The sequence below is a fragment of the Salinisphaera sp. PC39 genome (assembly GCF_040361335.1).
Lineage (GTDB): Bacteria > Pseudomonadota > Gammaproteobacteria > Nevskiales > Salinisphaeraceae > APNM01.
Genome location: NZ_APNM01000005.1, coordinates 56,784 through 114,454, shown reverse-complemented (window position 1 = coordinate 114,454; position 57,671 = coordinate 56,784). Strand labels below are relative to the sequence as shown.

General features: G+C 69.5%; 45 protein-coding genes and 2 tRNA genes (2 of these 47 cut by a window edge). 33 read left to right on the top strand and 14 right to left on the bottom strand.

The window, feature by feature from the left end; all coding sequences use genetic code 11:
- The 5 genes from leuA to PC39_RS06615 all read left to right on the top strand — a co-directional run.
- Positions 1-448, top strand: partial view of a 2-isopropylmalate synthase gene (leuA, locus tag PC39_RS06635; RefSeq protein ID WP_353252585.1) — the 3' end only. The gene continues 1,268 nt to the left of window position 1, outside the view; 448 of the gene's 1,716 nt are visible here — the last part of the coding sequence; its start codon lies beyond the left edge, outside the window; it ends in the stop codon at positions 446-448.
- Positions 449-465: 17 nt separating this feature from the next.
- On the top strand, positions 466-1,323 hold the full coding sequence (locus tag PC39_RS06630) for a CHAD domain-containing protein (protein WP_353252584.1): 858 nt from the start codon (positions 466-468) through the stop codon (positions 1,321-1,323).
- 69 nt (positions 1,324-1,392) lie between these two features.
- Positions 1,393-2,187 carry a uracil-DNA glycosylase gene (locus PC39_RS06625; RefSeq protein WP_353252583.1) on the top strand — a complete coding sequence of 265 codons (795 nt, stop codon included), beginning with the start codon at positions 1,393-1,395 and terminating at the stop codon, positions 2,185-2,187.
- Entirely contained in the window at positions 2,184-2,648 is a 465-nt protein-coding gene (gene rimI / locus PC39_RS06620) for a ribosomal protein S18-alanine N-acetyltransferase (protein WP_353252582.1), read from the top strand. Before PC39_RS06625 ends, rimI begins: the two co-directional genes overlap by 4 nt.
- Entirely contained in the window at positions 2,645-3,898 is a 1,254-nt protein-coding gene (locus PC39_RS06615) for an MFS transporter (protein WP_353252581.1), read from the top strand. Before rimI ends, PC39_RS06615 begins: the two co-directional genes overlap by 4 nt.
- Before the next feature lie 15 nt (positions 3,899-3,913).
- On the opposite strand, the gene PC39_RS06610 is transcribed toward PC39_RS06615, so the two are convergent.
- The 9 genes from PC39_RS06610 to PC39_RS06570 all read right to left on the bottom strand — a co-directional run bounded on the left by PC39_RS06610 (position 3,914) and on the right by PC39_RS06570 (position 14,401).
- Entirely contained in the window at positions 3,914-4,459 is a 546-nt protein-coding gene (locus tag PC39_RS06610; protein ID WP_353252580.1) for an NUDIX domain-containing protein, read from the bottom strand.
- Positions 4,456-4,962 (bottom strand): SseB family protein, encoded by a 507-nt coding sequence (locus PC39_RS06605; protein ID WP_353252579.1) that lies wholly within the window; start codon positions 4,960-4,962, stop codon positions 4,456-4,458. The genes PC39_RS06610 and PC39_RS06605 overlap by 4 nt, the downstream gene beginning before the upstream one ends.
- A gap of 27 nt (positions 4,963-4,989) precedes the next feature.
- Positions 4,990-6,942, bottom strand: a complete 1,953-nt coding sequence (locus tag PC39_RS06600; protein WP_353252578.1) for a transglutaminase TgpA family protein — start codon at positions 6,940-6,942, stop codon at positions 4,990-4,992.
- Complete coding sequence (locus tag PC39_RS06595; RefSeq protein ID WP_353252577.1) at positions 6,932-7,900, bottom strand: DUF58 domain-containing protein; 969 nt, start codon at positions 7,898-7,900, stop codon at positions 6,932-6,934. Before PC39_RS06595 ends, PC39_RS06600 begins: the two co-directional genes overlap by 11 nt.
- A gap of 14 nt (positions 7,901-7,914) precedes the next feature.
- Positions 7,915-8,856, bottom strand: a complete 942-nt coding sequence (locus tag PC39_RS06590) for an AAA family ATPase (RefSeq protein ID WP_353252576.1) — start codon at positions 8,854-8,856, stop codon at positions 7,915-7,917.
- Positions 8,857-8,985: 129 nt separating this feature from the next.
- Positions 8,986-9,453, bottom strand: coding sequence for an FxsA family protein (locus PC39_RS06585; RefSeq protein WP_353252575.1), 468 nt, complete (start codon positions 9,451-9,453; stop codon positions 8,986-8,988).
- A 161-nt stretch (positions 9,454-9,614) separates the two neighbouring features.
- Positions 9,615-12,380 (bottom strand): valine--tRNA ligase, encoded by a 2,766-nt coding sequence (locus tag PC39_RS06580; RefSeq protein WP_353252574.1) that lies wholly within the window; start codon positions 12,378-12,380, stop codon positions 9,615-9,617.
- A 78-nt stretch (positions 12,381-12,458) separates the two neighbouring features.
- Positions 12,459-12,887, bottom strand: a complete 429-nt coding sequence (locus tag PC39_RS06575; RefSeq protein ID WP_353252573.1) for a DNA polymerase III subunit chi — start codon at positions 12,885-12,887, stop codon at positions 12,459-12,461.
- An 11-nt stretch (positions 12,888-12,898) separates the two neighbouring features.
- Positions 12,899-14,401 (bottom strand): leucyl aminopeptidase, encoded by a 1,503-nt coding sequence (locus PC39_RS06570; RefSeq protein ID WP_353252693.1) that lies wholly within the window; start codon positions 14,399-14,401, stop codon positions 12,899-12,901.
- A 187-nt stretch (positions 14,402-14,588) separates the two neighbouring features.
- Here PC39_RS06570 and lptF point away from each other — a divergent pair, with 187 nt between their 5' ends.
- The gene (lptF, locus tag PC39_RS06565; protein ID WP_353252572.1) at positions 14,589-15,695 is read left to right on the top strand and encodes an LPS export ABC transporter permease LptF; all 1,107 of its coding nucleotides are present in this window, start codon (positions 14,589-14,591) and stop codon (positions 15,693-15,695) included.
- The gene (gene lptG, locus PC39_RS06560) at positions 15,692-16,756 is read left to right on the top strand and encodes an LPS export ABC transporter permease LptG (RefSeq protein ID WP_353252571.1); all 1,065 of its coding nucleotides are present in this window, start codon (positions 15,692-15,694) and stop codon (positions 16,754-16,756) included. The genes lptF and lptG overlap by 4 nt, the downstream gene beginning before the upstream one ends.
- Positions 16,757-16,766: 10 nt before the next feature.
- Here lptG and PC39_RS06555 read toward each other — a convergent pair whose 3' ends face one another.
- The 3 genes from PC39_RS06555 to PC39_RS06545 form a co-directional block, all read right to left on the bottom strand.
- Positions 16,767-17,183, bottom strand: a complete 417-nt coding sequence (locus tag PC39_RS06555) for an RDD family protein (protein WP_353252570.1) — start codon at positions 17,181-17,183, stop codon at positions 16,767-16,769.
- Position 17,184: 1 nt separating this feature from the next.
- Positions 17,185-18,675 carry an amidase gene (locus tag PC39_RS06550; RefSeq protein WP_353252569.1) on the bottom strand — a complete coding sequence of 497 codons (1,491 nt, stop codon included), beginning with the start codon at positions 18,673-18,675 and terminating at the stop codon, positions 17,185-17,187.
- A 104-nt stretch (positions 18,676-18,779) separates the two neighbouring features.
- Positions 18,780-18,855, bottom strand: a tRNA-Glu gene (locus PC39_RS06545).
- Between the two features lie 133 nt (positions 18,856-18,988).
- Here PC39_RS06545 and pcnB point away from each other — a divergent pair.
- The 25 genes from pcnB (at position 18,989) to PC39_RS06420 (ending at position 50,716) form a co-directional block, all read left to right on the top strand.
- The gene (gene pcnB, locus PC39_RS06540; RefSeq protein ID WP_353252692.1) at positions 18,989-20,299 is read left to right on the top strand and encodes a polynucleotide adenylyltransferase PcnB; all 1,311 of its coding nucleotides are present in this window, start codon (positions 18,989-18,991) and stop codon (positions 20,297-20,299) included.
- Positions 20,300-20,303: 4 nt separating this feature from the next.
- Positions 20,304-20,795, top strand: a complete 492-nt coding sequence (gene folK, locus PC39_RS06535; protein ID WP_353252568.1) for a 2-amino-4-hydroxy-6-hydroxymethyldihydropteridine diphosphokinase — start codon at positions 20,304-20,306, stop codon at positions 20,793-20,795.
- Positions 20,792-21,397: a deoxynucleoside kinase gene (locus PC39_RS06530; protein ID WP_353252567.1), complete on the top strand. Its 606-nt coding sequence runs from the start codon at positions 20,792-20,794 to the stop codon at positions 21,395-21,397. The genes folK and PC39_RS06530 overlap by 4 nt, the downstream gene beginning before the upstream one ends.
- A 94-nt stretch (positions 21,398-21,491) precedes the next feature.
- Positions 21,492-22,328 (top strand): 3-methyl-2-oxobutanoate hydroxymethyltransferase, encoded by an 837-nt coding sequence (gene panB / locus PC39_RS06525; RefSeq protein ID WP_353252566.1) that lies wholly within the window; start codon positions 21,492-21,494, stop codon positions 22,326-22,328.
- Between the two features lie 48 nt (positions 22,329-22,376).
- The gene (gene panC / locus PC39_RS06520) at positions 22,377-23,213 is read left to right on the top strand and encodes a pantoate--beta-alanine ligase (protein WP_353252691.1); all 837 of its coding nucleotides are present in this window, start codon (positions 22,377-22,379) and stop codon (positions 23,211-23,213) included.
- A gap of 139 nt (positions 23,214-23,352) precedes the next feature.
- Positions 23,353-23,733, top strand: coding sequence for an aspartate 1-decarboxylase (panD, locus tag PC39_RS06515; protein ID WP_353252565.1), 381 nt, complete (start codon positions 23,353-23,355; stop codon positions 23,731-23,733).
- Between the two features lie 84 nt (positions 23,734-23,817).
- A complete protein-coding gene (gene pgi / locus PC39_RS06510) occupies positions 23,818-25,452 on the top strand; it encodes a glucose-6-phosphate isomerase (protein ID WP_353252564.1) in 1,635 nt (544 codons plus the stop codon).
- 1,271 nt (positions 25,453-26,723) lie between these two features.
- Positions 26,724-28,223 (top strand): NAD(P)H-hydrate dehydratase, encoded by a 1,500-nt coding sequence (locus PC39_RS06505; RefSeq protein WP_353252563.1) that lies wholly within the window; start codon positions 26,724-26,726, stop codon positions 28,221-28,223.
- Positions 28,220-28,702, top strand: coding sequence for a tRNA (adenosine(37)-N6)-threonylcarbamoyltransferase complex ATPase subunit type 1 TsaE (gene tsaE, locus PC39_RS06500; protein WP_353252562.1), 483 nt, complete (start codon positions 28,220-28,222; stop codon positions 28,700-28,702). The genes PC39_RS06505 and tsaE overlap by 4 nt, the downstream gene beginning before the upstream one ends.
- 121 nt (positions 28,703-28,823) lie before the next feature.
- Positions 28,824-30,146: an N-acetylmuramoyl-L-alanine amidase gene (locus tag PC39_RS06495; RefSeq protein ID WP_353252561.1), complete on the top strand. Its 1,323-nt coding sequence runs from the start codon at positions 28,824-28,826 to the stop codon at positions 30,144-30,146.
- Between the two features lie 120 nt (positions 30,147-30,266).
- A complete protein-coding gene (locus PC39_RS06490; RefSeq protein WP_353252560.1) occupies positions 30,267-31,064 on the top strand; it encodes a sulfite exporter TauE/SafE family protein in 798 nt (265 codons plus the stop codon).
- Positions 31,065-31,071: 7 nt separating this feature from the next.
- The gene (locus PC39_RS06485) at positions 31,072-32,271 is read left to right on the top strand and encodes an FAD-dependent oxidoreductase (protein WP_353252559.1); all 1,200 of its coding nucleotides are present in this window, start codon (positions 31,072-31,074) and stop codon (positions 32,269-32,271) included.
- A 170-nt stretch (positions 32,272-32,441) separates the two neighbouring features.
- Entirely contained in the window at positions 32,442-34,232 is a 1,791-nt protein-coding gene (gene mutL / locus PC39_RS06480; protein WP_353252558.1) for a DNA mismatch repair endonuclease MutL, read from the top strand.
- 116 nt (positions 34,233-34,348) lie between these two features.
- A complete protein-coding gene (gene miaA / locus PC39_RS06475; protein WP_353252557.1) occupies positions 34,349-35,323 on the top strand; it encodes a tRNA (adenosine(37)-N6)-dimethylallyltransferase MiaA in 975 nt (324 codons plus the stop codon).
- Positions 35,324-35,383: 60 nt separating this feature from the next.
- The gene (gene hfq / locus PC39_RS06470) at positions 35,384-35,647 is read left to right on the top strand and encodes an RNA chaperone Hfq (protein WP_353252556.1); all 264 of its coding nucleotides are present in this window, start codon (positions 35,384-35,386) and stop codon (positions 35,645-35,647) included.
- A gap of 14 nt (positions 35,648-35,661) precedes the next feature.
- Positions 35,662-36,972 (top strand): ribosome rescue GTPase HflX, encoded by a 1,311-nt coding sequence (gene hflX, locus PC39_RS06465; RefSeq protein WP_353252555.1) that lies wholly within the window; start codon positions 35,662-35,664, stop codon positions 36,970-36,972.
- A gap of 118 nt (positions 36,973-37,090) precedes the next feature.
- Positions 37,091-38,410, top strand: coding sequence for a protease modulator HflK (gene hflK / locus PC39_RS06460; protein WP_353252554.1), 1,320 nt, complete (start codon positions 37,091-37,093; stop codon positions 38,408-38,410).
- 2 nt (positions 38,411-38,412) lie between these two features.
- The gene (gene hflC / locus PC39_RS06455) at positions 38,413-39,279 is read left to right on the top strand and encodes a protease modulator HflC (RefSeq protein WP_353252553.1); all 867 of its coding nucleotides are present in this window, start codon (positions 38,413-38,415) and stop codon (positions 39,277-39,279) included.
- A 16-nt stretch (positions 39,280-39,295) separates the two neighbouring features.
- Positions 39,296-39,484 carry a DUF2065 domain-containing protein gene (locus PC39_RS06450; RefSeq protein WP_353252552.1) on the top strand — a complete coding sequence of 63 codons (189 nt, stop codon included), beginning with the start codon at positions 39,296-39,298 and terminating at the stop codon, positions 39,482-39,484.
- 28 nt (positions 39,485-39,512) lie between these two features.
- On the top strand, positions 39,513-40,712 hold the full coding sequence (locus PC39_RS06445; RefSeq protein WP_353252551.1) for an ATP phosphoribosyltransferase regulatory subunit: 1,200 nt from the start codon (positions 39,513-39,515) through the stop codon (positions 40,710-40,712).
- 2 nt (positions 40,713-40,714) lie between these two features.
- A complete protein-coding gene (locus PC39_RS06440) occupies positions 40,715-42,007 on the top strand; it encodes an adenylosuccinate synthase (protein ID WP_353252550.1) in 1,293 nt (430 codons plus the stop codon).
- Positions 42,008-42,301: 294 nt separating this feature from the next.
- The gene (locus tag PC39_RS06435) at positions 42,302-45,631 is read left to right on the top strand and encodes a hypothetical protein (protein ID WP_353252549.1); all 3,330 of its coding nucleotides are present in this window, start codon (positions 42,302-42,304) and stop codon (positions 45,629-45,631) included.
- Positions 45,625-48,246: a TonB-dependent receptor gene (locus PC39_RS06430; protein ID WP_353252548.1), complete on the top strand. Its 2,622-nt coding sequence runs from the start codon at positions 45,625-45,627 to the stop codon at positions 48,244-48,246. The genes PC39_RS06435 and PC39_RS06430 overlap by 7 nt, the downstream gene beginning before the upstream one ends.
- A 16-nt stretch (positions 48,247-48,262) precedes the next feature.
- On the top strand, positions 48,263-49,438 hold the full coding sequence (locus tag PC39_RS06425) for a cytochrome-c peroxidase (protein WP_353252547.1): 1,176 nt from the start codon (positions 48,263-48,265) through the stop codon (positions 49,436-49,438).
- Between the two features lie 309 nt (positions 49,439-49,747).
- Positions 49,748-50,716 (top strand): GGDEF domain-containing protein, encoded by a 969-nt coding sequence (locus PC39_RS06420; RefSeq protein WP_353252546.1) that lies wholly within the window; start codon positions 49,748-49,750, stop codon positions 50,714-50,716.
- 2 nt (positions 50,717-50,718) lie between these two features.
- Here the strand turns inward: PC39_RS06420 and PC39_RS06415 are convergent, their stop codons facing one another.
- Positions 50,719-54,945 (bottom strand): EAL domain-containing protein, encoded by a 4,227-nt coding sequence (locus PC39_RS06415; protein ID WP_353252545.1) that lies wholly within the window; start codon positions 54,943-54,945, stop codon positions 50,719-50,721.
- Between the two features lie 852 nt (positions 54,946-55,797).
- A tRNA-Leu gene (locus tag PC39_RS06410) sits at positions 55,798-55,884 on the bottom strand.
- Positions 55,885-55,961: 77 nt separating this feature from the next.
- Between PC39_RS06410 and rnr the strand changes: the two genes are divergently transcribed.
- Positions 55,962-57,671: the 5' portion of a ribonuclease R gene (gene rnr, locus PC39_RS06405; RefSeq protein ID WP_353252544.1), read on the top strand. 537 nt of this gene lie beyond the right edge of the window; the window shows 1,710 of its 2,247 coding nt (coding positions 1-1,710); it begins with the start codon at positions 55,962-55,964; its stop codon lies beyond the right edge, outside the window.

Sequence of the window (57,671 nt, the reverse complement as noted above, 5' to 3'; positions counted from 1 at the left end):
CGGTCGCGAGCTGACCAGTGCCGAGATCCTGCGGCTGTTCGAGCGGGAATACCTGGAGGTGGCGACGCCGCTGTCGTTCCAGGATTACACCGCCTCCTCCAAGGCCGAGGGCGGCGACAAGCACGGCGTGGAGGCGGTGGTGCTCAACCGCGGCGCCGAGCAACGCATCAAGGGCACCGGCAACGGCCCCATCGCGGCCTTCATCGACGGCCTCAACCGGGCGCTGGGACTGAACGTGGTGATCCACGATTACACCGAGCATGCCCGCGGCCACGGCGCGGACGCGGATGCCGTCGCCTATGTCGAGGCCTCGGTGGGCGATGGCCCCTCGACCTTCGGCTGCGCGATCGACGCCGACATCATCTCGGCCTCGCTGGAGGCCGCGATCTCGGCGATCAACCGCGCCCTGGCCGGCCAGGAGGTCGAGGACGCGCGGCGTACCGCCTGAGGCGCGGACAACGGGGCATGGGCTATCGTTTCCGTCGCGGCGAGGCGCCGTTCGACGGCGTCCGCCGGATCGCCTGCGAGCAGTACGACCGGGCGCTCGACGCGCTCACGGCCGGGGAACCCGACGTGCACGACGCCCGCAAGAGCTGCAAGAAGCTGCGGGCCTTGCTGCGCCTGGCCCGGCCCGCGCTGCCCGAGGAGGTCTACCGGCGGGAGAACGCCGCCATCCGCGACACCGCCCGCGGGATCGCCGGCCTGCGCGATGCCGAGGCGTTGCTGGAGGCGTTCGACGCCCTGGTCGGGCACGGCGGGGACGCGGGCGCCGACGTCGCGTCGTTGCGCCGGCGGCTGGACGCGGCCGGACGGGATGCGGCGCCGGGCAGGGCGGCGGTGCGCGCCGCCGAGGAGGCGTTGCGGGCCGGACGCCTGCGGGTCGCGGACTGGGTGCCGGATGCCGGCGGCGACGAAGCCGACGCGCTCTGCCGGGGGCTGGCCCGCACCTACCGCAGCGGCCGCAAGCGCCTGGCGGCGGCACGCCTCGATCCCGCCGCCGAGACGCTGCACGAATGGCGCAAGCAGGTGAAGTACCACTGGTACCACGTGCGGTTGCTGGCGCCGATCGATCCGGACACGCTCGGCCCCCGCGGCGACGCTCTCAAGACGCTGTCGGACCTGTTGGGCGACGACCACGACCTGGCCATGCTCGATCCCGCGCTCGCGGCGCTGCCGGCGGCCGAGCTCGGGGCGTTGCCCCGGGTGCTGACGGCGCGGCGCGAGACGCTTCAGGCCTCCGCGTTCGAGCTCGGAGAGAGCCTCTTCGCGGACCGCCCGAAGGCACTGCGCCGGTATTGCCGGCGTTGCTGGCGGGACGGCTGAACCTCGCCGGGAGATCTGTCACGGGCGGACGGGTCGCGTCGTCGGAGCACGCCCGGTAAGCTAACCGGAATGAGCGTCGACGACCGCCAAGCCTACCTGCGCGAGCTCGGATTGACCCTTTGGGAACGGTGGTCGGCCGCCGGCGGCTATCCGCCCGCGGACAGGGCCGATGTCGCGGTGGCGGAACCGCCCGCGGCACCGGCCCCGGAGAGACACGGCGGCGAGAAAGCGCCGCCCGAGCCGGCCCCGGCGCCGTCGACGGCCACGGTCGAGGCCGGGGCGCGCGCGCCCGCCCCGGAAGCCGATATCGCCCGCATGGACTGGGAGGCGCTGGAAGCCGATCTCGCCCGCCAGGATCATCGCGGCGCCTCGCGCCCGGTGTTCGGCGTGGGCGCGCGCGACGCCGATCTCCTGATCGTGGGCGAGGCGCCGGGCGCGGAGGAGGACCGCCGCGGCGAACCCTTCGTCGGCCGTGCCGGCAAGCTGCTGGACCGGATGCTGTTCGCGATCGGTCGTAGCCGTTCGAAAAACGCCTATATCGCCAACATCTGCAAGTTCCGGCCGCCCAACAACCGCGACCCGAACCCCGACGAGGTGGCCGCCGACCGGCCGTACCTGGAGCGCCAGATCGACCTGCTGTCGCCGCGGCTGATCATCGCCGTGGGCCGGGTCGCGGCCCAGAACCTGCTCGGTACCGACCAGAGCCTGGGACGCCTGCGGGGGCGGCTCCACGACTATCCCCGTCGGGATATCCCGGTGCTGGTGACCTACCACCCGGCCTATCTGCTGCGCAGCCCGCAACAGAAGGCCCGGGCCTGGGAGGACCTCAAGCGGGCGGCGGCGCTGCTGGAGGCATCGCCATGAGTGCCGAGCCGCAGGCGCTGTTCAGCGTGCGTGCCCTGACCACGGCGGATCTGCCGGAGGTACTGGCGATCGAGCGCGCCGCCTACGATTACCCCTGGAGCGAGGGCGTGTTCCGCGACTGCATGCGCGTGGGTTACCGCTGCCTGGCGGCCGTGGACATGGCCGGCAACGTCCTCGGCTACGGCCTGCTGTCGGTCACCGTGGACGAGGCCCATGTGCTCAATGTCTGCGTGGGCCCGCTGTACCGGCGCCGGGGCGTGGCCACGCTGCTGCTGGAGCACATGGCACGGCTGGCGCGGGGCGAGCGCGCCGCGACCATCCTCCTGGAGGTCCGCCCCTCGAATACCGGCGCGCTCGCGCTCTACCGGCGGCTCGGCTTCGAGCGCGTCGGCGTGCGCAAGCGCTATTATCCGGCGGCGCACGGCCGCGAGGACGCCCTGTTGCTGGCGCGCCCGCTGTGACGGGGGACCGCCGCGCCGTCTGGTCCTGGGCGCTCTACGACTGGGCCAATTCGGCCTTCGCCACCACCGTGATCGCGGGTTTCTTCCCCATCTTCTTCAAGCAGTACTGGAGTGCCCAGCACGAGGCCACGACCAGCACCTTTCATCTGGGCATGGGCAGCGCGCTGGCCAGCGCCGTGGTGGTGCTGCTGGCGCCGACCCTGGGCGCCGTCGCCGACCGCGGCGGCCTGCGCAAGCCGTTCCTGCTGGCGTTCACGCTCATCGGCGTGGCCGCCACGGCCGGTCTGTTCTTCGTGGGGCAGGGACAATGGCTGGCGGCGCTGGCATTGTTCGTGCTCGCCTCGATCGGCTTCTTCGGCGGCCTGACCTTCTACGACAGCCTCCTGGTGGACGTGGCCGAGCCGGCGCGCAGCGACCGGGTGTCGGCCCTGGGATATGCCCTGGGCTACTTGGGCGGCGGCATCCTGTTGGCCGTGAACGTGGCGATGACCCTGAGCCCGGAAAGCTTCGGCCTGGCCGACAAGGGCGAGGCCGTGCGCTGGTCCTTCCTCTCGGTGGCGGTGTGGTGGGCGTTGTTCGCCTGGCCGCTGTTCCGTTACGTGCGCGAGAACCGGCCCGCGCGGCCGCCGGCGCCCTGGGCGGCGGCCCGGGCCGGGGTCCGGGAGCTCTGGCAGACCTTCCACCGGATACGCGCCCACCGCGCGGCCTGGCTGTTCCTGCTCGCCTACTGGGTCTATATCGACGGCGTCCACACCATCATCCGCATGGCCGTGGATTTCGGCCTCAGCCTCGGCTTCGAGTCCACCGCCCTGATCACGGCGTTGCTGCTGGTGCAGTTCATCGGCTTCCCGGCGGCGGTCGCCTTCGGCTATCTGGGCGAGCGCTGGGGCACCCGCAAGGCGATCTACCTGGGGCTGGCGGTGTACGCCGGGGTCACCGCCTGGGGCTATGTCATGACCACCGAGCTGCAGTTCTACCTGATGGCGGCGGTGATCGGCCTGGTCCAGGGCGGGGTGCAGTCGTTGTCGCGCTCGTATTTCGCGCGGCTGATCCCCGAGGGCAAGTCCGGCGAGTTCTTCGGTTTCTACAACATGATGGGCAAGTTCGCGGCGGTCATCGGCCCCCTGTTGGTGGGCGCCACCGCGGCCGTGACCGGTGATCCGCGCGCGGCCATCGGCTCCATCCTGGTGCTGTTCGGGATCGGCGCCTGGCTGCTCACCCGCGTGCCCGCGGAGACACGGACGGCCTGAGCCCGGACGGCGGGTTCAGTGGTCGGAGACCATGGCCCGCACGTTCGGCGGCAACTCGACCTCGCGCGGCTCGTAGCCCCGCGCCTCCAGCCAGTCCTTGACCGCCCAGCCGGTGCTGGCCGGCCAGTAACGCACCCGCTCCGGTGCCAGCCGCTTGTACTCCGCCAGTTCCTCGTTGAGGGTGATCGGGCCGCTGGCGGTGAGGTGGTAGGCCAGCACGAGCTGGTTCATGCGCGGGAAGGGGTAGGTGCCGACGAACCCCTCGAGCGTGGCGTCCAGGCCGAGTTCCTCCTCGACCTCGCGCACGACGCCGGTTTCGGGATGTTCCCGGGGCTCCAGGAAACCGGTCACCAGGCCGAACATCTTGGGCGGCCAGGCGACGTTGCGGGCCAGGATCAGCGCCCCTTCGTGCTCCACGATCGCCGCCACCACGGGCACCGGGTTGTCCCAGAACACGTAGCCGCAGTCGGGGTCGGTGCAGCGCAGACGGCGGTGGCCGGACAATTCGGCGGCCTCCAGCGGACCGGCGCAGGCGGGACAATAACGTCGGGAATCTTTCATGGGGCCTCGGAGAGTTCGTCGATACGGTCCTGGTAACGCTCGCGCAGGCGCAGCAGGCCGTAGCTGGGGATCCTCATGCCCAGCGTCCAGCCGGGATTGATCGCCACGCCCAGTCCCGGCGCGGTGTGGGCGAGCACCCAGAGGAATTCGGTGCGTACGCCGTAGCGGTATTCCGGGTAGGTCTCGGCCACGCGGTAGGCGAGCTGCGGACTGGTGAACACCGCCAGCATCTCGCCGCCGTCCTCGCCGCCGGGGATCACCAGGGCCGGGATGTCGCCCGGATCGCGGGTCTCGACCACGTCCCGCTTGGACAGCAGGACGACCTCGGCGTCCACCAGCCGTTCCAGGAAATCGCCGATCGGGGCCTCGCCCTTCTGCGCGGCCAGCAGCCGGCGCTCCAGGGCATTGGTCGGTTCGGCCGGTTCGTCGGGGCCGGCGGCGGTCGCGGTCAGCGCCGCCAGCGACAGGATCGTTGCGGGAATCAGGCGCCACATGCGGGTCATGTTAGCAAGACCGGCGGCGCGGGGCGGTCAGGCCGATCGCGGCCGGAATTCCCGCACCGCGCGGAGCAGGCGCCGTCGGGTGCCGGGGGCGCCGGCATCGCGATAACGCAACTCGATGTAGAGCGCGGCGATCCGCCGGATTTCCGCGGCCCGCTCCGGTTGTGCCGCGGCGGCACGCCGGGCGAAGGCCGCCGGCCCCTCGTCGGGCCGGCGTTCGATGCCGGCACGGGCCAGCCGCCGGCAGAAGCCGCGCCAGGCGGCGACCGCCGGGTCGGCGGGTGCCCGCGGGCGGGCGCGCCACAGCAGGATCGCGCCGATCAGCGCCAGCAGGGCGGTGAGACTGCCGGTGAGCGCGAGGATCATGGCGCGCAGGTCGGGCAGACCGATCCGCGAGAGCACGGATTGCTGCAGTTCCGGACCGTAGGCCAGGAACCACCGGTCCCAGTAGGCGTTGGCCATGTCCCATGCGGCCTCCAGCCGATAGCGCAGCACCATGCCGCCACGCATCAGGTGCGCCGGGCGCTCGTCCGGCCCGAGGGCCGCGCCCAGGCCGCGTTCCACCCGGGCGGGGGAGACCGCGCCGGTGGGATCGACCCGGACCCAGCCGCGGCCCGCGAGCCAGACCTCGGTCCAGGCATGGGCGTCGGAGGCGCGCACGATCAGGTAATCGCCGAAGTCGTTGCGCTCGCCGCCGAGGTAGCCCGTGACCACGCGTGCCGGGATGCCGGCGGCACGCATCAGGAAGGTGAACGCGCCGGCGTAGTGCTCGCAGAAGCCGGCCCGGCTCTCGAACAGGAAGTCGTCGATGCGGTCGCCGCCGCGCAGCGGCGGCGGCTGCAGGGTATAGCGGTAGGGCTCGTCGCGGAACCGGCGCAGGGCGGTGTCGACGATCGCCGCGGGGTCCGGCACTTGGGCGCGCCAGCGCTCGGCCAGCTCCCGGGCGCGGGGATTGCCGCGCGCCGGCAGTTGCAGGGCGGCCTCCCGGTAGGCGACCGGCGCGTCCGGCTGCAGACGGTAGTCGGTATGCGACACGGCCCGGTAGAGGCGCCGGTGGCGGACCTCGTCCGGGGCGCGCAGGGCGCCGCCGGCGTCCGGCCGGCCGGGTCCGCGCCGCGGCAGGTCCAGCGCCGGCAGCCAATGGCCGCCGTGCGGCTCCAGGGTGAGTTCGTATTGCTTCGGTTCGCCCCGCCAGTCGATTTCCCCGGGCGCGGCGAGGGCCTCCGCGGCGCGCCCGGTGCGCCACTCGCCGCCGTTGAAATACCAAAACACCGGGCCGCGCCAGTAACGCTGCGACGGCGGCGGCGCGTCGCCGTCGAAGCGCACCCGGAAGGCGACCTCGTCGGACAGGGCGAGACGACTGATGCTGCCGGGCGACATGCTTTCCGACAGGCCCGAGCTGCCGGAGACGCCGGCGTCGTCGGGCAGGCCCCAGAGCGGGCCGGGGATGCGCGGGAACAGCACGAACAGCAGCGCCGCCACCGGCAGGGCCTGGGCCAGCAGGGCGGCGCCGTTGCGCAGGGCCGCGCGGGTCGCCAGCGGTCCCTGGGGATGGTTGGCGTCCAGGAAGCAGGCGGTGATCAGCCAGGCGGCCAGGGCCAGGTACAGGGCCATGAAGATGGCCTGCGAGAACAGGAAATGGGTGACCAGCAGGAAGTAGCACAACCCCAGCAGGACCATGACATCGCGGTGACTGCGCGTCTCGGTGAGCTTGAGTGTGAGCATTGCCACCAGCAGCGCCACGCCCGCCTCCAGCCCGTTGACCCGGCCGAAGCTGGCGTAGACGCCGGCGAAGGCGAGCAGGGCCAGTCCCAGCCGTAGATAGCGTCCCGGAGCGCGCCAGCCACGCCACGCGGCCAGGGCCTGCCACAGCAGCACCGCGCTCGCGAAGGTGCCGATCCAGGCGGGCACGCGCGCGAAGTGGGGCGCGCAGACGACGGCCATCACCGCCACCAGCCGCAGCCGTTGCAGGTCAGCCCGCATGGTCATACAGGGCCAGGGCCCGCAGGCAGCGTTCGCGCTGTCCGCCGGCGGTGTCCGGAGGAATCTCCACGCCCGGCAGGCGCAGGCCGTAGGCGAGACCGCGGCGCTCGGCGACGAGCACCCAGCGCGCGAGCTGCGACAGGCGGGTCTCCACCGGCAGGTGCGTCAGGTCCGCGGCGTCCAGCCACAGGGTGTGCTCGCGCGGGTCGGCGAATACCTTGGTCATCAGTTCGCCGCTGCGGGGATAGGCCTTCCAGTGGATTTGCCGCGGCGGGTCGCCGCGGGCGTAGCGGCGCAGGCCGACGAAGTCCTCGCGGCCCGCTTGCAGGGCCGCGCGGCCGGCGGCGGCGCCCGCCCGGGGCGCGGGCACCGGCAGGTCGCCGGCCGGCCGCGGGTAGACCAGGCAGTGCCGGTCCGGCGCCGCCCAGGACCAGGCCCGGAACAGGCCCATCGGGTATTCCGTGTAGATCCGCAGCCGGGGACAGGTCAGGCGTCCGCGCCGGGGCGCGGGCACCGGCAGACGGACGGTGGTCTCGCCGCCGGGCGGCACGTCGGTGACCGGCCCGCCGCCCTCGCCGGTGTCCAGGTAGATGGTGTAGCGGGCGGTGGCGCTGGGATTGGACAGGATCACCGGGAACACGGCGTCGTCGCCGGCGAAGACCGGCGCCGGCCGGGCCGGCCGCAGGCGCAGGTTCACCAGGTTGCGGTGACTGTGGTGCATGCTCACGAAGCCCAGGCCCGCGAGCAGGAAGGTCAGGGCGAAGCCCAGGCTGTTGCTGTAGTTCATCGAGCCCAGCAGCATCGTGAACACCATCAGGCCGAAATAGCCGCCGCCACGGGTCGGCAGGATGTACACGCGCCGGCGGTGCAGCTCGATGACGCCGCGCTGGCGCGGCGCGCGGCGCGCCAGCCAGTCCTGAAAGCGTTCGCGCAGGCGTTGTCCGGGACGCAGGGGCAAGACCGGCGGCCGGATCAGGGGATCGCGACCGCCTCGCGCAGCCGGGTCGAGGGCGGCGTCGCGGCGGGTTCGCCGTCGGCGGGTTGCAGACGGTGGTCGACCACCGCCGGGAGCACGGCCTGCACGTCCTCGGGCAGTACGTAGTCGCGGTCTTCCAGCATCGCCCAGGCCTGGGCGGCCCGCCGCAGGGCGAGTCCCGCGCGCGGCGACAGGCCCTGCAGGAAGGCGCCGCTCTCGCGACTCTGCCGGATCAGGTCGAGAAGATAGTCGAGCAGGGCGTCGCTCACCCGGATACGGTCCACGGCCGCCTGTAACTCGATGACATCCTCCGCCGTCATCACCGGGCGCTGCTCGGCGAGCAGCTCGCGCCGGCTGCGCTCGCTGAGCAGGGCGCGTTCGGCGTCGGCGGGCGGATAGCCGAGGTCGATACGCATCAGGAAACGGTCGAGCTGCGACTCGGGCAGGGGAAAGGTGCCGGCGTGATCCGCGGGGTTCTGGGTCGCGATCACGAAGAACGGCTCCGGGAGCGTCCGGGTGGCCCCGTCGATGGTCACCTGGCGTTCCTCCATGGCCTCCAGCAGGGCGCTCTGGGTCTTGGGGCTGGCGCGATTGACCTCGTCGGCGAGCACGAGCTGGGCGAAGACCGGTCCCGGATGGAACTCGAACTCGGCGTTCGCCGCGTCGTACAGCGACACGCCCAGGATATCGGTGGGCAGCAGGTCGGAAGTGAACTGCACGCGCGAGTAGTCCAGCCCCAGGGTACGGGCCAGCGCCTGCGCGAGCGTGGTCTTGCCCACCCCGGGCAGGTCCTCGATCAGCAGGTGGCCGCGCGCGAGCAGGCAGGCGAACGCCAGCTTGATCCGCGATTCCTTGCCCAGGATCAGGGCGCCCACGGTCGCGAGCGCGTCCTGCAGCGGCGTGGCGGCCCGCATGTCCTGCGACATCGGTCGGTTCATGGCGACTCCCGTATCTCCCGTGCCCGGGCGGCGCCGATGGCGGCCCGGACTGCCTCGTTTACAGCGGATTCGGTCCAAGGGTACCGGAGCGGCGGGCGATTGGCATCGTCGCCGCCGCGCCGTCAGGCGTCAACGCGGCCGGTTCCGGGGAGTGCGATCGCGGTCCTCGCGACGGAAATCGCCCTCGATCACGTCAGGGCCGCGACGGGGATCGCCGCCGTAGGGGCCGCCGGCGGGCGTGATCACGACCATGCGCGACAGCAGCCGGCGCGCGACCTGGCGCCGCAGGGGCGGCACCAGCATCAGGAACCCCAGGGTGTCGGTGATGAAGCCGGGCGTGACCAGGAAGGCGCCGGCCACGAGCAGGGCGGCCCCCTCCAGCAGCGGCACCGCGGGCGGCTCGCCCCGCGCCTGGCAGGCGCGGATGTCGTTGATCGCCTGCATGCCCTGGTAGCGCACGAGCTGGCTGCCGACCACCGCCGTCGCGATCACCGCGGCGATCGTCGCCAGGGCCCCGATCTCCTGGCCGACCTCGATCAGCAGCCAGGTCTCGATCAGGGGCAGGACGATGAACAGGAGGAGAAGTCGGCCGGCCATCAGATGAATCCACGATCGCTGGGTCGAGTGGCGGCGTGCCGGGAAACGTAAGACGGGAAACGGAAAACGCCGGTCGGCCACGCCATCGCCATGATTATCCTCTCACGTCTTCCGTCTTCCGTCTTCCGTCTTCCGTCTCCCGTTTCCCGTCTCCCGAGAACTCACATCGCCGCGATGCGCTCGCGCTGGCCGCGCAGTTCCGCCAGCGCGGCGTCCAGCTCCGCGAGCCGGTCGCGCTGCTTCTGGACGACCTCCGCCGGCGCCTTGTTCACGAAGTTCTCGTTGTCGAGCTTGCCGCATACGGCGCTGCGCTCCTTGTCGATCTGGGCCAGGCGCTTGTCCAGCCGGTTCAGCTCGGCCTCCTTGTCGATCAGACCGGCCATGGGCACCAGGAGTTTCATGCGGCCGGCCAGCGCGGTGGCGGATTCGGGCGGTTCCTCGTCGGTTTCCAGTACCCGGACCGACTCGACCGCGGCCAGGAACGCCAACGCGTCGCGGTGACGTTCCAGGCGGGCGCGGTCGTCGGCATCCGCGTTCTGCGCCAGCACCGGCAGGGCCTTGCGCGGCGCGATGTCCATCTCGCCCCGGATCTGGCGCAGGCCCAGGATGACCTCCTGCAACCAGGCGATCTCGGCCTCGGCCTCGGGGTCGATCCGATCCTCGTCGGCCCGCGGATAGGGCTGGTGCTGGATGGAGTCGCCCTCGCGCCCGGCCGGGGACGCGACCCGCTGCCAGATCTCCTCGGTGATGAAGGGCGTGAACGGATGCATCAGCCGCAGCGTGGCTTCCAGCACCCGGACCAGGGTGCGGCGGGTGCCGCGCCGGGCGGCTTCGCCGGTGCCGTCCGCGTTCAGCACCGGCTTGCACAGCTCCAGGTACCAGTCGCAGTAGTGGTGCCAGACGAAGTCGTAGACCGCCTTGGCGGCGAGATCGAAGCGGTAGGCGCGGATCTGCCGGTCGACCTCGGCCTCGGTGCGCTGGAGCTGCGAGACGATCCAGCGGTCGGCCCAGGACAGCTCGACCTCGGCGTCCGCGGCGGCGCCGCAGTCCTCGCCTTCCGTGTTCATCAGCACGAAGCGGGCGGCGTTCCAGAGCTTGTTGCAGAAGTTGCGGTAGCCGGCGACCCGTTCCAGGTCGAAGCGCAGGTCGCGGCCCTGCGAGGCCAGGGCGGCGAAGGTGAAGCGCAGGGCGTCGGTGCCGTAGGCGGGGATGCCGTCGGGGTACTCCTTGCGGGTCATCTTCTCGATCGCCTTGGCCTTCTGCGGCTGCATCAGGCCGGCGGTGCGCTTGGCCACCAGCGATTCGGCGTCGATGCCGTCGATCAGGTCGATGGGGTCGAGCACGTTGCCCTTGGACTTGGACATCTTCTGGCCTTCCGAATCCCGGATCAGGCCGGTGATGTAGACCTCGCGGAAGGGCACGTCGTCCATGAACTTGAGCCCCATCATGATCATCCGGGCGACCCAGAAGAAGATGATGTCGAAGCCGGTGACCAGCACGCTGGTGGGATAGAAGGTGCGCAGTGCCTCGGTGTCGTCGGGCCACCCCAGCGTGGAGAAGGGCCACAGGGCCGAGGAGAACCAGGTGTCGAGCACGTCCTCGTCGCGGGTCAGTGCGGCGTCGCCGAGGCCGTGGCGCTCGCGCACCTCGGTCTCGTTGCGGCCGACGTAGACGTTGCCGTCGGCGTCGTACCAGGCCGGGATGCGGTGGCCCCACCAGAGCTGGCGGGAGATGCACCAGTCCTCGATGTTGCGCATCCACTCGTAATAGGTCTTGTCCCAGTTGCCGGGGACGAAGCGGATACGGCCGTCCTCGACCGCGCGGATGGCGGGCTCGGCCAGGGGCTTGGCGCGCACGAACCACTGGTCCGTGAGATAGGGCTCGATCACGGCGCCGGAACGGTCGCCGCGCGGCACCATCAGGCGGTGCTTCTCGGTCTCGGCGAGCAGGCCGGCGGCCTCCATGTCGGCGACCACGCGCTCGCGCGCCGCGTAGCGGTCGAGACCGCGATAGGCCTCGGGCGCGGTGTCGGCGACGGTGGCGTCCTCGTTGAGGATGTTGATCCGGGGCAGGTCGTGGCGTTCGCCCAGGGCGTAGTCGTTGAAATCGTGCGCGGGCGTGATCTTGACGCAGCCGGAACCGAACTCGGGGTCGACGTAGTCGTCGGCCACGATCGGGATATCGCGTTCGGCCAGGGGCAGTCGCACGGTCTGCCCGATCAGGTGCCGGTAGCGGTCATCCTCCGGGTGCACCGCCACCGCGGTGTCGCCGAGCATGGTCTCGGGCCGGGTGGTGGCGACCACCAGATGGCCGGAACCGTCCGTCAGGGGATAGCGGAAGTGCCAGAGATGGCCGTCCTCCTCCTGGCTCTCCACCTCCAGGTCGGAGATCGCCGTGCGCAGGACCGGATCCCAGTTCACCAGCCGCTGGCCGCGGTAGATCAGGTCCTCCTCGAACAGGCGCACGAAGACCTCGTTGACCGCCGCGGACAGTCCCTCGTCCATGGTGAAGCGTTCGCGGGACCAGTCCACGGAGGCGCCCAGGCGCCGCATCTGGCGGGTGATGGTGCCGCCGGACTCGGCCTTCCACTGCCAGATGCGCTCGACGAACGACTCGCGGCCGAGCGCGTGGCGGTCGCTGCCCTCGCCGGCGAGCTGGCGCTCCACCACCATCTGCGTGGCGATGCCGGCATGATCGGTGCCCGGCTGCCACAGGGTGCGATGGCCGCGCATGCGGTGGTAGCGGGTCAGGGCGTCCATCAGCGTGTGCTGGAACGCATGGCCCATGTGCAGGCTGCCGGTGACGTTGGGTGGCGGCAGCATGATGCAGTACGGCTCGCCGTCGCCCGCGGGCGCGAAGTCGCCGCGCGCCTCCCAGCGCTCGTACCACTTGGATTCGATCGCCTTGGGGTCGAATTGTTTTTCCATGAACGTGACTGGTGAAACGTGACTGGTGATTGGTGATTCGTGATTGGCGGTTCGCGACCGGCGGTCGCGCAACAGCGATCACGTGATCTTGTGGGTCTCCAGCGGATAGCCCCGCTCCTGATAGAAGCGGTACCGCCGCCGGCCGGCGTCGCGGGTGTCCGGGGTCACGATCTCGGCGGCGCGCTCGAAACGGCTGAAGAAGTCCGGCACCTCCGGGTGCAGGTTCACCAGCACGTCGTCGAGGCCCGGCGGCGGATCGCCCGTGCCCAGGACCACCGGCGTCGGGTCGTCATCGCCCGCCAGGGCCGGCGCGGGCGCGTGCGGCACGAAGCTGCCCTGGCGGAAGGTCCAGAGAAGCTCGTCCGCGGCGCGGCACGCCGCCTCGTCGGGGAGGCGCCAGTATACCCGGTGGCCCTCGGCGTGGGCCTTCTCGATCAGCCGGCAGGCGAAACGCAGCGCCGCGTCCGGCGCCGCGTCCGCCAGAACGTAGAAGCCGACGCGGGTCATGCCCGCCGGCCTCAGCCCGCGACGCTGTCGATCAGGAACTGCGTCAGCAGGCCCACCGGCCGGCCGGTCGCGCCCTTCTGTTTGCCTGAGTTCCAGGCCACGCCGGCGATGTCCAGGTGGGCCCAGCGCAGGTCGCGTGCGAAGCGGTGCAGGAAGCAGGCCGCCGTGACCGAGCCGGCCTCGCGGCCGCCGACATTGGCGAAGTCCGCGAAATTGCTGTCGAGCTGGGACTGGTAGTCCTCCCACAGCGGCATCGGCCAGGCGCGGTCGCCGATGGCGTTGCCGGCGTCGCGCAGGCTCCGCCGCAGGCGGTTGTTGTTGCTGTACAGCGCCGCCGCGTGCGAGCCGAGCGCGATCACGCAGGCCCCGGTGAGGGTGGCGATGTCGACCACGTACTCCGGCTTGTAGGTGCGCTCGACGTAGGTCAGCGTGTCGCACAGCACCAGCCGGCCCTCGGCGTCGGTGTTGAGGATCTCCACCGTCTGGCCGGACATCGTGGTGACGATGTCGCCCGGCTTGATCGCCTTGCCGTCCGGCAGGTTCTCGGAGGAGGCGACGATCCCGACCAGGTTGATCGGCAGCTCCAGCTCCGCGGCCGCCTGCAGGGTGCCGAAGACGCTGGCCGCCCCGCACATGTCGAACTTCATCTCGTCCATGGTGGCGGCGGGCTTGATGCTGATGCCGCCGCTGTCGAAGGTGATGCCCTTGCCCACCAGCACGGTCGGCTTGGTGTTGGCGGGGGCGTTGTTGTACTCCATCACGATCAGCTTGGCGGGCTGCTCGCTGCCCGCGGAGACCGCCAGCAGGGCGTTCATGCCCAGCTTGCGCATCTCGTCCTCCTCCAGGACCTTGGTCTTGACCGCGGGCAGGCGCTTGGACAGTTCCGCGGCCTGGTCGGCCAGATAGGACGGCGTGCAGATATTGCCGGGCAGGTTGCCCAGTTCCTTGGCGAAGTCGACACCGTGGCCGATGGCGTCCGCCTCGCGGATGCCGGTCTCGCCGGGCGGCAGGTCGGAACGCCGCGGCACCTGGAACACCAGGCGCGAGAGCTTGCGGGTGTATTTCTTGTAATCCTGGCCCTTGCAGGCCTCGAACCGGTAGAAGACCTCCCGTGTCGCCAACGCCGCCTGCTTGACCTGCCAGCGGACATCGTCACGACCCTTGACGTTGAGTTCGGTGAGGTAGTGCGCCGCGTCGACGCCGCCGACCTTGTCCAGTTCCCTGGCGGCGGCGACGCACGCCTTGCGATAGGCGCGTTCGTCGAAATCGCGCTCGCGGCCGCAGCCCACGAGCAGGATCCGGTCACAGAACAGATCGTCCAGACCGTGGAGGAAGGTGGTTTGGCCGAGCTTGCCGTCCATGTCGCCCCGGCGCATGACGCTGCCGATCAGTCCGCCGCTCGCGGCATCCAGTGCCTGGGCCTGCGGGGAAGGCTTGCGGCGTTCGAAGATGCCGACCACGACGCAGCCGACGCGCTGTTTCTCCGGACTTCCGCTCTTGACGAGGAACTCGATGGACACTCTCTCTCTCCTGTTTTTCTGGCATGATGACCCGGTCTCGGCATCCGGCGCGATTGCCGTCCGGATGGCCGACCGAACGAGATCAGACGGCGTATTCTACGGAAATGCTAGAAAAAATCACCTATCCCGTCGCTAGCGCGGAAATTATCAAACAAACCCCGCCGTCCGCCGCCTCCGGAACGTGACTTCCGCCATCCTCTATCGCCACATCCTCCGGGAGTGTGTCCGTACCTGGTCGGCGGTCGCGGCGGTGCTCCTGGTATTGACCCTCGGTGTGGGATTCGCGCGCTTCATCGCCCGCGCCGCGGCCGGTGAGATACCCGCCGACATCGTCCTCACGGTCGCCGGCTACAGCGCTTTGGAAAATCTCGAAATCGTGTTGCCGGTCTCGCTGTTGCTGGCGATCCTGCTCACGGTCGGGCGGCTGTGCCGCGACAACGAGATGGCCGCGATGGCGGCCGGCGGTGTCGGGCTGGCCCAGCTCTACCGGCCGTTTCTGACCTTCGCGCTGCTGCTGACCGCCGCGGCCGCGTGGCTGAGCCTGAGCCTGGGTCCGGAGGCGGGCCGCGCGATGCAACGCCTGGAAGGGACGGCCGGCGCGATGGCCCTGGGGACCCTGGAGCCGGGGCGTTTCCATACCCTGCTCGACGGCCGGGCGGTATTCTATGCCGAGGCGGTGGCGGATGGCGGCCGTCGCATGCGCGATGTGTTCATCCGCGTGCGGGGTTCCTCCGATGCCGCCGGCCGGCCGACCCCGGAAACCGTGGTGGTGGCCGACCGTGCCTGGCAGCGGGAATCCGAGAACGACGGGGGACGGACCCTGGTCCTGCGTGACGGCCGCCGTTACGAGGGCGTGCCGGGCCGGGCCGACTACCGGGTGATCCGTTTCGCGGAACACGGCGTCCGCATCGCGCCGCCGAAGCCGGAGCTGGATCTGGACCCGGGCGAGCGCGACACCCTGGAGCTTGTCGGTCACGCCGAGCCCGAGGCGCGGGCCGAGTTGCAGCGCCGGCTGGCGGTGCCGATCTCGGTCCTGGTGCTGGCGCTGGTGGCGGTGCCGCTCGGGCAGGTGCCGCCGCGCTCGGGCCGGTACGGCCGGCTGGTGATCGGCATCCTGCTCTATGTCGGCTACGCCAACCTGCTGCGGTTGGCGGAGGTCTGGCTGGCCCGCGGCGTCACGCCGGCGGCGCTCGGCCTCTGGTGGGTACACGGGCTGGTGCTGGCGGTCGTGCTGGCCTTGCTCGCGTACCGCTCGGGCCATCTCCGGCTTCGGGCGACGTCGCCATGAAGCTGCTCGACCGCTATATCGCCCGCAACGTGGTCCAGGCCGCGGCGGTGGTCGCGCTGGCGGTGGCGGCCCTGTCGATCGTCGTCGCCTTCATCGGCGAGGCCGACAACCTGGGCGAGGGCGATTACGGCATCTGGCAGCTCGTTCAGTACCTGTTGCTGCGGCTGCCGGAGGATATGCACCTGGTGCTGCCCGTGATCGCGCTGCTCGGCGCCCTGATCGCGCTGGGCGGACTGGCCGCCGGCGGCGAACTGGTGGTGATGCGCGCCGCCGGCGTGTCGATCGCGCGCCTGGCGGGCTCGGTGCTGCGCGCCGGCCTGGTCCTGGCGGCGGTCTCGTTGCTGCTCGGGGAGTTCCTGGGGCCGCGCGGCGTGGAGGTCGCGGACGGCCTGCGCGATATCGCCCGCCACGGTCATCAGAAGTACCGCGTGGACGAAGGGCTGTGGTTGCGCGACGGCCGTGATTACGTGCGTATCGGCGGGGCGCTGGCCACCGACCGGCTGATCGACATCACGGTCTATCGCCGCGACGAGGCGGGTCGGCTCACGAGCATCCTCGGCGCCGAGCGTGCCGAGCGCATCGCGGGCGGCTGGCGGTTGTTCGGGACCCAGATCACGCGGTTCGGGGACGCCGCGGTGGCCGTGGAACGGGTCGAGCGGCACGACGTCGACCTGGGGCTGCGGCCCGAGATGCTCCAATTCTCGGTGACCAAGCCGGACGAGCTGGCCACCCTGGGTCTCTACCGTTACGTGCGCTATCTGGAGCGCAACGGTGTCGCCGCCGGCGAGTACCGGCTGGCGATGTGGCGCAACATCGTCAGCCCGCTGACCGTGATCGTGCTCACGCTGTTCGCGCTGCCGTTCGCCTTCGGCTCCCTGCGCGGCGCCGGTGCCGGCCAGCGGCTGTTCCTGGGCGGCCTCGTCGGGCTGGTCTTCTTCATGATCAACGAGATCGGGGTGGCCGGCGGTCAGGTGGCCGGGTTGCCGCCCTGGCTGACCGCCGCGCTGCCCACGGCGCTGCTCCTGGCGGGGACGCTCTACTGGCTAAGGCGGCTGAACTGAGCCCGGCGGATCACGGATCGACCACGGTTTCGGTGCCGCTGGCGATGTCGTGCCAGGTCCGCCGCTGCGGGTCGAACAGGGCCCAGAGCATGCCCGCCACGCTCAACCAGGAGACCCAGGCCGCCAGGTAGCGGATCGCGGCCTGGCCCCAGCCGGCGCCGCCGCCGCCCGCGTCGCGCACCCGCATGCGCCAGGCCTTCATGCCCAGGGTCTGACCGCCATGGGTCCAGAACCAACCGAAGAACAGATACGGCACGAACAGCAGGTAGGCCCGGAACCAGAGACTGTCGCCCGCCGGGGCCTGGCCGCCGGTGAAGGGCAGTAGCGCGAGCACCGCCACGATCCACACTCCCACCAGGAGGAACAGGTCGTAGACCGCCGCCGCCAGGCGGCGCCATAGCGGGGCGGGATAGGCGAACGCCGCCATATCAGCCCGCGGGCACGCGGTCGAACCAGGGGCGGGCGCGCTCGAGCTGGCCGGCGAGCGAGAACAGCAGCTCCTCGCCGCCGACCGGCGCCACGAACTGGACGCCCAGCGGCAGGTCGTCCGCGGTCCAGTGCAGCGGCACCGACATCGCCGGGGCGCCGGTCAGGTTGGCGAGCTGGGTGAAGGGCACGTAGCGCAGGTTCTCGTGCACCATCTGGTCCACCACGCCGGACTTGAGCAGCAGCCTGGAGACGCCGCGGCCCAGCGGCAGCAGCACGCGCAGCGCCGCGCGCTGCCAGGCGGGGGTGACGATCTCGCCCACCCGCGCCGGCGGCAGCGCCAGGGTCGGGGTCAGGAACAGGTCGTGACGATCGTGGAAGTCCGCCATGCCCATGTTGTACTCGTGCCAGCGGTTGTAGCCGGCGACGTATTCGTCGGCCCGGGCCGCGCGGCCGAGGGCGGCCATGGCGCGCGTGTCCAGCTCGAAGCCGTCGTTGCCGCAGCCGGTCAACGACTTGACCCGGTCGACGCTGGCGGCCATCTGCGCGAACCACATCTGCATCCAGTCCTTGGCGAGCTGCAGGCCGTCGATGGCGGGCTCGGCCTCGTCGACGTGATGGCCCAGGTCTGCCAGCAGTCGGGCGGCGTCCTCGACCGCGGCCCGGGCCTCGGGCGAGACCTCGGTGCCGACCGGCGAGCGGGTCGTGAAGCCGATGCGCAGCGGGCGCGGGTCGCGGCCCGCCGCCGACAGATAGCTCTCCTCCGGCGGCGCCGGGTGATAGCCCGCGCCGCGTTCGGGACCGTGGGTGGCGTCCAGCATGGCCGCGCTGTCGCGCACCGAGCGCGACACCACGTGATTGACCGCGGCGCCGTGCATGATCTCGCCCATGTCCGGACCCAGGGGCGTGCGCCCGCGGCCGGGCTTGAGGCCGAACAGGCCGCAGCAGGCCGCGGGGATGCGGATCGAGCCGCCGCCGTCGTTGGCACCGGCCAGCGGCACGATGCCGGCGGCCACGGCCGCCGCCGAGCCGCCGCTGGAGCCGCCCGGCGTGCGCCCGGTGTCCCAGGGATTGCGCGCGGCGCCGTAGGCCTCCGGCTCGGTGATGCCCTTGGCGCCGAACTCGGGTGTGTTGGTCCGGCCCAGGATCAGCGTGCCGGCGTCCAGATGCCGACGCACGATTTCCGAGGTGCGCTCCGCGCGGTAGCCGGCCTCCTTGAGTCCCCGGCAGCCGTAGTGGGCGGGCGCGCCCGCGATGTCCTGGAACAGATCCTTGACCAGGAACGGGACGCCCGCGAACGGGCCGGTCAGCGGCTCGGCCGCGCGCGCCCGGGCCTCGTCATGCAATCGGTGGATAATGGCGTTGAGCGTCGGATTGACCGACTCGGCGCGGGCCACCGCGGTCTCCAGCACCTCGGTCGCGGTGACCTCGCCGGCGGCGATCAGCGCCGCCAGGCCGAGACCGTCGCGCGCGCGGTATTCCTCGAATCGCATGGTCGTCGCGTCTCCCCGTATCGTTGCGGCCAACGACTATACGCAAGCCGTGCCGGGGCGGAAACGAAGACGCCCGGCGCATGGCCGGGCGTCGTCGGGGCGGATGGCGCTCCCTGCGGGAATCGAACCCGCGTTTCCGCCTTGAGAGGGCGGCGTCCTGGACCGCTAGACGAAGGGAGCTTATGACATTAAAAAACGGACCGTCGTGTCCCGGTCCGCCTGTCCGATGTATTATAACGCGCTTGGCGCCGCGCTCAAGCGCGGCATGCGAAATTCACCCGAACTCATCGACGGATAAGCAAGAGGCCGAGCCATCGCCCAGCCCCGCATCATCCCGCGCGCCGAGCACCCGATCTCGCGCCGCGACATTTCCGAAAACGCGCTCAAGGTCCTTTACCGCCTGAAGGACGCCGGCTACCGGGCCTGTCTGGTGGGCGGCGGCGTGCGCGACCTGTTGTTGGGCGTCGAGCCCAAGGATTTCGACGTCGCCACCGACGCCTCGCCGGAGGAGGTGAACGAGCTGTTCCGCAACGCGCGCCTGATCGGGCGGCGGTTCCGGCTGGCGCACGTGCGCTTCGGGCGCGACATCATCGAGGTGTCGACCTTTCGCGCGGACCTGTCCGGCGTGGACGACGACGAGACCGACGACGACGCCCGCCTGCTCGACGACAGCGGCCGCATCCTGCGCGACAACGTCTACGGCAGCATCGAGGAGGACGCGCGCCGGCGGGACTTCACGGTCAACGGTCTCTACTACGACATCGCGGATTTCTCGATCCACGATTTCGTGGACGGCATGGCCGACGTCGATGCCCGCCAGCTCCGTCTGATCGGCGATCCCGAGACCCGTTACCGCGAGGACCCCGTGCGGCTGCTGCGGGCGGTGCGCATCGCGGTCAAGCTGGGTCTGGAGATCGAGCCCGCCACCGAGGCGCCGTTGTACGAGCTCGGCGAACTGCTCGCGGACGTGCCGCCGGCACGGCTGTTCGACGAGGTCCTGAAGGTCCTGATGACCCCGGACGGCGTCACCGCATTCCGCAAGCTGCGGCACTACGGCCTGTTCGGCCCGCTGTTCCCGGAGACCGAGGCGGCCCTGGCCGGCGCGGCCGGCGAGGCCGGCCTGCAAATCATCGAGAACGCGATCGCCAATACCGGCAAGCGCATTGTCGAGGGGCGGCCGGTGACGCCGGCGTTCCTGTACGCGGCTCTCCTGTGGCCGGCGGTGCGCGCCGCGGCCGAGGCGCGCGAGGCGGAAGGCATGCCGGCCGCCCCGGCGCTGGCCACGGCCCAGCGGGAGGTGATCGCGGCCCAGGTCCAGCGGGTGATGCTGCCCAAGCGCTTCTCAGTGCCGATGCGCGAGATCTGGCAGTTGCAGCCGCGTTTCCACAAGCGGCGCGGCAAGCAACCGGCGCGGCTGATGTCGCACCCGCGCTTCCGCGCGGCCTACGACTTCCTGCTGCTGCGGGCCGAGGCCGGCGAGGAGCCGGCGGAGCTGGCGCAGTGGTGGACCGATATCCAGGAACAGCCGGGTGCGCCGGCCCCGCCGCCCGCGGCACCCTCCGGCCGCCGGCGTCGCCGCCGCGGCCGCCGCGGAGGGCGCGGCCGGAAGCGCGACGACGGTTGAGCCCATGCCGGCCGAGCGCGCCTGGATCGGCCTGGGCAGTAACCTGGACGACCCGCCCGCCCGCCTGCGGGCGGCGCTGGCCGCCATCGACCGGCTGCCGGAGACCCGCCGCGTGGCGACCTCGCCGTTCTATCGCACCGCGCCGTTGGGGCCCGCCGACCAGCCCGATTTCTGCAACGCCGTGACCGCGATCGACACCGGTCTCGAACCGCCGGCCCTGCTGGACGCCCTGCAGGCGATCGAGGCCGCGGCCGGCCGCGTGCGGACGCGCCGCTGGGGGCCGCGCACCCTGGATCTGGATATCCTGTTGTACGGTGAGCGACGGATCGCGGAACCGCGCCTGACCGTGCCGCATCCGCGGCTCCACGAACGCGCCTTCGTCCTGGTGCCGCTGGCCGCGCTGGCCCCGGACGCATACGTGCCGGGACGGGGCCGGGTCGCCGCCCTGGCCGCGGCGGTCGGCGACGACGGCGTCGAGCCCTGGGAGGCGGCATGAGGCGGGCCCGCTACATCGCCATCGAGGGGCCCATCGGGGTCGGCAAGACCACCCTGGCGCATCGTCTGTCCCGGAGCCTGGATGCCGAGGTGCTGCTGGAATCGCCCGACGAGAACCCGTTCCTGGGCGATTTCTACGACGATCCCGCCGCGCACGCGCTGCCGGCGCAACTGTTCTTCCTGCTGCAGCGCGCCCGCCAGGTCGACGGGTTGCGCCAGGGCGACCTGTTCGAGCGCACCTGCGTCGCCGATTTCATGTTCGACAAGGACCCCCTGTTCGCGCGCCTGACCCTGTCGGGGCCGGAGCTGGCCCTGTATCGGGATATCTACCGGCGACTGGCCTGGCAGGCACCGGTGCCGGACCGGGTGATCTACCTGCACGCCCCGGTGGAGGTACTCATGGAACGGATCCGCCGGCGGGGGCGTCCGGCCGAGCGAGCCATCGACCCGGATTACCTGGCCCGTGTCGCGGCGGCCTACGAGGCGTTCTTCCGCGATTTCGACGCCGCGCCGCTGATCACGCTGGACGCGGCCGAGCAGGACCTCGTCGGCCACGACGACGATTACCGGCGCCTGCTGGCGAGACTCGACGCGGCGTCGTAACGGGATCCCGCCGATGCGGGCGCCGGCACACGGACGGCCGGCGAGGTGCTATAGTCCCGGCCCGTTCCATCCGTACCCAAGCGTGGAAGCCGCGATGAAGGGGACCGCCTACCCGCACCTGCAGGATCGGCAGGAAAAGCCCGTCAGTCTGAGCGATCTCGCCCGGATGAAAGCCGAGGGCGAGAAGATCGCCTGCCTGACGGCCTATGACGCCAGTTTCGCGGCGTTGGAGGATCGCGCCGGCGTGGACGTGGTGCTGGTGGGGGACTCCCTGGGCATGGTGATCCAGGGCGCGGACACGACCGTGCCCGTGAGCGTGGACGCCATGGTCTACCACAGCCGCGCGGTGGCCGCCGGCCTCTACCGGCCGTTCCTGATCGCGGACCTGCCGTTCCTGTCCTACGCCACCAAGCACCAGGCCCTGGATACCTCCCGGCGCCTGATGCAGGAGGGCGCCGCCCAGATGGTCAAGTTCGAGGGCGGCGAGATCCAGGCCGAGGTGGTCGAGCACCTGAGCGCGCGCGGCGTGCCGGTCTGCGGGCATATCGGGCTGCAGCCCCAGTTGATCCACAAGATGGGCGCCTTCCGCGTGCAGGGTCGGGAATCGGCCGCCGCCGAGGCCATGATCCGGGATGCGCGCATCCTGGAGGAGGCCGGGGCCGACATGCTGTTGCTGGAGTGCGTGCCCTCGACGCTCGGTGCCGAGATCGCGGCCAACGCCGACGTGCCGGTCATCGGCATCGGCGCCGGTCCCGACGTCGACGGCCAGATCCTGGTCGTCTACGACATCCTGAACATCTCGCCGGGCCGCAAGCCGCGGTTCGTCAAGGACTTCATGGCCGAGGCCGAGGATGTCGAGGGCGCCGTGCGCGCCTTCGTGCGGGCCGTGCGTGACGGCAGCTATCCCGGCCCGGAGCACGGCTTCAAGTAGCCGTCGCCCGCTCGGGGGACGACGTCTGGGGGAGAGGCGAGCGTGACCATGCCCATCGTTTCGGACATCGCCGCATTGCGCGAGGCCCGGGCACGCCTGCCCGGACGCGTGGCCCTGGTGCCGACCATGGGCAACCTGCACGCGGGCCATTTCAGCCTGGTGCGCGCGGCCCGCGAGCGCGCCGACTCGGTGGCGGTCAGCATTTTCGTGAACCCGCTCCAGTTCGGGCCCGGCGAGGACTACGCCGACTACCCCCGCACCCTTGAGGACGACGCGGCGGCACTGGCCGAGGAGGGCGTGGACCTGGTGTTCGCGCCAGACCGCCGGCGCATGTACCCCTATGGCGACTCGGCCACCCGCGTCACGGTGGGCGAGGGCGCCGAGATCCTGTGCGGCGAATTCCGTCCCGGCCACTTCGAGGGCGTAACCACCGTGGTGGCGATGCTGCTCAACCTGGTGCGCCCGGACGTCGCGGTCTTCGGCGAGAAGGACTACCAGCAGCTCGTGCTGATCCGGCGCATGGCCGCCGACCTGCATTTTCCGACCGAGATCGCCGGCGCGCCCACGGTCCGCGAGGATGACGGGCTGGCGATGAGCTCCCGCAACCAGTACCTGTCGGCCGCCGAGCGTGCCAGCGCGCCCGAACTCTACGCCGCCCTGCGCGAGGCGGCGGAACGCTTGCGCGCGGGCGAACGCGACTATGCGGCGATCGAGGCGGCCGGACTGGCGCGCCTGTCGGCGGCCGGCTTCCGGCCCGACTATTTCACCGTGTTGAGCCCCGACCTGCGTCGTCCCGACGCCGCGGCCGGGGAGTGGCGGGTGCTGGCGGCGGGCCGTCTGGGCCGGGCCCGCCTGATCGATAATCTCGCCGTCGCCGCCGCCTGAAACGGGCGCCGTGCCACTGGCATTTCACGCGCGTTTCCGATAAAGTCGCGGTCCCCGGATTGGACTCCAAAGACGACATGCCCGCCGTTTCACGGCTCGGGCGCAACCCGCGATTCTGGTTAACCCGCACGGTGACGTTATGCAACTGACTCTGCTGAAAGCGAAGCTGCACCGCGCCTGCACGACGCACGCCGAGCTCGATTACGAGGGCTCCTGTGCGATCGACGCCGATCTCCTGGATGCCGCCGGCATCCTGCCGTACGAGCAGATCGAGATCTACAATCTCGCCAACGGCGAGCGGTTCTCGACGTACGCCATCCGGGCCGAATCCGGCTCCAAGATCATCTCGGTCAACGGCGCCGCCGCCCACAAGGCGGGCCCGGGCGACCGGCTGATCATCTGCGCCTATGCCCGCATGAGCGAGGCCGAGGCCCGGGCCCACAAGCCCAAGCTGGTCTATCTGGACGAGCACAACAACATCACCGGCACCCGCAACACCATCCCGGTGCAAGCGGCCTGACGGCGGTCTCCGATACCCTGTTTCGTGTGGGAGTGAGCGTGTTTCGGTAAAGTCGTCCCGAACCGACCCAACCGTTCACGACACATGACACACGAAACAGGGAACGGCGCGTCAGCGCCCGTTTCTCTCCCGGAGTGGCGCCGTCTCGAGGCGCACCGGGAGACCCTTGCCGGCCACAGCCTGACGGACCTGTTCGCCACGGATACGGCGCGTGCCGAGCGCCTCGCGGTGACGGCGGCCGGCCTCCACCTCGATTTCTCCAAGCAGCGATTGACGCCCGAGATCGTCGGGTCGCTGGCGGCCCTGGCGCGCGCACGCGGCCTGCCCGCGGCGATCACGGCCCTGTTCGCGGGCGAGCCCGTCAACCGTAGCGAGAACCGGGCGGCCTGGCATGTCGCGCTGCGTGCCGGCGAAACGGCGCCGCAGGCGGTGCGTGACGTGCTGGCGGAGATGACCGCCTTCGTGGACGCGGTGCGCGGCGGCGAGTGGCATGGCTTCAACGGCGACCCCGTCACCGACGTCGTCAACATCGGCATCGGCGGCTCGGACCTGGGGCCGCGCCTGGCACACGCGGCCCTGGCGCCGCCCGCCGCCCGGCCGCGCGTGCATTTCGCGGCGAATGTCGATCCCGCCGAGCTGGACGACCTGCTCGCCGGCCTGGACCCGGCGGCCACGCTCTTCGTGGTGGCCTCCAAGTCCTTCACCACCGCCGAGACCATGGCCAACGCCCGCGCGGCGCGAGCCTGGCTGGCGGCGGCCGGCGCCGCCTGCGAGGGTCTCGCCCGTCACTTCGTCGCCGTTTCGGCCCATCCCGAGCGGGCCGAGGCCTTCGGCTGCGCCCGTTGCTTCGGCTTCTGGGACTGGGTCGGCGGACGTTTCTCGCTGTGGTCGGCGGTGGGGCTGCCGGTGGCGCTGGGCCTGGGCATGCCGGTCTTCCGCGAACTCCTGGCCGGCGCCCGCGCCATGGACGATCATTTCCGCGAGGCGCCGGTCGAGGACAACCTGCCGGCCCTGCTGGCGTTGGTGGGCATCTGGAACCGCAATTTCCTGGGCTACAGCGGCCAGGTAACCGTGCCCTACGCCCAGCGCCTGGCCCTGCTGCCCGAGTGGCAGCAGCAACTGGAGATGGAGAGCAACGGCAAGGCCGTGACGCCCGCCGGACACGTCGTGTCCGTGGCCACCGTGCCGCAGGTCTGGGGCGGTGTCGGCACCAACGCCCAGCACGCCTTCTTCCAGATGCTCCACCAGGCGCCGGAGGGCCTGCCGGTGGATTTCGTCCTGCCCCTGCCGGTGGCCGGCGGCGACGAGCGCGAGCGTCAGCGGGTGGCCAATTGCCTGGCCCAGGCCGAGGCCCTGATGCGCGGGCGCGGCGATGACGAGCTGCGGCATGCCCTGGCCGCCGACGGCCTGGACGGCGAGGCCCTGGAGGTCGCCGTCGCCCAACGCCGCTGTCCGGGCGACCGGCCCAGCAGCACGCTGCTGATACCGGCCCTGGACGCCCGCTCGCTGGGCGCGCTGCTGGCGGCCTACGAGCACAAGGTCTACGTCCAGGGCGTGATTTGGGGGATCAACAGCTTCGACCAGTGGGGCGTGGAACTGGGCAAGACCCTGGCCGGCCGCATCGAGGCCGAGCTGGCCGGCAAGCCGGCCGCGGCCGAGCACGACGCCTCGACCGCGGCGCTGCTGGCGCGCGTGAAGGCGGCCATGACTTCTGGTTGATCCACAGATTACGCAGAATGCGCGGATTTGAAGAATGATGCTTTATAAAACATCCGTGAAATCTGTGTAATCCGCGGATGGTTTTTGGGGTGGCGGAGTAGGTGGGTCGGGCGCCTTGGCGCTTCGCGGAGGTCTTGATCTATCCACAGATTACACGGATTCAACGGATTCGAAGAGTCGCTTCCATAGCCCCCTGATCTGCGTCCATCGGCGTTAATCGGCGGATCGTTTTATAGGCTAGGTTGCGGCGGTTCCGTCGCCCCGGCGCTTCGCGGAGATAATTTCGGCTGCCGAGCGGCTAAGGTTTTTGAATCTATCCACGGATTGCGCAGATTTCGCGGATTCAAAGAGTCGCTTGGAAGTGCCCCTTGATCTGCGTCTATCGGCGTTAATCGGCGGATCGTTTAATAGGGTTAAGCCGCGGCGCTTCCGTCGCCTTGGCGCTTCGCGGCGGTCTTTCGGGTAGGCGAGCCGTCGGTGTTTTGAAGCTATCCGCAGAGGACGCGGATGCACGCAGACACAAGAGCGGGTCTTCGAATCCGTTGAATCCGTGTAATCGGTGGATTGTTTTGGTGGAGTGCACGGCGGCTCGGGGGCCTTGGCGCCGCGCGGAGGTTCTTTCGATAAGCGGGCCGTCGGGATTTTGCATCTATCCACGGATTGCGCAGATTTCGCGGATTCAAAGAGTCGCTTGGAAGTGCCCCTTGATCTGCGTCCATCGGCGTTAATCGGCGGATCGTTTAATAGGGTTAAGCCACGGCGCTTCCGTCGCCTTGGCGCTTCGCGGCGGTCTTTCGGGTAGGCGAGCCGTCGGGGTTTTGAAGCTATCCGCAGAGGACGCGGATGCACGCAGACACAAGAGCGGGTCTTCGAATCCGTTGAATCCGTGCAATCGGTGGATTGTTTTTGGACGAGGACACGGCGCTCCGTGGCGGTCCTTTCGATAGCCGATACTTGATCTATCCACGGATTACACGGATTCCACGGATTCGAAGAGTCGCTCCCGTAGTCCCCCGATCTGCGTCCATCGGTGTTAATCGGCGGATCTTTTATGGGCTTAGGCTGCGACGGTTCCGTTGCCCCGGCGCTTGGCGGAGGTCTTTCGATAGCCGGACCGTCGGATTTTCAATCTATCCGCGGATGACGCAGAGGCACGCAGATAAAAGCGCAGGTTTCTGAAATCCGTGCAATCCGTGTAATCGGTGGATTTTTTCAGACGTCGGCACGGTGCTTCGCTCCCCGCCACCGCCCATCGCCATTACAATGAGGCCATGACCATGGATCGCGAGAACTGGCCGGACCGCGTCTACGGGGCCGCCCAGGTGGCGGCGCTGGACAAGCGCGTGATCGAGGGCCAGGGCGTGCCCGGCTTCACCCTGATGCGGCGCGCGGCGCAGGCGGCGTTCGCCACCCTGCGGCTGCACTGGCCCGCGGCGCGCCGGGTGGTGGCCGTGTGCGGGCCCGGCAACAACGGCGGCGACGGGTTCCTGGTGGCGCGGCTGGCGCGCGCGGCCGGCTGCGAGGTGCGGTTGTTCTTCCTGGGCGATCGCGACAAGGCGCGCGGCGACGCCGCGCGGGCCCTGGCTGCGTTCGAGGATGCCGGCGGCGTGTGCGAGCCCTTCGAGGGCGAGCTGCCGGATGCCGACGTGGTGGTGGACGCGCTGCTGGGTACCGGGCTCGGCCGCCCGGTGGAAGGCCGCTTCCGCGATGCGGTGGCGGCGATCGACACGGCCCGCGGGCGCGGCGCCGGCGTCCTGGCGGTGGATATCCCCTCCGGCCTGGATGCCGACCGCGGCTCCATCTGGGGCACCGCGGTGACGGCCGACGCCACGCCCACCTTCATCGGGCTCAAGCTCGGTCTGCTCACGGGCGAGGGTCCGGGGCGGGCGGGCGCCGTATCGTTTCACGACCTGGGCGCGCCGCCGGATGTCTACGACGGCGCCGAATACACGGCGCGCCGCCTGCGGCACGCCGATCTGCGCGCGGCCCTGCCGCCCCGCGCACGGCACGCCCACAAGGGCGGCAACGGCCATGTCCTCTGCGTGGGCGGCAACCGCGGCATGGGCGGCGCCGCGCGCATGGCGGGCGAGGCGGCCCTGCGTTGCGGCGCCGGGCTGGTCTCGGTGGCCACCCACGCGGACCATGCGGGCGCCATGAGCCAGGCGCGGCCCGAGCTGATGGCGCGGCCCGTGGCCGGCGCCGATGACCTGGCCCCGTTGTTGGAGCGCGCCACCGTCGCGGCCGTCGGGCCGGGGCTGGGTCAGGATGATTGGGCCCGTGCCCTCTGGCAGCGCATGCTCGCCACCGATCTGCCGCTGGTGGTGGACGCCGACGCCCTCAATCTCCTGGCCGGATCGCCGCAGGCGCGCGGCGGCTGGGTGCTAACGCCGCATCCGGGGGAAGCGGCACGCCTGCTGGACACGGACACCCGGGCGATCCAGGCGGATCGGCCGGGGGCGGTGGCCGCGCTCGCGGACCGCTACGACGCCGCCGTGGTGTTGAAGGGGGCCGGCAGCCTGGTCCGCGGCGCCCGGAGCGAACTCTGGATTTGCACCGCCGGCAATCCGGGCATGGCCGTCGGCGGCATGGGGGATGTGCTCACCGGCGTGGTGGCCGCGATGCTCGCCCAGGGTCTGGCGCCGGATACCGCCGCCCGCATTGCGGTGCAGCTCCATGCCGCGGCCGGCGACGATGCCGCGGAAGAGGGTGAGCGCGGTCTGTTGCCCTGCGACCTGTTCCCGGCGCTGCGCCGCGCCGCCAATCCCGCTTGAGCGTTTCCCGCCGGCTGCCCGACGCCGGGGCGACCGAGGCCCTGGGCCGCGCCCTGGCGGCGGCCTTGCGCGCCATGCCGGGCGGAGCGGTGATCGCGCTCGCCGGTGATCTCGGCGCCGGCAAGACCACGCTGGCCCGGGCCCTGATCCGCGAACTGGGTCACGAAGGCGCCGTGGTCAGTCCCACCTACACCCTGGTCGAGCCCTACACGGTGGCGGGCCGCACGATCTACCACCTGGATCTCTATCGTCTCGGTGATCCGGGCGAGCTCGATTACCTGGGCATACGCGACTGCGATCCCGGGCGCGATTGGCTGCTGGTGGAGTGGCCCGAACGCGGCGCGGGTTACCTGCCGGCGACGGACCTGGAGGTGCGCCTGGACTACGACGGCCGGGCCCGTCGCGCAACATTGGTCGGCCACGGGGAAAGGGGCGTGCGCCTGCTGGACGGAATCGGCGCAGATAGCGCGAACTCCTAAAGTCGGTTGAAGGTTTGTTTCACGACTCACTGTTTACAATGAAAAAATACTTGCCATACGCTTGAAATCCGGCTACGGTCGGAATCTGGGACACAGCCTTCCGCGTCCGGAGGGGGCGGCAATGGCAGGATTCACGCGCATTTTGGCGGCGGCCGGTCTCGCGGTCGCGGCGTTCGCGGCCACCGCGGAAACCACGCTGCAGGACGTACGCGTCTGGGCCGCGCCGGAGCGTACGCGCGTGGTCTTCGACCTGAGCGAGGCGGCCGAGCACAGCGTGTTCACGCTGGATGGCCCGCCGCGCGTTGTGATCGATCTCAACGACACCGACCGTCGCGACGCCCTCGTCGGCGATCTCGACGGCAAGGGTGCCGTACGCCGCATCCGCACGGGCGTCCACGAAGGCGGCGATCTTCGCGTGGTGCTGGACCTGGCCGAGTCGGTGCCGCCCAAGAGCTTCGCGCTCGCGCCCAACGGCGAATACGGCCACCGCCTGGTGGTGGATCTGGAGGGTGCCGGCGATGCCGACGCCGAACCCGCGCCGCCGACCACCGAGCGCCAGTTCCGCGAGCGCGAGCTGGTGGTGGCGGTGGATGCCGGCCACGGCGGCGAGGACCCCGGCGCCATCGGCCCCAGCGGCACCCGCGAGAAGGACGTGGTGCTCCAGATCGCGCGCCGCCTCGAAGCGATGATCAACGAGCGTCCCGGCATGCGCGCGGTGATGATCCGCGACGGTGATTATTACGTGGGCCTGCGCGAGCGCATCCAGAAGGCGCGGGCGGCCAAGGCCGACCTGTTCGTGTCGCTGCACGCCGACGCCTTCCCCGACCGCCGCGCGCGCGGCGCGTCGGTGTACGCCCTGTCCCGCAACGGCGCCAGCAGCGAGCATGCCCGCTGGCTGGCGGAGCGCGAGAACGCCGCCGATCTGATCGGCGGGGTCAGCCTCAAGGACAAGGACGACCAGCTCGCTTCCTTCATGCTCGACCTGTCCCAGGGCGCCAGCATCGAGGCGAGCCTGGACGTCGGCGGTCGCATTCTCGAACGCCTGGACGGTATCGCCAAGCTGCACAAGGAGCAGGTCCAGCAGGCCGGCTTTCTGGTGCTCAAGTCGCCGGACATTCCCTCGATCCTGGTGGAAACGGCGTTCATCTCCAATCCGCACGAAGAGCGGCGATTGCGCGACGCCGGTTACCAGCGGCAGTTGGCGGAGGCCGTGCTCGGCGGCGTCGACGGCTACCTCGCCAGTTACCGGCCCGGCTCGCGGTTCGCCGCTGCCGGCAGCCACGAGGTACGGTCCGGCGAGACCCTGTCCGGCATCGCCATGCGCTACGGCGTCGATACCGCGCGCCTGCGCCGCGCTAACGGTCTGTCCGGGGATACCATCCGCGTCGGCCAAGTGCTGGAAATTCCCGCCGCGAACGCCCAGCTGGCGGCCTCCTCACCCTAGTGTCTGCTAGGGCCTGTTAACAGGCCCTTGTTATGCTTGCCGCGGGGCGGGCGCCTGGCCCGTCCATCCTGAGCGCGGCCGCCGCCGGCGGCCGTCCGCGTTGAACCGTTCGGACTGGATATGGCGATTTTCCTGGGTGCCCTGGCCGGGCTGGCGCTGGGCTTGAGCGCCGCCGGCGGCAGCCTGTTCCTGCTGCCGCTGCTGCTCCACGGTCTCGGATTTCCGGTGCCGGTGGCGCTGTCCGTGGCGCTCGCGGCGCTGGCGCTGATGGCGGCGATCGGGGCCGGCGATGCGGCCCGGGCGCGGTTGCTGGACACCCGTGCCGGACTTGCGCTCGCGACCGGCGGCGTGGTCGCGGCGCCGGCGGGCGTGTATCTGGGCGCGGTCTTGCCGGCGGGCGTCCATATGTCGGCGTTCGCGTTCCTCGCGGTTGTCGTGGGACTCGGTCTGTTGTGGCTTGCCGCCTCGCGGCCGGCGGCGGCGGGCATCGTCAGGGCGGGTCTGGTACCCGAGCCCGCCGCCGTTACGCGGTCATGGCGGCGGGGCGGGGCCGCGGCGCTGATCTCCGTGGGCGCCGTGGCGGGGCTGTTGTCGGGGATGTTCGGGATCGGCGCCGCCTTTCTCTCGGTGCCGGTCTGCATGATCGTCGCGCGCCACAGCCGGCCGCGGGCGATGGGCGCGGCCCTGCTGGCGATCGCCCTGACGGCCCTGTCCGGCCTTGCCGCGATCTATGCCGGCGGTACCGACATCCCCTGGTTCGACACCGGCCTGTTCGTGTTCGGGGCGGTGGCCGGCATGGGCGTGGCGCGACGTCTGGCGCCCCTGATGGCCGGCCCGGTGCTGCAGGCTGTGCTCGGGGCGGCATTGGCGCTCACGGGCCTGGCCCTGCTGCTGGCGCCCCGGTTTCCGGTCGCCTGACGGCCCGATGACGGGTCGTCCCACCATCCTCCTGGTCGGCGCCGGCCACGCCCACCTGCACGTGGCCGCGCGCGCCGCCGAGTTCGTCCGCCGAGGTGCGCGCCTGCTGCTGCTGGATCCGGGGCATTTCTGGTATTCGGGCATGGCCACGGGCGTGCTGGGCGGTCGCTATCCCTCGTCGGCCGATCGTCTCGATCCGGCGGCGTTGGTCCGCGCCGCCGGGGGCGACTTCCTGGCGGGACGGGTCGTCGGAGTCGATGCGGAACGACAGGTGGCGCATCTCGCCGACGGCGGGGCGCTGGGCTACGACCGGCTGTCGCTGAATGTCGGCAGCGAGGTCGCGGCCCTGCCGGCCGGTGCCGCCGGCGACCCGGACGTCTGGCCGGTCAAACCCGTCGCCAATCTGCGCGCGCTGCATCGGGCGGTCCGCGACCGGTTGGCCGACGGCACGGCCCGGCTGGAGGTCGTGGTCGCGGGCGGCGGCGCCAGCGGCTGCGAGGTGGCCGCCAATCTCGCGGCGCTGGGCCGGTCCTGCGCCGGGAGCCTGCGGGTCAGCCTGTGCGCGCGCGGCGACCGGTTGCTGCCGGCCGCGCCGGCGCCGGCCGCGCGCCGTCTCGCCTCGCACCTGGCGCGTCTGGGGGTGGCGGTGCTCACCGGCGCCGAGGTGGCCGCCAAGGATGGCGGGACGCTGCGATTGGCGGACGGTCGCCGGCTGCGCGCGGACCTGCTGGCCGTCGCCACGGGGCTGCGCGCCGCGCCCCTGACGCGCGCGACGGGCCTGCCCTGGGACGAACGCGGTGGTCTGCGGGTGACGGCCGCCCTGCATTCCGAGGCCGATGCTCGGGTGTTCGCCGCCGGCGACTGCGCCCATTTCCTGCCACGGCCCCTGCCGAAACTGGGGGTGTACGGCGTGCGCGCCGCGCCCGTCCTGCACCGGAACCTGCTGGCGTCCCTGGATGGCCGGGCGTTGCGGGCCTACCGGCCGCAGACACGTCACCTGGCCATCCTCAACCTGGGGGACGGCACCGGTCTCGCCACCTGGTCCCGGCTGTGGTGGCACGGGCGCGCGGCGATGCGGCTCAAAGACCGCATCGATCGCAAGTTCATGGCGGGCTACCGGGCGATCTATTCCGGTCGTGTTGCCGGTTCCCGGCTGTTTGATGAACCACAGAGGCGCACAGAGGCGCACAGAGATAGGAAGGCATAAAGGGGTAGAGTGGATGGTGTCGACTCGGACCGCGCCAAGGGGGACTGGTACGCCTTTTACTGTCTTGCCCTCAGTGCGCCTCTGTGCGCCTCTGTGGTTAATATTCCCGGTCCGAACAAACCCCATGGCCTGCTAGCATTCGCGTTTATCCTCGCTCAGCCCGTCATCGCATGCCGATACGTGTCCTCGATCCGCAGCTAATCAGCCAGATCGCCGCCGGCGAAGTCGTCGAACGCCCCGCGTCCGTGGTCAAGGAACTGATGGAGAACAGCCTCGACGCGGGCGCGGCCAGTGTGACGGTGGAGCTGGAGGCCGGCGGCCTGCGCTTGATCCGGGTGCGCGACGACGGCCGCGGGATCGGCCGCGACGAACTTCCCCTGGCGCTGGCACGCCACGCCACCAGCAAGATCGACAGCCTGGACGCACTGGAGCGGGTGGCCAGCCTGGGTTTCCGCGGCGAGGCGTTGCCCAGCATCGCCTCGGTCTCGACCCTGACGCTGACCTCGCGCGCCGCGGACGAAGGGCAGGCCCATGCCGTCACCGGCCGCGGCGACGACGACGTGCCCGTGCCCCGCCCGGCGCCGCATCCGCCCGGCACCACGGTCGAGGTACGGGACCTGTTCGCGAAGGTGCCCGCGCGCCGCAAGTTCCTGCGCACCGAGGCCACCGAGCTGCGGCACGCGCAACGCGTGTTCCGCACCATCGCGCTGTCGCGGTTCGACGTGGCCTTCCGGCTGCGGCACAACGGCCGCGAGCTTCTGCACCTGCCGGCGGTGACGGGGGCGGACGGCGAGGCCGAGCGGCGCATCGGCGCGGTCTGCGGCGAGGACTTCCTGGAACACGCGGTGCGCGTCGAGCACGAGGCCGCCGGCATGCGCCTGACCGGCTGGATCGCGACCCCCGGCTTCTCGCGGGCGCAGGCCGACCTGCAGTACAGTTTCGTCAACGACCGCATGGTCCGGGACCGGCTGTTCAACCACGCCGTGCGCCGGGCCTACGAGGATGTGCTGCACAACCAGCGCCATCCGGCCTACGTGTTGTTCCTGGCGCTCGATCCGGCGCAGGTCGACGTCAACGCGCACCCGGCCAAAGCCGAGGTGCGCTTCCGCGAGTCGCGACTGGTGCACGATTTCGTGTTCCGGACATTGCACGCGGCGCTGGATGATCACGGCGGCGGGGCCGGCGAGCACGATCACGGCCAGGGCCACCGGGTCGAGCTGCCGGTGCGCGGCGCGCCCGGCCCGGCACCGCCGCGCCAGGGCGGGCTCGGCCTGGGCGCCGCCGAGAGCGCGGCGAGCTATGCCTTCCAGGCGCCGGCGCCGTCCTCGCCGGCCGCCGCGGCGATGTCGTCGGCCCCGGCGCCGGCATCCGCCGACACCCCGGCGATGGGTTATGCCCTGGGCCAATTGCATGGTATCTACATCCTGGCCGAGAACGCCGACGGACTGATCCTGGTGGACATGCACGCCGCCCACGAGCGCATCCTGTACGAGCGCCTCAAGCGGGAACTGGCCGCCGGCGGCATGCGCCAGCAGCCGTTGCTCGTGCCCGCCACCCTGCGGGTGACCGAGACCGAGGCGGAGCTGGCCGAGCGCCATGCCGACGATCTGGCCGGTCTGGGGGTGGAACTCAGCCGCAGCGGTCCCGCCCAGGTCACCCTGCGCGCGTTGCCGTCCCTGCTGGGCGACGCCGATGGCGAGGGTCTGGTACGCGACGTGCTGTCGGACCTGGCCGCCGAGAGCGGCGCCGACCGCGTGCGGCGGGCCCTGGACGAGATTCTGGGCGACATGGGCTGCCGTGCCGCCATCAAGGCTGGCCGACGCCTGAGCCACGCCGAGATGAACGCGCTGCTGCGGGACATGGAGGGCACCGAACGCGCCGGCCATTGCAACCACGGCCGCCCGAGCTGGGTCCAGGTCGACCTGGCGGCGCTGGACCGGATGTTCATGCGGGGACAATGAGACGGGAAACGGAAAACGGGAAACGGGAAACGAAAGAGGGGAGGTCGTCTGCCTTCTTCCCGCGTTTTCCGTTTCCCGTTTTCCGTTTTCCCATTTCTCCGGCTGCGGTGTAGGCCATGGTCTCCGCAACGAACCAGGAGCATGTGGGCCCGGTTGTCCACCTCATGGGCCCCACCGCCTCCGGCAAGACCGATCTGGCGGTGCACCTGGTCGAGCGGCTGCCCTGCGACATCGTCTCGGTGGACTCGGCGATGGTGTACCGGGGCATGGACATCGGCACCGCCAAGCCCGACGCGGCGACGCTGGCGCGGGCGCCGCACCGCTTGATCGATATCCGCGACCCCGCCGATGCCTATTCGGCGGCCGAGTTCGCCGCGGACGCGGCACGCGAGATCCGGGCGATCCGGGCGGCCGGGCGTATGCCGCTGCTGGTGGGCGGCACCATGCTCTACTTCCGGGCCTTGACGCGCGGTTTGAGTCCGTTGCCCCCCGCCGACGCCGGAGTGCGCGAGGCGTTGACGGCGGAGGCCGACAGGCACGGCTGGCAGGCGCTGCACGCGCGTCTGGCGAGCCGGGATCCCGATACGGCGGCACGCATCCACCCCAACGACGCCCAGCGCATCCAGCGGGCCCTGGAGATCCTGGAATTGACCGGGCAGCCGCCCAGCCACTGGTACGCACGGCGCACGGAGAGCGGACCCGAATGGCCGCTGGTCGAGCTGGCGGTGGCACCGTCGGCCCGGTCACGGCTGCACGAGCGTATCGAAACCCGCTTCGACGCCATGCTGGCGGCGGGTTTCCTGGGGGAGGTTGAAAAGCTGCACGCCCGCCCCGATCTCACGCTGGACACGCCCGCGCTGCGCGCCGTGGGCTACCGCCAGCTCTGGCAGCATCTCGACGGGACGCTGTCGTGGGCCGAGGCGCGCGATCGGGGCGTTTACGCCAGCCGCCAGCTCGCCAAACGGCAACTGACCTGGCTGCGGCGCGAACGCGGTGTCCGCTGGTTCGACAGCGACGATCCCGGATGCCGCGAGCGCGTCCTGCGCGAGGTGGCGATCCAGGTGGCACCGCAGCATGGCGTGCTACCATAATCCGGCAGAGATTCAGATTACAACGGCGTTCGCCAGAGCAACCCAACGGAGACGATCCCGATGGCAAAGGGCCAGACATTACAAGAACCTTTCCTCAATGCCTTACGCAAGGAACGCGTACCGGTCTCGATCTATTTGGTCAACGGCATCAAGCTGCAGGGCCAGATCGAATCCTTTGACCAATTCGTGGTCCTGTTGCGCAATGCCGTGAGCCAGATGGTGTACAAGCACGCGATTTCCACGATCGTGCCCGCGCGCAACGTCAAGTCCGCAGTCACCTCGGAGATGAATGGGGACGGAGACGACAACGTCGGCAATGCCTGACAGGGGAACGCCCCTTGTTTGAACGCCCGGCCACCGGCCAGCGGGCCGTCCTGGTCCATCTCCAGTTCGGCATCGAGGAGTTCGAGCAGGCCGATATCGAGTTTCGCGAGTTGGTCGCGTCGGCCGGCGCCGACGTGCTCGCCACCGTGCACGGACGCCGCGACACGCCCGATCCGCGCTATTTCGCCGGTGCCGGCAAGGCCGCCGAGATCGCCGAGACGGTGGCCGAACTCGGCGCCGAACTGGTGGTTTTCAATCACGGCCTGAGCCCCAGCCAGGAGCGCAACCTGGAGCGTCTGCTCAAGTGCCGGGTGCTGGACCGCGCCGGCCTGATCCTGGATATCTTCGCCCGCCGCGCGCGTTCCCACGAGGGTAAGCTCCAGGTCGAGCTGGCGCAGCTCCGCCACCTGTCCACGCGACTGGTCCGCGGCTGGTCCCACCTCGAGCGGCAGAAGGGTGGCATCGGCCTGCGCGGTCCCGGCGAGACGCAGCTCGAGACCGACCGCCGGCTGCTGGGCGAACGCATCAAGAACCTCAAGCAGCGCCTGGAGAAGGTACGGGCGCGGCGCGAGCAGGGTCGTTCGGCACGACGCAAGGCCGAAGTGCCGACGATCTCGCTGGTCGGCTATACCAACGCCGGCAAGTCCACCCTGTTCAATCGTCTGACCGGCGCCGGCATCTATGCCGCCGACCAGCTCTTCGCGACCCTGGACCCGACCTTGCGCCGCCTGTCGCTGGACGTGGGCGAGCCGGTGATCCTGGCCGATACCGTCGGTTTCATCCGCGACCTGCCGCCGGACCTCGTGGCGGCTTTCAACGCCACCCTGGAGGAGACCCGGAGCGCGCACGTGCTGCTGCACGTGATCGACGCCGCCGACCCGGAGCGGCGCGAGCACGCCGAAGAGGTCAACTCGGTGCTGGCGCAGATCGGCGCGGAGGACGTGCCCCAGATCGAGGTGTTCAACAAGATCGACGCCCTGGAGGGCGGGGCGCCCGGTATCGAGCGCGACGACGACGGCCGCGTGGTGCGTGCCTGGGTGTCGGCCGCCACCGGCGCCGGCCTGGACGAGCTGCAGGCGGCCCTGGCCGAGGTCTGCTATCCGGACACGGTTCAGGGCGAGTTGGTGCTGCCGATAGGCGCCGGCCGGCTGCGGGCGCGGCTGTTCGAGCTGGGCGCCGTGCGCGACGAACGCTATACCGACAAGGGCGAGTGCCTGCTCTCGGTCGCCCTGCCGCGCGGCGACCTGGATCGGGTGTGCCGCCAGGAGGGCATCGCCCCGGAGCGGCTCCTGAACCGCGAGCCGGAACAAGTCTGCCTGACGTGAGGCATCGGCCGGTTTCCTTCCGGGTTTCCGGCCCCCGCCCGTACCGGCGTTGACGAGTTCGACAGGGGACGGGGCGCCAGCTAGAATCGCGGCTTCTCCACTATTCGTGCGACACCTTATGGCCTGGAACGAGCCCGGCAAGGGCAAGGATCCCTGGGGCGGGAACAACAACAAGGGCGACGGTCCGCCCGACCTGGACGAGGTCTGGCGTCGTCTTCGCGACCGCTTCGGCGGCCGGCGCGGCGGCGGCGGTCCCGGCGCCGGCGGTCCCGGCGGTCCCGATCCCAAGCTGTTCCTGTTCGCGATCCCGATCATCGCCGTGATCTGGCTACTCACCGGCTTTTACGTGGTGCAGCCGGGCGAGCAGGGCGTGGTCCTGCGTTTCGGCGCCTATCACGACACATTCGGGCCGGGCTGGCACTGGCACATGCCGTACCCGGTCGACAAGGTCATCAAGGTCGATATCCAGCAGGTTCGCTCGGCCTCCAACAGCGAGGTGATGCTGACCCGGGACGAAAACCTGGTGGATGTGCGCGTGGCCGTGCAGTACCGCGTGGACGACGCCCACAATTACCTGTTCAACCTGCGCAATCCCGACGAGACCGTGGCCCAGGTGCTCAAGAGCGCGGTGCGCGAGATCGTGGGCACCAGCGGCATGAACCAGGTGATACAGGAGGGCGTCCGCGTCGACGAGCTCGAGGACGAGGCGATCGAGAAGCTGGATCTCAAGGAATCGAAAGAGACCGAGGAGAGCGAGGATCCGTTGGGCTCGGTTCGCGAGGAACTGGTCAAGGAGATCGAGGCGCAGCAGGAATCGTATCCGCGCATTGATGACCGTTCGCGGGCGCTGCTGCCGGAGAATATCCGCAAGATTCTCCAGTTCACCCTCGACGAGTACGAATCCGGCATGCGCATCACCGCGGTCAACGTGCAGTACTCACAGCCGCCGGAGCCGGTCCAGGGCGCCTTCGAGGAAGCCATCAAGGCGCGCGAGGAGGAGGAGCGCAAGAAGAACATCGCTCGTGCCTATGCCCGCGAGATCGTCGAGCAGGCGCAGGGCGAGGCCAAGGCCCTCGTTCTGGAGGCCCGCGGCTACCGGGAACGCAAGATCGCGCGCGCCAGCGGTGAGACCGAGCGTTTCACCCAGCTCCTTTCCGAATACAGCCGGGCGCCCGAGGTCACGCGCAAGCGGCTGTATCTGGAGACCATGAACGAGGTCCTGCGCCGCACCGGCGTCGTGCTGTTCGACCAGGACAAAGGGTCGCCGCTGTTCTATCTGCCCCTGCAGGAGCTGACCGGCGGCAAAACGTCCGCCTCGTCGGGCAAGAGCGGTAGCGGCGACAACTCGCCGCGCATCATGCGACCCGAGAACATGCCGTCCTCGGGATCGGGCTCCGGGTCCTCCGCGGCCGAGCGTCTCCGTAGCCGGGATCGTTGATCATGACTGGCAAACAGATAACCGCAATCGTCGTCGCCGTGATCGCCATCTACCTGGCGCTCGACAGCGTGTTCACCGTGGATGTGCGCGAGCGCGTGGTGGTGGTCGAGCTGGGCGAGATCGTCGGTCAGAACTATGAGCCCGGCCTGCACTTCAAGGTGCCGATCATCCAGGAAGTGCGCCGCTTCGATCGCCGCATCCTCACCTTGACCGAGGACATCGAGCGTGTCCTGACCTCGGAGAACAAGAACCTCACCGTCGATTTCTTCGTCAAGTGGCGGGTGATGGATACCGTGGACTTCTATCTCTCGAACCAGGGGAGCGAGGCCCGCGCCCGCAGCCTGCTGACGGAGATCGTGGAGAACGATCTGCTGGCCGAGTTCTCCAAGCGCACCATCCGGCGCGCCATCGACGATGACCGCAACGAGATCGTCGCCGCGGTCCAGGTTCAGGCGAACCAGGATGCGAAGGAACTGGGCATCGAGATCGTGGACGTGCGCATCATGCGCCTGGACTTGCCGGACCCGGTGACCGAGTCCGTGTACGAGCGCATGCGTTCCGAGCGTCAGGAAGTCATCCGGACCCTGCGCGCCCAGGGCGACGCCGCGGCCAACGAGATCCGCGCCGACGCCGAGCGCGAGCAGACCATCATTCTCGCCAATGCCTACCGCGAGGCCCAGCAGATACGGGGCGAGGGCGATGCCCGGGCGGCCGCGATCTATGCCGACGCCTACGGCGAGGACACCTCGTTCTACTCGTTCTACCGGGGGCTGGAGCTGTACCGGGATACTCTCGGCGACAACGACATCCTGATCCTGGAGCCGGAGGGCGAGCTGTTCGAGCACTTCAACCCGCCGGCCGGGCGCTGACTCCCCGTCGCCGCCCATGTGGGACGATCTGATGCGGGCGCTGGCGCTGGTGATGGTGGTGGAAGGGCTGATGCCGTTCCTGGCGCCCGAGCGCTGGCGGCGCATGATGCTGCGGGTCTCGACCGTGGACGGACGCAGCCTGCGGGTGTTCGGTGCCGTGCTGATCGGCACCGGCGTGATCCTGCTGCAACTGTTCCGCGGCTGACGCACACATCCACGAACGACAGACGGCCATGACATCCAATCGCTGGTTGCTGCCCGAGGGCGTCCAGGAAGTTCTGCCGCCGGAATCATGGCGGCTCGAGGCGGCCCGGCACCGGCTGCTGGAGCTCTACTGGCGCTGGGGGTTCGACCTGATCCGGCCGCCGCTGATCGAGTATCTGGACTCGCTGCTCACGGGCGCCGGGCACAACCTGGACCTGCAGACCTTCAAGCTCACCGACCAGCTCTCGGGCCGGATGATGGGCGTGCGTTCGGATATGACCACCCAGGCCGCCCGTATCGACGCCCACCGCCTGCCCGCGGAGGGCCCGGCGCGCTACTGCTACATCGGCAGCGTGCTGCGCACGCGCCCCGAGGAGCCGGGAGGCTCGCGTTCGCCCCTGCAGATCGGGGTGGAACTGTTCGGGCACACCGGCCCCGACGCCGATCTGGAAGTGATCTCCCTGATGCTCGAGAGCCTCCAGGCCATGGGTATCGAGGACGCCTATCTCGACCTCGGCCATGTCGCGGTCTATCGGGCCCTGGTGGCGCGCGCCGATATCGGCGGCGATACCGAGGCCGAGCTGTTCGACGTGATGCAGCGCAAGTCCCGCCCGGACCTGCGTGCCATGATCGACCAGGGCCGTTTGCCGGCCGGCGCCGGGGGTTGGTTCGAGACCCTGATCGACCTCAACGGCGACGCCGCCGTTCTGGACGACGCCGCGGCGCTGGCCGGCGTCGATCCCGGGATCGAGCGGGCACTGGCCGAGTTGCGCGACATGAGCCGGCGCCTGGCGCGGCACTATCCGGACGTGCCGTTGTATATCGATCTCGCCGAACTGCGCGGCTACCGATACAAGACCGGCATGGTATTCGCGGCCTTCGCGCCGGGGCACGGCCGCGAGCTGGCGCGCGGCGGCCGCTACGACAACGTCGGCGCGGCCTTCGGCCGGGCCCGGGCGGCGACCGGCTTTTCGGCCGATCTCAATCTGCTCGCCACGATCGGCGAGCCGCCGGCGCGGCCGCCGTTCCGGGCGGTGTTCGCGCCCGCCGAGGACGATCCGGACCTGCTCGCGGCGATCCGCCGCCTGCGGGCCGAGGGCCGGCGGGTGGTCACCGGCCTGCCGGGCGACGGACTGGACGCGGCCGGGGCCGGCTGCGACGAGGAATTGGTTCACGAGACCGGCGAATGGCGTTGCCGGCCGGTCGCGGATCGGAAGGACAGCGAATAGCGATGGGCAAGCGGGTTGTCGTCATCGGGAGCCAGTGGGGCGACGAGGGCAAGGGCAAGATCGTGGATCTGCTCACCGACCGTTGCGGGACGGTGGTGCGATTCCAGGGCGGACACAACGCCGGCCACACCCTGGTCATCGGCGACAAGAAGACGGTGCTGCACCTGATTCCGTCCGGCATCCTGCATCCGGACGTCACCTGCCTGATCGGTAACGGCGTGGTCCTGTCGCCGTCCGCCCTGATCGAGGAGATGGACGCCCTCGAGACCAAGGGCGTGCCGGTGCGGGACCGGCTGCGTATCAGTCCGGCGTGTCCCCTGATCCTGCCCAGCCACGTGGCCCTGGACAAGGCGCGCGAGGCCGCGCGCGGCGACGCCCGCATCGGCACCACCGGCCGCGGTATCGGGCCCGCCTACGAGGACAAGGTGGCGCGCCGCGCCGTGCGGGTGGGGGACCTGTTCCATCGCGAGCGCTTCGCCGCCAAGCTGGGCGAGGTTCTGGACTTCCACAACTTCGTGCTCAAGCACTATTTCCGCGCACCCACGCTCGACTTCCAGGCCCTGCTCGACGAGTGCCTGGCCCAGGCCGAGCAGTTGGCACCCATGGTCGCCGATGTCACGGACCTGCTGTACCGGGCCTACCAGGCCGACGAGTCGATCCTGTTCGAGGGCGCCCAAGGCGCGCTGCTGGACATCGACCAGGGCACCTATCCCTACGTGACCTCGTCCAACACCACCGCCGGCGGCGCCGCCACCGGCACCGGCATGGGTCCGGCCTACATCGATTACGTGCTGGGCGTGGTCAAGGCCTACACCACCCGGGTCGGATCGGGACCGTTCCCCACCGAACTGGACGACGACTACGGCCGTCACCTCGCCGACCGCGGCGCCGAGTTCGGCGCCACCACGGGCCGCGCCCGACGCTGCGGCTGGTTCGACGCCGTGGGTCTGCGTCGCGCGGTGTTCAACAACAGCCTGTCCGGGTTGTGCATCACCAAGCTGGACGTACTCGACGGCCTGGATTCGGTGCGCCTGTGCGTGGGCTACCGCTGCAACGGCGGCGTGGTCGACATGCCCCCGTCCGGCGCCGAAGCCCTCGAGGATTGCGAGCCGGTCTACGAAGAGATGCCCGGCTGGCAGGACAGCACCTCCGGCTTGCGCGAGCTCGGCGAGTTGCCGGATGCGGCCCGCGCCTATCTGCGCCGCCTGGAAGAGATCACCGAGACCCCGATCGACATCATCTCCACGGGCCCCGACCGCGAGCACACCATCGTGCTGCGGCACCCGTTCGCCTGAGCGGGGCGCCACCGACCATTCGACTTCGCCGGCGCCCCACCGGGCGTCCGGCGTGTCCCCTCGTGCCCGTCCCCTTTGACCGTACCCAAGGCCGACGCCCCGCCTGATGGCCCGCATCGCTGTCGCCGGCCATTCCCCCGCCGGTAGGGCGGCCCGTGCCCGTCCTCGTTCTCCCCATGGATCCAGGCACGATTCTCCGATACGCATGCAGTTGCGAATTATTATCATTAATATATACTTTCGAGCGGTATTGATTGGTCGTTCGTTTTTCCGCCGAAAATTGGGGAGGGGGCAATGCCTAAGCCGATACGGTCGTTCCTGTTCGTTTGCGTGCTCTTGTCGCTGGCCGCCTGTGGAGGAGGCGGTGGCGGCGGCAGTGACAGTGGTGGCGGCGGGAATACCGTCGACAGTTTCTCTGTCGCGGTGCAGCCGGGCGGTAGCGAGAGCGATACCGAGCAGGCCGAGGCACTGCTGGTGCGGCTGGGCAATGGCGGACAGGCCAATGCGTTCGCGCTCGGGGACGGCGAGACGCCCGCCTCGGACCTGTTCGGTGACGTAGAGATACTCCAGGTCGGTCGAGGGCTCGGCAATGGCGCCTTCCGCTTCGATTGGCCGGAGGGCGGCGTGGACGGCCTGGTTGTGTTGGTGCGGCAGGTACGCGACGGTCGTTTCACGGTCGGTTCGACAGTGGAGTTTTACGCCCCCCTGTCGCTGTACGATGTCGATGGCGAAGAGACCGTAACGGTCAACCCCTTGACGACGCTCGCCCTTTTGCGCGCCGGCTCGGCCGACGCGGGTGCCGTGCGGACGGCCCTGGACACCGTGATGGCCGCCTTCGGCGTCGAGTCGCCGGACGATCCCCGCGCCGCGTTGCCGATCCTGGCCGCGCTGTCCCTGGTCGAGTATTTCCCCGATTGGCCCTCCCGGCTTGCCGCGAACGTGGGCGGTTTCGAGTCGGAGTTACAGGCCCTGGATCCCGAATCGGTGCCGGAAAGCTTCCGCGGTGAATTCGAGCTGCGGCGCGACGTCGCCCTGGCCGTGTTCGAGGCGGGGAACACGCTCAGTGTCGAGGCGTTTACCGCGGCGGTGAACGAAATCGAGTTCGCGCGCCGGGCCGCGCTCATCCTCGACCGCGCCGGCACGACCTATGCCGACGGCTACCTGGACCGGTTGGCGGACGCCGTGATCGATGCCCTCGGCGGTGCCTCCGCCGGCGGCGGACAGGGCGCGGGCAATATCCTGCGCTATGTCATCAACGAGTATCGGCTCGGCGACGATCTCGCCGACGCCGGCGCCGATGTGCCGGTCGCGATACGGGGCGATTCGGTGATCCCCGAACTGGCGGCGCGCGGCAGCGCGATCCCGGTGAGCGTGCCGTTGCTGGAGGGCGAACTACTCGGCCTGGACTCCGATCGCCGGCGCCAGTACTACCTGCAGACCGAGCTTGCCCCGTCGGCGTTCGTCTCGGAACTGTTCGCCGAGGTTACCGACGCCAACGTCACCGACCAGGCCCAGGCGGCGTTGGCGGAGAGCGCCGCGCGCCACGGTCGTCCCGACGAGGCGCGCTTTCTTGCCGATACCCAGATTTTCGGCACGGCAGCCCAGGCGACGGCCTTCCGTAACGCCGGCGACCGGCTCGCGGAGATCGGCGATGAGACACATGCGTCCGAATTCTTCTATCGGGCACTCGAACTCTACGAGGGATTGATCGCGACCAAGGGCATCACCAACCTAAGCCAGGACGACATCATCTTCCTGCAATACCTCATCGGCGATGCCGGCCGCGGTTTCGTTCGGCTGGGCGACAGTGCCGGTGCCGAACGCGCGGCCGAGCCGCTCGATACCTTCATCGAGCAGGAGGGGTCGGGCGCCTTCAACAGTGCCGTTTCGCGCGCGCTCGTGAGCCTCTCGAACCTGGCGGGCGACCTGGTGGAGCAGGCCGCGGCCGCCAATCTCCAGGATACGACCCTGAATGCCGCGGCCGAGAGCGCCGTCGACCGGCTGGTCGAAGTCACCGACTCGGTCGAGCTCTATGTGAGCGGCAACAGCCGATCCTGCAGCGAGTACTACAGCGACGGCGAGGTGCAATACCTAGTCCGTGGCATCCAGTATCGGTCGGCGGTCCGTTACTACGAGCAGTTGGACTTGAAAGACAAGGCGGTCGCCGTCGTCACGCAACGCCTGCCGGAGTTGCGCAACACCGATTACGAATCCTGCCGGCTCGAGACCTACTTCGACGACTTCGTCGTCTCTCTGACGCGGCTCGGCGCCACCGATACCGCCGATCAGCTCATCGCCTCCATGGTCGACGACGATTATCGCGACGATGCCATCAGCGCCGCCGAGCTTGCCAGCGCCACCGTGGCCCGCGATGCCGGCGAGATCGAAGAGGCGGTCAATATCGTCATGACGGAGATCACCGGCAGCGATCGGCCGATCGAGATCATGGCGCAATTGCTGTACTACAACTCGCTGGCGGGCAACCGCGGCATCGCCGGTTACCTGGTCGACCGCGGCGAGTACGCGCAGGCCAAGATCGCGCTGGACGCGGCCTACGATTACTACCGTGGCGCGGAGTTCGCCGACTATGCCGATAGCGTGGACTCGGATCAGGCGATCAATACCTGGCTGATCTTCTCGGGTAGCCGTATCGCCGAACTCTATGCCAAGGCCGGCTACGAGGCGGAAGCCGATCAGGTGCTCGCCGAACTGGAGAGCGTGGTCGCCGACAAACTGAGCCAGAATGCCAGCCGTCGGAGCCATGCGCGCCGCTATATGGGGCTGACGTATATGTACACCGGTCGCGGTGACCAGGCACGTAGCACGCTGGCCGAAGCCCGCTCGCAAGCCTTGACTCTGCCGCTTGGCGAGGAAGCACGGGTGGATGCCCTGTGGCACTTGGTCGACGCTTATCTCGAACTCGGTGGCGACTATCAGGACGGGTTCCTGGAGACCGTCGCGGACGCGCGCGCGGCCGCCGCGGCGCTGTGCTGCGAGGGCGTCGGCAGCGGCGACCTGGCCGAGGCCCGCGAGGACCGCGCGGACTGGCTGGTCGATATCGCCGGCGACTATGTCGAGGCCGTGTATCGTCTTCGCGAGCGATTGTGGCGGGCACAGGTCGATGGCCAGCCGGTGGCGACGATCCGCGAGCGGCTGCGCCGGGTCGAGTCCGAGGCCGTCGACCTCATGGCCGAGGCAACGGACGCGGTGTTCGAGGTGCCCACGGCCAGCGCCCGGGTCACCGATCTGACGATCCTGCTGGCGGCGATGACCCATCTCGATTTGCGCGACGACATCCGCGAAGTGCTGGTCCGGGTGACGTCGGTGCCCGACCGCAACGAATTGCAGGTCGAGGTGGCCCACGCCGACCTGGGCGTCAGCCCCTACAGCGAACGCTCGGACTTCCCCGTCTACGCATTGCAGAACCTGTTTCCCCCGCGCAGTCTGCTGGAGCGAGGGCCGGTACCGGCGTCGGTGGACACCGACGATGACGGCCTGCCGGATTTCTACGATCCGGTCGACGCCGATCCCGCGGCCTTCGGCCTGGCCCTGGACACGGATATCGACGACGACGGCGTGGACGCCGGCGCCGATTATTACCCGCTGGACGCCCAGCGATGGTAGCCCGGCCGGTACGCGGCGCCGTCCGCGTCCTGGCCGCGATCCTACTGCTGGCGGCGTCGCCCGCCTGGGGACAGGACACGTCCGAGCCGGCGCCCGCCGGCTCGGCGACGCGGCCCGGCACGGGCAAGACCACGGATGCCGGGCGTGGCAAGCCGGCTGGCGACAAGGATGCCGACGCCGACGGGGACGCTTCCGCCGGGCGGCAAGTCGCGCCCATGCAGGAATTGTTGCCGATCGAGGTGCGGGCCACCGCCGACGCCGCCGATCTCGGCCGCACGCGTCTGAGGCGGGAGGATATCGAGCGCCTGGATGACGGCAGCGGCGACATGAACCGGTTGCTGCGGAATCTGCCCAACCTGCAGTACGACGAGGACCTGAACGATGCCTACGAACTGGGCGAGATCGCGCCCGCGCGCGTGAGCATCTCCGGCGGCCGTTTCTATCAGAATCGTTTCGAGCTCGACGGTGTCTCCACCAACAGCCTGCTGGACCCGGGCAGCGACACGCCGGTCAATTCGGTGAACGACGTGCCGGGGCACGCCCAGAGCCAGTTCATCGATCCCGACCTGATCGACAGCCTGACCGTGTACGACGCCAATGTGCCGGCCACGGTCGGAGGCTTCACCGGCGGTGCGGTGCTGGCCCGGACCCGCTCGCCTTCGTCGCGGCGCCGCTTCTCGGGATTCTTCAGCGGCACCAGCGACAGCATGAAGCATTTCATCTTCGTACCGCCCCCGCCCCCGGATCCCGACAATCCCGTGGGTATCGAGGTGCGTGGCAAGCCGGAATACGAAAAACGCCGTTACGGGTTCACCTATGACCAGCCGTTGGGCGAGGGCAGTGCCGGCCTGGTTTCGCTGACGCGGGTGGAGTCGACCCTGCCGGTGGTGTCGCTGGCCGAGGCCCGCACCGAATCGCGCGACAACCTCAACGCCCTGGTCAAGGGACGCACGCGGTTGTGGGGCACAGACATCGAGGTCTCCGCCAACTACACGCCCTACGAGTCCGAGAACCTCATCCAGGATGTTTTCGACAGTGATTTCCGTATCGAGGGCGGTGGCTACGGCGCCCAGATAAACGGCTATCGGGAGACCCCGTTCGGCGCCCTGGAGGCCAGGCTGCATGTCTCGCAGACGGAAAACAGCCGCGAGGCCCGCAAGGACTTCTTCAACTGGCTCACCTCCAGCCAGGGACCCGACTGGGGCGAGCGCATCTACAGCCTCAACAGCCGCGAGGGCGGCTATGGCGACATCGAGAAACGCCAGCGCGACGTCGGCCTGGCGGCGGAATTGACCCGCCGGCAGTGGGGCGGCGAACTGGTTCTGGGGAGCGAGATCAGTGCGCTTTCCGCGGATTTCGAACGCGACAGCGATACCTACGTCTACGCCAGCGGCAAGCTCGACGATCGTATCCGCTGCGTGGGCAACGACGTCCCCGCTTGCATCGACGGCAATCAGGCCCTGTTCTCACGCAGTGTCTATCCGGCGGACGACGCCGGCGCCGAGCTTTACGAGGGCGCGCTTTTCGGACAGTGGTCCTGGGATTCCCCGCTCTGGGGGGTGCGGCTGGGCCTGCGTCTGGATGCCGACGATTTCCAACGCAATCTCAACATCTCGCCGCGAAGCCTGTTCCATCTGCGGCCCACCGACTGGCTCTCGCTGAGCCTGGGCGCCAACCGCTATTACAGCCGGTCGCTGCTCGCCTACAAATTGCGCGAGGCACGGCAGCCGTTCTACAGCGAGTACCGCGAGGCCACGGGCGGCACCATAGGCGGATCGCCGGTCTTGCTGGTCACCGACGACTGGCAGACCACCGCGGCCGCGGGCACGGTCATCTACCGCGGCTCGGTGGAGGAGCTGGACACGCCGTACTCGGACGAGATCGCGGCCGGGCTGACCGTGCCGCTGTTCGGCGGCACGCTGGGCCTGCGGGGGTTGACGCGCGATTATCACGACGAATTCTCCCAGAACCGTTCCGCCCCCGATCCGGACACCGGTTTCGTGACCCTGACACCGGCGAACGAAGGCGAAGGCGAATACCGGAGCGCGGTTGCCGCCTGGTCGCGCGAGATAGGGCGCTTCGACCTGGGGCTCAATGTCACCTGGAGCGAGACCGAGCGCAGCAACGCCGGCTACGACAGCCGCTCCGCGACCGCGCTCAGCGACCAACGCGTGCTTTACGACGACGAAGTCGTGCGTTTGGGCGAGCTGGACATCCTGGGCGACAACTTCGCCCGGCCGTTGGTGGCCAACGTCACCCTGTCCACCGGCTTCGGCCCCAATCTCGATGTCTCGCTAACGGGCCGTTATCGCGATACCTACGAGAATCTGCAGGATACCGGCCGGCGCGCCAGCCGGCTGGTACAGGAATGTCCGGGATGCGAACCCACCGAGCAGGAATTGCCGGTATACGACTGGGTTTCGCGACGCGCCACGCTGCTGTTCGACGCCAAGGTCGCCTATCGCCTCCGGGTCGGATCGTCGCAGTGGCTGGACCTGGAACTGCTGGTGGACAACCTGTTCGACAGCCGCACGTACACCGCGACCGGCACCAAGGTCTATGAATCCGGTATCGGGGCCTGGGCGTTGGTGCGCTACCGGTTCGACCAGGGTTGAGGCGGGCGGCCGGGCGATGAAAGGCCTTCGGGTTCTCATCCTGGTCTCGGTGCCGCTGACGGTTGCGGTGTTGTTGGCGCTCGCCCGGTATCTGGACGCGGCCGGCGATAACGCCACCCCGGTGCCGGTCGAACGCTACCGCGGACCGGTATCGCAATGGCCCGAGCCGCATGTCGACGCGGGCGTCGACTGGCGGGAATTGGGACCGCTGCCGGAGCCGCCGGGCGGTCGCGAATGGACACCGAAGACGCGATTGGGGCGACTGCTGTTCTTCGATCCCATGCTCTCGGGTTCGGGGCAGATCGCCTGCGCCAGTTGCCACGATCCCGACCTCGCCTGGGGCGACGGACGCAAGGTCCCGTTCGGTCACAATCGTATGCTCGGACGCCGCAACACCCCCAGCCTCATCAACGTGGCCTATCTCGACACGCTCATGTGGGACGGGCGCGCGAGCACGCTGGAGGGGCAGATGGCGCTTCCCGTCGGGCATCCCGACGAGATGCACGCCGATATCCCGGAGCTGGTGGCCCGGGTCGCCGCACAGGCGATCTATCCCGATCGCTTCCAGGCCGCCTTCGGCGACCCGGAGATCACCTATGCGCGGATCACCGCGGCGATCGCCGACTTCGAACGCCACCTGACCAGCCGGCGCAGCCGCTTCGACGACTTCATCAGCGGCGACCACGACGCCCTGCGGGACGAGGAAATCCGTGGTCTCCACTGGTTCCGAACCCAGGGGCGCTGCATGAATTGCCACCATGGTCCGCTGTTCACGGACCAGTCATTCCACAACCTGGGGCTGAACTTCTACGGCCGCCCCCTTCAGGATCTGGGTCGCTACGACGTCACCGGCGACCCGGCGGACGCGGGCCGCTTCCGAACCGCACCCCTGCGGGGTGTCGCCCACACCGGCCCCTACATGCACAACGGTCTCATCCCCGCCCTGGAGAACGTGATCCTGTTCTACAACAAGGGCGGCGCGCATCCACGGCCGGATGCGATCCAGGCCGACGACCCGTTGTTCCCGGAGACTTCGCGACTCTTGCAACCGCTGGACCTGACCCCGGACCAAGTCCGGGAGATCGTGGCCTTCCTGGAGGCGATCTCGGTGCGGCCCAACCGGCTGTCCATGCGCTTTGCACGCACTCTGCGCGAGCGCGCCGCGGCACATCCCGCAGACAGCTCGCCCTGATGCGGCAGCCCCTATGGCATCCCGCATCCGGGCGTTACTTGCGCGATCGGTAACGGCGTGCGCCCGTCGCCGGCGGCGGGCCGCGCCTGCCTGCGCCGCCTGGCAGGGATCACCGAAACCGCGATCGATATCCATCTCCGCGGGGGGCGGCCGCGAGCACAGCATCGTATTGCGGCCCCCTCGGGTGGAGGAGGCCGCGACCCCTACTCGGTATCGCGGTTCTGCCGATAACGGATTCAGCGGCGTACGCTACTCCGTTAGCGGGGCGGCGGGGACGCTGTCACCATCTTAAGCCGCCCGGATTCCGCGATGACCTGTCCCCTGACACCCACGAGCGAAGAGAGACGCCTCGCAGCGTTGCATTCGCTCGGAATTCTAGACACCGCGCCCGAGGAACGTTTTGAGCGGCTTACGCGGCTCGCCCGGCGTCTTTTCCGGGTGCCCATCTCGCTGGTGAGCCTGGTCGATCGCGACCGCCAATGGTTCAAATCCGCCCAGGGGCTCGCCAATCGCGAGACCCCGCTCGAGATGTCGTTCTGTAGCCACGCGATCCAAAACGACCGGATCATGGTGGTGCCCGACGCACGACATGACCCGCGTTTCGCCAGCAATCCGCTGGTCGTGGGCGAACCCCATATCCGTTTCTATGCCGGCTGTCCGCTACAACACCCCGATGGCAACATGCTCGGCACCCTGTGCATTATCGATAATCGGCCGCGTCAGTTCGACGATGATGACCGTCAGGCCCTGGCCGATCTCGCCGCCGTCGTCGAGCATGAATTGGTGGTCTCGGAATTGACCATCCTGGATGAGTTGACCGGCATCCCCAATCGACGCGGGTTCGTCGCGCTGGCGGGGCAGGCCCTGAGCATCGCCTCCCGCCAGCGGTTGCCGGTCTGCCTTGCCTGGATCGATCTGGACGGCTTCAAGTCGATAAACGATCGGCTCGGGCATGCCGAAGGCGATCGCGTGCTGCTTGATTTCGCGAACCGGTTACGCGCGGTATTCCGGGATTCGGATGTCGTGGGTCGACTCGGCGGTGACGAGTTCGCGGTCTTGCTTCCGGATGTCTCGGCGGCCGATGCCCATAAGTCGATCGAACGGCTTCAGGCGTCGACCGACGAAGGCGATATGCCGGAGTGTCCCGTGACTTTCAGCGTGGGGCTGGTGGACGCCGGCCCTCCCGCGCCGCTGTCTCTGGATGACCTCCTGATGCGCGCCGATCGCGCGATGTACGAGAACAAGAAGCGCAGGAACGAGCGCCGGTCCCGACTTTAGGGTCAGGCCGTATGCCCGCGCCACGAGGGCAGCGTGACCCGGCGTTCCAGCAGTCGTCGGAATTCGTCGACTTCCAGCGGTTTGCTGTAGTGATAACCCTGACCCACGTTGCAGCCGAGCGCGATAAGGGCGTCGCGCAGCGTTTCGGTCTCGACGCCCTCGGCCACGATCTCGGCGCCCAGGGCGTGCGCCAGGGCCGTCACCGTCGTCACGATCCGGTGGCTGTAGTCGTCCTCGCTCATGCGCCTGACGAAGCCCTGGTCGATCTTGATCTCGTCGAACGGGTAGCGCTGCAGGTAGAGCAGGGACGAGTAACCGGTGCCGAAGTCGTCCAGGGACAGGCGAACGCCGATCTCGTGCAGTCGCCGTAGCTGTTCCAGCAGGTGTTCGGATTCGTGCACGAACACGCTCTCCGTGATCTCCAGGGTCAGCAGCAACGCCGGAATGCCCGCATCGGCGATCGCCGCGGCGACGTCTTGCGCGAAGTCGGATGTGGTGAACTCGACCAGCGAGACATTGATCGAGATCGGCACGATGGCCAAGCCGCTGTCGCGCCAGGTTCTCAGCAGGCGACAGGCCTCCCGGAGGACCCAGTTGCCGATCGGCACGATGAGCCGGCTCTGCTCGGCGATAGAGATGAACATCGACGGCGACCGCAGCCCCAGTTCCGGGTGCCGCCAGCGAAGCAGCGCCTCGCAGGCCACCGGCCGGCCCGTGGCGAGCTCGACCTTGGGTTGAAAGCGCAGTTCGAGTTGTTCGCGATCCAGGGCCTCTCGTAATTCGCGCGTGAGTCTCACCCGGGAGCTGATCTCGTCGTCCAGCTCCCGCGTGTACGGCGTGCAGCGCCGGCCGGTCTGGTCCGCCCGGCTGCGATAGAGGGCGAGCTCCGCCTCGCGCAGCAACGTGCGTATCGGTCGGGCTTCCGGGCCCAGCTCGGTGTAACCGAAATTGGCGTTGATCTGGATGGAGGCGGAATCGATGTGGAAAGGTTGCTGCAAGGTCGTCACGACGGCCTGGCAGCGCCGGTCGGGCGCCAGCTCGGGCGCGGCCGACAGCAGGATGGCGAATTCGTCGCCGCCGACGCGGGCGATCAGGGCCTTGCGGTCCAGCTCGCGTCGCAGCCGCTTGCCGATCGCGTTCAGCAGCCGGTCGCCGATCTCGTAGCCATAGAAATTGTTGATGCCGTGCTGGTCCTCGATGTCCAGCAGCACGACGATGGCGTTCGGTTGCCAGCCGTCGCGCTCGATGACGCGCTCGAACAGTTGCAGGAAACCGTTGCGCGAGGGCAGGCCGGTCATCGGATCCTCGAATGCCAACCGGTTCAGCTCGTGCTCGGCCTGTTTGCGCTCGGTGATGTCCAGGTGCATGACGACCGCGCCGCCCTCGCACGAGCGGCCCAGCGGCGTCGCCGTGACGCGGAACCAGCGTTCGCCGCCGGGGTTGCGGCAGGGATATTCCATGGCGAAAGTTTCCCGCTCGCCGCGCAGGACATTCAGCAGACCGTCATGCACCCGGCGCGCATCGCGCGCGCCGTGGCCGGCGGCGCCGGCGCACACCGCGAGGTAGTTGCCGCCGATACCGGCGGCGGCGTGCGGATTCTCCCGCCCGAATGCCCGCCAGTGATGGTTGACGTCGAGCACGTTGCCGTCGGCATCGAGCAGGGCGATGCGCGCGGGCAGGGCGTTGATCAGCATCTGGCGGGTTTCCAGGGAGGCCGCCAGCGCGTCGCGCGAGTCCCGCAGTTCCTGTGCCATGCGCCGTTGCCGCGTGACATCCAGGAAGTACACCGCCAGGCCGCCCTCGGTGGGATAGGCGCGGATACTGAGCCAGCTACCGAGCGGTTCGTAGTAGGTTTCCAGGGACACGGTCGTGCGTTCGCGCACGGCGCGGCGATAGGCCCGCTCGATTTCGCCGCCCACCGCCGCCGGGAATTCGGTCCAGATATTACGGCCCCGCAAGTCGGACTGACTGCGCTTCATCAGGCGCTCCGCAGCGCCGTTGATGTAATCGAAGCGCCAGCCGCGGTCGAGCGTGAAGAATCCGTCCGTGATGCTGTCGAGGATGTTCCCGAGGCGTTTGTTCAGGCGTTCCAGTTCCAGGTCGGCGGCCTTGCGTTTGGAAATGTCCTGGAGGGCCCCCTGGACCCGGTGAATGCGCCCGTCGGCGTCATATACGGGTTCCCCCACGATACGAACCCAGACCCGCTCGCCGCCGGGCACGGCCAGTTGCAGCTCCTCGTCCAGGGGGATGCCCCGCGTCGCGCAGTTGTCGTATAGCCGGCGCAGTCGCTGGCGGTCCTCGGGCGCGTATTGCTGGATCGCATCCTGCACGGCGGGGGGCGACCGGCCGCGCATGCCATGAATCTCGGCCGCCATCTCGGACCAGGTGATGCGCTCGCCGGCGACGTCGATCCACCAGGCGCCCATGCGCGCGATGCGCTCCGCCATCGCGAGCAGAGCGGCCTGTTCATGCAGCCGGCGCTCGGCCTGTCGGGTCGCCGTCACGTCCGTGATCACGACGCCGACCTGCGGCGCGTCCGCCTGCGGCGGATCCAGGGGATGCAGATGGCTCATGAGATGGCGCGTGCCATGCCCGGGATGCTCGCGTTGGGTCTCGAACACCCGCGGTTCGCCGGAGAGACAGCGGTCGATGTGTGGTTTGACCTCCGCGAAAGCGCGTTCGCCCAACAGGTCGAGCAGGTGCATGCCCTCCATCGCGGCGACGGCCTTGCCGTAGAGCGCCGCGTAGGCCTCGTTGGCCAGCACCAGCCGGTAGTCCGCGTCCACGATGCAGAACAAGTCGTTGCTGCTCTCGATCAGTCGCCGGTAGCGCATGAGGCGCAGTTCGGCCTCGTACCGTTCGGTGATGTCCTGGATGGTGCCGGTCAGCACCAGGCGGTCGTCGGGCGCCTCTCGCGACGCCTCGCCGCGCTCGTGAACGTGCCGTACGCTGCCGTCGGGCCTCACCAGCCGGAACGCGACGTCGTGGGACGAGTCGCCGCGCAGGGCGGAGGCGCGGACCGCCTGGACCCGCTCCAGGTCGTCCGGATGGATCAGTGCGAAGAAGGCCGAAGCCGTCGGCGTGAAAGCCGCCGGCGACACGCCGGCGATACGGTAGGTCTCCTCGGACCAGGTCAGTTGGTCCGAGCTCGCATCCAGTTTCCAACTGCCCACGGCGGCGATGCGTTGGGATGCGGAGAGCATCGCCTGGTGCTGCCGTAACTCGTGTTCACGTTCGTGCAGGGCCCGGGTGCGCGCGCGTACCCGCAGTTCCACCAGATACAGCCCGGCGATCACCGCCACCACAAGCGCGATCAGCGCGAACAGCGTCCACCGGACCCAGTCGGGTATCGCCGGCTCGGGGGGCAACGCCGATCCGCCCTGACCCAACCAGCGGTCGACCAGGGCGTGGTACGGGGAGTCGGGATCGTCCTTGAATGCGGCGAGCCGGCGGTCGAAAGCGGCGACCAGGGACGGCGTCCGCGGCGAGTCCGGCGCGAAGGCGTAACGCAGGTCCACCGGCTGGAACACGATGGGCGTCGCCGTGATATCGAAGCGGGATTGCATCCGGGCGCCGACATCGCGGTTGCTCACCACCGCCGCGACCCGGCCATCGTTCAAGGCGTCGAAAGCCCGGGCATAGCTGTCGAAGGAAACGATCTCCACCGCCAGGCCGAAGCTGGTCGCCAGGTCACGGAATCCGCCGGGCCCTTCCAGATTGGCGCTGTCCGAGAGCGCGCCGACCCGCCTGGCGGCGAGATCCGGCACTGTCTCGATGCCGGACGCCGGATACGTGTAAATCCGCGACCAACTGACGTGGACCGATTCGCCCCCCATGGCGAAGAGGTCCCGACGCCGTTCGTTGACCGCCACGTCGACCATGACGTCGATCCGTCCCCGTCGCAGCCGTTCCAGATTCTCCGACCAGGCGCCGTTCACCCACTCGATGCGCCAGCCTTCGCGCTCGGCCATGGCGCGTGTGAGGTCGGGCCAGAAGCCGCTCGGACGGCCGGTCTCGTCGATGAAAACCTTGGGGGGATTGTCGTAGATGCCGACTCTGAGGGGAGGGGGTGCGGTTGCGCCGAACGCCGCGCCGGGGAGGCTCAGAACGAGCAGGAGACGGAGCAAGCGGGCGGCAAAAGGCGTCAGCCGGCCGCCTCCCTTGGAGGCGACCCGCCTGGAACCCCGCTCGCGACCCGCTTGAAGCCGTCTCTCGGGTTTGTCGTTCATCTGTCGGCTCCCCCTGGCGCGCCGCACTGTCCGGCGGCCCGGGCCCTCACATGCGCACGTGCGCCGATGGCGTTGTCGTGCGCCCCGGCGCGGCAGCCCCCGTTTCCGGCTCCGCGGCGGTCTCGCCGCCTATGGCACCGTTCGTAACCGGCGCCGCGGAGCGGGACGGCGATTCACTTGCTAGGTATCGGCAAGCTCCCGGAATTCCTTACGAAATCCGCAATGAATGTCCGGAGGGATCGGGCGCGGGAATCCATGACCCGAATCGTGGTGTGCCGGCGGTGCGGCCCGGCTGACATCACCATCGCCGCCGATATCGTGTACCCTGCGGCGCGACGGATTCGCCGCCCGTCGTGAAACGCCGGCCGCGAGCCGTTGTCGATTCGCGACAGAAGGATATTGTTCGACGCTTGATCGTGAAGTCGATTGCAAGAGAGGCCGACAAAGGCCGGGCTCTTGATCCGGCGTTTATGGAGACGCCGGGGCTCTGGACTGTCGATACGCTGAATGCGATACGCTCTGTCCGACGCTGGGTCGGGGAGTCGATCACAGGGGAGGCGGACAAACGCCAGGCTCCTGATCCGGCGTCAATAGAGACACCGGGGCTCTGGATTGTCGATGCCTTGAATGCGATACGCTCTGTCCGACGCTGGGTCGGGGAGTCGATCACGGGGGAGGCGGACAAACTCCAGGCTCCTGATCCGGCGTCAATAGAGACACCGGGGCTCTGGATTGTCGATACGCTGAATGCGATACGCTCTGTTCGACGCTGGGTCGGGGAGTCGATCACAGGGGAGGCGGACAAACTCCAGGCTCCTGATCCGGCGTCAATAGAGACACCGGGGCTGGAGTTGGTGCCGAGGAGAGGACTTGAACCTCCACGGGCTTTCGCCCACTAGCACCTGAAGCTAGCGCGTCTACCAATTCCGCCACCTCGGCAATGGCGAGGCGAAATCTATAGGCCCGGCGCGGGTTTGTCAACGCCGCCGGACACGAATCCATGACAGGAGAATGTTTTGCCGAAATCGGCTAAATCGCCCGGAGACTGGCGCAAGCGCGACCCGGAATACAGCCGCGAGAAATCGCAGTATCGGCGGCCGATCCCCAGCCGCACCCTGATCCTCAAGGACCTTGCCGCGCATGGCAGCCCCATGAGTCGCCGGCAGATCCAGGATCTCTACCGGCTGGACGAGGACGATATCGAACCTCTGCAGCACCGCATCTCGGCGATGCTGCGCGACGGTCAGTTGATCGAGAACCGCAAGGGCGCGCTCGGTCCGATCGACAGCATGGATCTGGTGCGCGGCCGGGTGCAGGGACACCGCGACGGCTTCGGTTTCCTGCAGCCGGACGAAGGCAGCGACGACGTATTCCTGAATCCGCGCCAGATGCGTTCGCTGTTCCACGGCGACCGGGCCGTGGTGCGCATCGTCGGTACCGACCACAAGGGCCGGCGCGAGGGGCGGCTGGTGGAAATCCTGGAGCGCGCGCAGAGCCGGATCGTCGGCCGCTACACGCGCGAGATGGATGTCGGCATCGTGATCCCCGACAACACCCGTATCTCGCACGACATCCTGGTCCCCGAAAAACTGCGCGGTGACGCCGAGGACGGTCAGATCGTGACGGTCGAGCTGGTGGAGCAGCCCGGCAAGCGCAGCCAGCCGATAGGGGAGGTGGTCGAGATCCTGGGCGAGCACATGGCGCCCGGCATGGAGATCGACATCGCCGTGCGTGCCCACGGCATCCCCTTCCGTTGGCCCGACGAGACCTTGGCCGAGGCCGAAGCGATCGGCGACGAGGTGCCGGACTCGCACCGGCGTGGCCGCGAGGATCTGCGCGACCTGCCGCTGATGACCATCGACGGCGCCGATGCCAAGGACTTCGACGACGCCGTCTACGCGGAACCCCGGCGCAGCGGCTGGACGCTGTACGTCGCCATCGCCGACGTCTCCGCCTATGTGGAGCCGGGCTCCGCCCTGGATGACGAGGCCCGCCGGCGCGGTACCTCGGTCTATTTCCCGGAGCATGTCGTGCCGATGCTGCCGGAGGCGCTATCCAACGGCCTGTGCTCACTGAATCCCGACGTCGACCGCCTATGCGTGGTCTGCGAGATGCGCATCGACAAGCGCGGCAAGACCACCCGCAGCCGCTTCTATCCGGCGGTCATGCGTTCGCACGCGCGCCTGACCTACGAGGAGGCCGCGGCCCTGATCGAGGATCCCAAGGCTCGTGGCGGTTCCCGTCGGGACGTGGCCGAGCGCCTGGGTACGCTGCACGATCTCTACCAGGTGCTGGCCAAGGCCCGGCGGCAGCGCGGCGCGATCGATTTCGAGACCACCGAGACCCGGATCGTGTTCAACGAGCAGCGCAAGATCGAGCGTATCGAGCCGGTGGTCCGCAATGACGCCCATCGCCTGATCGAGGAGTGCATGATCGCGGCCAACGTGGCCACCGCGAAGCATCTCACGCGCGCGAAGATGCCCATGCTGTACCGTGTGCATACGGCCCCCGAAGCCGACCGGCTTGCCGAGCTGCGCGAGTTCCTCGCTGAGCGCGGCCTGGGTCTGGGCGGCGGCGACAAGCCGCAGGCCGAGCACTTCGCCCGGGTGATCGAGCAGGTCCGCGGCCGCGACGACGAGCACCTGGTCCAGACCGTGCTGCTGCGCACGCTCTCGCGGGCGGTATACAGCCCCGACAACGAAGGGCATTTCGGTCTGGCGCTGGAG

Coding starts and splice junctions, on each gene's coding strand:
- PC39_RS06600 (WP_353252578.1), bottom strand. CDS start 6,942: ATGCGGGCTGACCTGCAACGGCTGCGGCTGGTGGCGGTGATGGCCGTC.
- PC39_RS06445 (WP_353252551.1), top strand. CDS start 39,513: ATGACATCCAATCGCTGGTTGCTGCCCGAGGGCGTCCAGGAAGTTCTG.
- PC39_RS06420 (WP_353252546.1), top strand. CDS start 49,748: ATGACCTGTCCCCTGACACCCACGAGCGAAGAGAGACGCCTCGCAGCG.
- folK (WP_353252568.1), top strand. CDS start 20,304: ATGCCGGCCGAGCGCGCCTGGATCGGCCTGGGCAGTAACCTGGACGAC.
- PC39_RS06435 (WP_353252549.1), top strand. CDS start 42,302: ATGCCTAAGCCGATACGGTCGTTCCTGTTCGTTTGCGTGCTCTTGTCG.
- PC39_RS06415 (WP_353252545.1), bottom strand. CDS start 54,945: ATGAACGACAAACCCGAGAGACGGCTTCAAGCGGGTCGCGAGCGGGGT.
- PC39_RS06610 (WP_353252580.1), bottom strand. CDS start 4,459: ATGAAAGATTCCCGACGTTATTGTCCCGCCTGCGCCGGTCCGCTGGAG.
- PC39_RS06550 (WP_353252569.1), bottom strand. CDS start 18,675: ATGCGATTCGAGGAATACCGCGCGCGCGACGGTCTCGGCCTGGCGGCG.
- PC39_RS06430 (WP_353252548.1), top strand. CDS start 45,625: ATGGTAGCCCGGCCGGTACGCGGCGCCGTCCGCGTCCTGGCCGCGATC.
- PC39_RS06580 (WP_353252574.1), bottom strand. CDS start 12,380: ATGGAAAAACAATTCGACCCCAAGGCGATCGAATCCAAGTGGTACGAG.
- panB (WP_353252566.1), top strand. CDS start 21,492: ATGAAGGGGACCGCCTACCCGCACCTGCAGGATCGGCAGGAAAAGCCC.
- PC39_RS06490 (WP_353252560.1), top strand. CDS start 30,267: ATGGCGATTTTCCTGGGTGCCCTGGCCGGGCTGGCGCTGGGCTTGAGC.
- PC39_RS06590 (WP_353252576.1), bottom strand. CDS start 8,856: ATGAACCGACCGATGTCGCAGGACATGCGGGCCGCCACGCCGCTGCAG.
- panC (WP_353252691.1), top strand. CDS start 22,377: ATGCCCATCGTTTCGGACATCGCCGCATTGCGCGAGGCCCGGGCACGC.
- PC39_RS06585 (WP_353252575.1), bottom strand. CDS start 9,453: ATGGCCGGCCGACTTCTCCTCCTGTTCATCGTCCTGCCCCTGATCGAG.
- mutL (WP_353252558.1), top strand. CDS start 32,442: ATGCCGATACGTGTCCTCGATCCGCAGCTAATCAGCCAGATCGCCGCC.
- hflC (WP_353252553.1), top strand. CDS start 38,413: ATGACTGGCAAACAGATAACCGCAATCGTCGTCGCCGTGATCGCCATC.
- PC39_RS06625 (WP_353252583.1), top strand. CDS start 1,393: ATGAGCGTCGACGACCGCCAAGCCTACCTGCGCGAGCTCGGATTGACC.
- panD (WP_353252565.1), top strand. CDS start 23,353: ATGCAACTGACTCTGCTGAAAGCGAAGCTGCACCGCGCCTGCACGACG.
- lptG (WP_353252571.1), top strand. CDS start 15,692: ATGAAGCTGCTCGACCGCTATATCGCCCGCAACGTGGTCCAGGCCGCG.
- PC39_RS06630 (WP_353252584.1), top strand. CDS start 466: ATGGGCTATCGTTTCCGTCGCGGCGAGGCGCCGTTCGACGGCGTCCGC.
- PC39_RS06530 (WP_353252567.1), top strand. CDS start 20,792: ATGAGGCGGGCCCGCTACATCGCCATCGAGGGGCCCATCGGGGTCGGC.
- rimI (WP_353252582.1), top strand. CDS start 2,184: ATGAGTGCCGAGCCGCAGGCGCTGTTCAGCGTGCGTGCCCTGACCACG.
- PC39_RS06450 (WP_353252552.1), top strand. CDS start 39,296: ATGTGGGACGATCTGATGCGGGCGCTGGCGCTGGTGATGGTGGTGGAA.
- PC39_RS06505 (WP_353252563.1), top strand. CDS start 26,724: ATGACCATGGATCGCGAGAACTGGCCGGACCGCGTCTACGGGGCCGCC.
- PC39_RS06555 (WP_353252570.1), bottom strand. CDS start 17,183: ATGGCGGCGTTCGCCTATCCCGCCCCGCTATGGCGCCGCCTGGCGGCG.
- PC39_RS06425 (WP_353252547.1), top strand. CDS start 48,263: ATGAAAGGCCTTCGGGTTCTCATCCTGGTCTCGGTGCCGCTGACGGTT.
- hfq (WP_353252556.1), top strand. CDS start 35,384: ATGGCAAAGGGCCAGACATTACAAGAACCTTTCCTCAATGCCTTACGC.
- PC39_RS06485 (WP_353252559.1), top strand. CDS start 31,072: ATGACGGGTCGTCCCACCATCCTCCTGGTCGGCGCCGGCCACGCCCAC.
- hflK (WP_353252554.1), top strand. CDS start 37,091: ATGGCCTGGAACGAGCCCGGCAAGGGCAAGGATCCCTGGGGCGGGAAC.
- miaA (WP_353252557.1), top strand. CDS start 34,349: ATGGTCTCCGCAACGAACCAGGAGCATGTGGGCCCGGTTGTCCACCTC.
- PC39_RS06495 (WP_353252561.1), top strand. CDS start 28,824: ATGGCAGGATTCACGCGCATTTTGGCGGCGGCCGGTCTCGCGGTCGCG.
- PC39_RS06440 (WP_353252550.1), top strand. CDS start 40,715: ATGGGCAAGCGGGTTGTCGTCATCGGGAGCCAGTGGGGCGACGAGGGC.
- pgi (WP_353252564.1), top strand. CDS start 23,818: ATGACACACGAAACAGGGAACGGCGCGTCAGCGCCCGTTTCTCTCCCG.
- PC39_RS06605 (WP_353252579.1), bottom strand. CDS start 4,962: ATGACCCGCATGTGGCGCCTGATTCCCGCAACGATCCTGTCGCTGGCG.
- PC39_RS06575 (WP_353252573.1), bottom strand. CDS start 12,887: ATGACCCGCGTCGGCTTCTACGTTCTGGCGGACGCGGCGCCGGACGCG.